Genomic DNA, 54,023 nt, shown 5'->3' with positions numbered 1-54,023 from the left:
CCGCCTTCCCTCCACCCAGGGCGAACTTATTCCTGGTCAGCCGCCCTTTGGCGTACATGTCCTGCACGTCTTGCGCCATTCGAACCTCGACAACTCCCCATACACCACGCGGCGTTGTAATGGATAGCAACGCGCCGAGTGTAGACGGTCCGAAGTTCGTAACAGCTTTAGTTAGTACTTTCGCGCAGTCAGAGATTGCCGCGCCTGGCCTGTTCCCGCTCGATCGCCTCGAAAAGTGCCTTGAAGTTGCCCTTCCCGAAGCCCATCGAGCCGTGCCGCTCGATCAGTTCGAAGAAGACGGTCGGCCGGTCCTGCACCGGCTTGGTGAAGATCTGGAGCAGGTAGCCGTCCTCGTCGCGGTCGGCGAGGATCTTCAGCTCGCGCAGCGTCTCCAGGGGCACCCGGGTCTCGCCGACCCACTCGCCGAGTGTGTCGTAGTACGAGTCGGGGGTGTCCAGGAACCGGACACCGGCCGCGCGCATGGCGCGTACGGTCGCCACGATGTCGTTGGTGGCGAGCGCGATGTGCTGCACACCGGGGCCGCCGTAGAACTCCAGATACTCGTCGATCTGGGACTTCTTCTTGCCGGCGGCCGGCTCGTTGAGCGGGAACTTCACCTTGCGGGTGCCGTCCGCGACGACCTTCGACATCAGCGCGGAGTACTCGGTGGCGATGTCGTCGCCCACGAACTCCTTCATGTTGGTGAAGCCCATGACGCCGTTGTAGAAGGCCACCCACTCGTCCATCCGGCCCAGCTCGACATTGCCGACGCAGTGGTCGATGGCCTGGAAGTTACGGTGACGGGGCGGCTCGACCAGCGGGTCGGCGGGGGCGAAGCCGGGGAGGTAGGGGCCGGTGTAGCCGGAGCGTTCGACGAGGGTGTGGCGGGTGTCGCCGTAGGTGGCGATGGAGGCGAGCACCACGGTGCCGTACTCGTCCTCGACCTCGTGCGGCTCCTCGATGCCGGTGGCGCCGTGGGCGGTGGCGTAGGCGTACGCGGCGCGCGCGTCCGGCACCTCGATGGCCAGGTCGACCACGCCGTCCCCGTGGGCCGCGACATGCTCGGCGAGGAAGGTGCCCCAGGCGGTGGCGGGCTTGATGACGGAGGTGAACACGAAGCGGGCGCCGCCGGAGACCAGGACATAGCTCGCGCTCTCCCGGCTGCCGTTCTCGGGCCCCGCGTAGGCGACGAGCTTCATGCCGAACGCGGTGGAGTAGTAGTGCGCGGCCTGCTTGGCATTGCCGACGGCGAAGACGACCGCGTCCATCCCCTTCACCGGGAAGGGGTCCGCCCGACGCGCGCCTTCTCCCGTGGCGGCCAGGGTGTGATCCAGCGTCTCAGTCATGTGTTCACCGTGACTCCATGACTCAGGGTGCGCAACAGTTTGCTGATCTACTGGACAATCCGTGTAACGGATTCCGCGATTGGCCGGGCATTCTGTACACAGTGACCATCCTCACACTCCCGACAGGCCAGGAGGACCATCTTGGGAATCGACCGGCTCGACGCCCGGCTGATCGCGCTGCTCGCCGAGGAGCCCCGGATCGGGGTGCTGGAGGCGTCCCGCCGGCTCGGCGTCGCGCGCGGCACGGCCCAGGCACGGCTCGACCGGCTGCTGGCCCAGGGCGTGATCCGGGGCTTCGGGCCGGAGGTGGACCCGGCGGCGATCGGCTATCCGGTCACCGCCTTCGCGACGCTGGAGATCAAGCAGGGCCAGGGCCCGGACGTACGCAGCCATCTGGCGACCGTCCCCGAGGTGCTCGAACTGCACACCACCACCGGCCATGGCGACATGCTCTGCCGCCTGGTCGCCCGCTCCAACGCCGATCTCCAGCGGGTGATCGACCGGGTGGTGGGATTCGAGGGCATCGTGCGGGCCTCGACGACGATCGTGATGGAGAACCCGGTGCCGCTGCGGATCATCCCTCTGGTCCGGCAGGCAGCGGAGGACTGACCGGCTCTTCCGGCCGGCCCTCCAAAGATTCCGTTGCAAATAAATCCTTGCAACGGAATCTTTGCATGCTTACGCTGCCACCATGGCCGAGAACGAGAAGCCGGTGCCCGACGACGTACGGGTGCTCGACGCCCGCTCCCTGCGCGGACTCGCACATCCCCTGCGGATGCGCCTGCTCGACGCGCTGCGCGAGTACGGACCGGCCACCGCCTCCCAACTCGCCAACCGGCTCGACGAGTCCAGCGGCGCCACCAGCTACCACCTGCGGCAGCTGGCCACCTACGGCTTCGTCGTGGAAGACCCGGAGCGCGGCAAGGGGCGCGAGCGGTGGTGGAAGAGCGCACAGCGCGGCATCCGCATGGGTACCGACGAGCTGCTGCGCGACGCCGACCCGTCCCTGCGCGGCGCGATGAGCACCATGCTGTACGAGCTCGCCACCACCCACGGCCAAGAGCTGTCCACCTGGCTCGGCACCTGGCGCGACTGGCCCGAGGAATGGCGCCGCGCCTGGGACATCAGTGACTTCACCATCCGGCTCACCCCTGAGCTCGCCGCCGAGATGCGCGACAAGGTGCACGAGGTGATCGAGAGCTATCGCGAGAAGGAAGTGGGCCGGGACACCGAGGACTCGGCCCGCGTCCGCGTCCATCTGCACGCCTTCCCGCGCGACGAGGACTGACCGACCCCTGGGGGGAACAACCATGTACGGCGACGACATCCATCTGCGGCTGCACCGCATCCGGGCCGAGCGGCTGCGCCGCGAGGCCCTGCGCGCCCGCTCATCGCACCGGCCGCGCCCGCTCCACCGCCCCCGTCGGCTGCGGAGCCGTCTCGGCTGGACGCTGGTCGAGGTGGGCCTGCGCCTCGCGACGCCCCGCCCCTGGCCGGTCAGGTACCCGTCCCCGGCCCCACCTTCCTGAGCCGCGACAGGATCTTGTGCCGGGTGCGGATCCCCGAGGCCGCCGCCTGAACGAACCCGACGATTCCGCGGAGCAGCAGCGGGTGGCCCACCTCCGGCAGCAGCGACTGGACGGCGGTGGTCAGGGCCGCCTGCGAGGTGGCCGCGGCCGCGAGCAGCCGGCGCGCCGTGTCCTCGGAGATCTCCCTCAGGGCCCGTGACCCGCGGGGTCCCACGCCCCACGGGCCCTTCGAGCCGGGCGGCAGATCGATCACCCGTCGACGCCGTCAGCGCCGTCGATGCGCTGGTAGCGGAACCGCCCGGTGCTACGGTCCCGGGAGACCCGCAGGCCCACATGCGTGCCGTCGGTGCCCAGGGGTGACGTGGTGACGCGCGTCCGGCAGCAGAGCGGGGGCGGCACGGTCACCGGCCCCACGGGAGGAGCGTGCGGGGAGCCGTCCTTGTCCGTCAGGCGCGTACGCCCCTCCTCGCTCACCTCCGTCAACACGCCGGCCCGCCCGTCCACGATCACCACCAGATGCCGCAGGCAGGACCGCCAGCCCGGGTCCGGCCACACACGGGCCAAGAGGGCGGCGGGTATCGGCACGCCGACCAGCAGCCATGACTCCACAGCAGCCGCTCAGCAGCTCAGCGCCTCAGCACCTCGGCACCCTGTGGCCCGACTGAAGCGCCACCAGCGAGTTCACCGCGCCCTTGAGCGTGGTGACGGGGATCAGCCGCAGCCCCTGGGGGAGCTCGGCCTTGGCGTCCGCGCACTCCGCCCTCGGGACCAGGAAGACCGTCGCCCCGTCCCGCTTGGCCGCCTGGGTCTTGAGCGCGACCCCGCCCACCGCGCCGACCTTGCCGTCCGCCGTGATCGTGCCGGTGCCCGCGATCGTACGGCCGCCGGTCAGGTCGCCGCCGCGGCCGTCGCCGTCGAGCTTGTCGACGATGCCGAGGGAGAAGAGCAGCCCGGCGCTCGGGCCGCCCACGTCCGCGAGGCGCAGCCGCACCTTGACGTCCTTGGAGGAGAGATGGAGATAGCCGAGGGCCGCGCTGGTGGCCGTGTCCTGGGACTTCTCCATCTCCGCGGCGTTGTGCGCCTCGATCTCCTTGGTCGTCTTGCCGACGGGGTAGACGGAGTCGCGCGGCATCACGGCACGGTCGGTCTCGAACCAGCCGCTGATGACGTCCTTGAGCCGGACCGTGGCGTCCGGCCCGGTCGCCGCGATCGTCGTCATCCTCAGCTGGCCGGTGGTCTTGCGGGGCATCGCCTTGGAGATCTTGATGACCGGCCCGCCGTGGTCGGAGCCGAGGACGTTCACGGTCGTGCCGGGCTCCGCCACCGAGAAGGGCAGCGGCGCGAAGGCGGCGACCGCGAGAAGGGCGAGGACGGGCGCGGAGCAGATCGCGAGGATCCGGGCGCGCGGGGAGACGGCAGGCATGGGTGTGAATCTAGTTGACCGGCGGGGTGCGGGGCGCGCCACCCCGGCTCAGCGCAGGGCGCCGCCCGGTGTCGGGACAGGCCGCCGCCCGGTCTCAGGACAGGGCGCCGCCCGGTGTCAGCGCAGGGCGTCCGCGACCTCGCGCGCCGCGTCCACCACCCGCGGCCCCACCCGCTCCGGCACCGCGTCGCAGAGCATCACCACCCCGACGCTGCCCTCGATCCCGGTCACCCCGACCAACGGAGCGGCCGCGCCGCTCGCGCCCGCCTCCAGCTCGCCGTGGGTGAGCACATAGCCGGGGTCGCCGTCACGGCCCGAGCGGGCGGCCAGGATCGCCCGCCCCGCGGCGCCGCGGTCCAGGGGGTGCCGGAAGCCGGCCCGGTAGGCGACGTGGTAGTCGGTCCAGGTCGGCTCGACGACCGCGACGGCCAGCGCCTCCGTGCTGTCGACCAGGGTGAGGTGCGCGGTGGCGCCGATGTCGTCGGCGAGGGCGCGCAGCGCGGGCAGCGCCGCCTCCCGCAGCAGCGGATGGACCTGGCGGCCGAGCTGGAGCACGCCGAGCCCGACCCGCGCGCGGCCGCCGATGTCGCGGCGTACGAGGGAGTGCTGCTCGAGCGTGGCCAGCAGGCGGTACACCACGGTGCGGTTGACGCCGAGCTTGTTGGACAGCTCGGTCACGGTCAGCCCGTGGTCGGTGTCGGCGAGCAGTTTGAGGACGCGTAGTCCCCGGTCGAGCGTCTGTGAGGTCTCCGCGGTCACGACGCCCCCTCCTCCGTATGAGTGGCGGCTCTTCGCGGTGGGGCGCCGCCGGTCCCGACGACGGCGCGCCAGAGGCCGCCGGTCGTGGTCGCACACCGGCTGCGCTCCGCGGCGGCACTGCCACGGGGCGTGTGCGTTGGCCGGAACGGTAGCGAGCCGGTCCGCTGAGCGGAAGAGTTTGTCCAGAATCCGAGCGAGGCTGCCGGGCGGAGCGCCTCGCATACGCCGGGACGGTGGGCGTTTGCCCTGGTTTGACGGGCGGAAAAAGGCCAGGCCCGACGCGGCCCACGGCAAGGCGGAAGGGCTTACGGAGAAACCCTTCCGCCCTGCCGCAGGCATACGCCGTCACCTCATCCGCGTGGCCCACTCCCGGACCTTCTTGATCCGCTCCCGGAGCTGCCCGGCCGTCGCCTCCGCGCTCGGCGGCCCGCCGCACACCCGGCGCAGCTCGGTGTGGATCACCCCGTGCGGCTTGCCGCTCTGGTGGACGTACGCCCCGACCAAGGAGTTGAGCTCCTTGCGCAGTTCGAGCAGCTCCTTGTGCGTGACCACCGGCCGCCGCTCCGCCGGGAGTTCGAGCAGATCAGCCTCGGCGTCCGGCTTCTTGCGGCTGTGCGCGATCTGCCGCGCCTGCCGCCGCTGGAGCAGCAGCTGCACCTGGTCGGGCTCCAGGAGCCCGGGGATGCCCAGGTAGTCCTGCTCCTCCGCGCTCCCCGGGTGCGCCTGCATGCCGAACTCGGCGCCGTCGTAGAGCACCCGGTCGAAGACCGCGTCCGACTCCAGCGCCTCGAAGGGCAGCATGTCCTGCTCGCCCGTGTCCTCGTCCTGCTGCTTCTCGGCCTCCTGAAGGAGCTTCTCCTCCTCGGCGTACGGGTCCTCCTCCTCGCCCTCCTTCTTGGGCTTGTCGAGGACGTGGTCGCGCTCGACCTCCATCTCGTTCGCGAAGCCGAGCAGCATGGGGATGGTGGGCAGGAAGACGGAGGCGGTCTCGCCGCGCCGCCGGGACCGCACGAAGCGGCCGACGGCCTGCGCGAAGAACAGCGGGGTGGAGATGGTGGTGGCGTAGACGCCGACGGCCAGGCGCGGCACGTCCACGCCCTCCGACACCATGCGGACCGCGACCATCCAGCGGTCTTCCGAGTGGCTGAAGTCCTCGATGCGCTGTGAGGCGCCCGAGTCGTCGGACAGCACGATCGTGGCCTTGGTGCCCGTGATCTCGCGGATCAGCTTGGCGTAGGCGCGCGCCGAGTCCTGGTCGGTCGCGATGACGAGCGCGCCCGCGTCCGGGATGGACTTGCGGACCTCGGTGAGCCGCTGGTCGGCGGCGCGCAGCACGTTCGGCATCCAGTCGCCGCGCGGGTCGAGCGCGGTGCGCCAGGCCTGCGAGACGGCGTCCTTGGTCATCGGCTCGCCCAGCCGGGCCTCGAGTTCGTCGCCCGCCTTGGTCCGCCAGCGCATGTTGCCGCTGTAGGAGAGGAAGATGACCGGCCGGACGACGCCGTCGTTCAGGGCGCCGCCGTATCCGTACGTGTAGTCGGCGGCCGACCGCCGGATGCCGTCGTTCCCCTCCTCGTAGGCGACGAAGGGGATGGGGTTGGTGTCGGACCGGAAGGGGGTGCCGGTCAGCGCGAGCCGGCGGGTCGCCGGCTCGAACGCCTCCAGGCACGCCTCGCCCCAGGACTTGGAGTCGCCCGCGTGGTGGATCTCATCGAGGATGACCAGCGTCTTGCGCTGCTCGCAGCGGTTGCGGTGCAGCATCGGCCGCACGCCGACACCCGCGTAGGTGACGGCGACGCCGTGGTACTCCCGCCCGAGGGGCCCGGCGCTGTACTCCGGGTCCAGCTTGATCCCTATCCGGGCCGCGGCCTCCGCCCACTGCTTCTTCAGATGCTCGGTGGGCGCGACGACGGTCAGCTGCTGCACGACGTGGTGGTGCAGCAGCCAGGAGGCGAGCGTCAGCGCGAAGGTGGTCTTGCCGGCGCCGGGCGTGGCGACCGCGAGGAAGTCGCGGGGCTGCTCCTGTACGTACTTCTCCATCGCGCCCTGCTGCCAGGCGCGCAGCTTGCTCGCGGTGCCCCAGGGGGCGCGGCCGGGGAAGGCGGGCGAGAGGTGATGGCTGGTGGTGGAGGAGGCGGTAGTAGTCACGGTCTCCGTCGGGCTGATCGGCGAGGGGTTCGAGGACCGCGTCAGCCTACCGGTGCCGTCCTTCACACTTGGGGGCTACGCCCCGGGTCCACCCGGAGGTGGGATTCAGCTCACATCGCCGCGTGCAGCGCGCGCAGTCCGGCCGCGATGTCGTCGACGTCCTCGATCGCACCCGAGGCCACGCCGACGACAAGCTTGTACGCCTCGTCCTGGTCGACGTCGAGCATCTCCGTGCCGTTGATGTCAAGGAAGACGACCGTGGACATCCACGCCATCCGCTTGTTGCCGTCCACCAACGGGTGGTTGACAGCGAGCGACTGAAGCAGCGCGGCCGCCTTCTCGAACAGGTCGGTGTACGCCTCTATGCCGAACATCTGCGACTGCGGGCGGTGCACCGCCGAGCTCAGCAACCCCAGGTCACGCACGGCGACCTGCTGCCCCCCACAGGCGATTTCCGCCAGGTCCAGCACTTCCTGGACCGTCAGGTACTTCACTTACTCCCCCAGCCTCCGCAGCAGGTCCGCATGGCGTGCCGCGTACTTCGCCCCCAGGCGCCGGACGGATTCCCGGTCAGCCTCTTGCTCCAGATACCGGTCAATCGCCTGAAGCACTATGGCGTGCATGCTGCGGCCCTCCTCTTCGGCCCGCTGCTTGAGCGCCTCTTGCTGGTCGTCGCGCAGACGGAGATTCATTGCCATACCAGAACGGTACCACTTCTGGGGCCAAAGTGGTACCAGGCTATTGCGCGGCGGGCCGCAGCCGCGTCGTCACCACCGCTCCCAGCAGGGCCACCGCCGCCATTGCGACGAACACCGCCGCGAACGCCCCCGCGTGCCCCGTCCCCGTCGTGGCGGACGCGGCGGCCGTGTGGTCCGCGGCGGCCACCGAGCCGCCGCCGAAACCCACGAACAGGACCCCGCTCAGCCCCACCAGCGTGATGTTGCCGAGCGCGTCGGAGACCTGGAGGGAGGCGGAGTTGCTGCCCGCCTCCTTGGGGCCGGAGAGCTTGAGGAGCAGCACGCTGCCGCTGGAGATGACCAGCCCCATCCCGTAGCCGCCGAGCACCCACGCCACCGCGACCAGCCACGCCGGGACGGAGTCGGCGAGCACCAGCGGGACCAGGGCGATGGATGTGGCGATCAGCACCATGCCACCCGCCATCAGCCGCTCGCGGTAGGGCTCCAGGCGCGGGCGGCTCTGGGTGTACGAGCCGAGGGCCCAGGTCAGGCCGCCGCCGGTGAGCGAGAGTCCGGCCGCGGTGGCGGACAGGCCGCGCTCGGTGACCAGCATCAGCGGAATGAAGCTCTCCGCACCGAGGAAGGCGCCCGCCGCGATGCCGCGCAGCAGCACCACGGACGGCAGCCCGCGGGCGGCCCGGAAGGTGCCCCGGGGCAGCAGCCGCAGGATGCACGGGACGAGCAGCGCCAGGCCCGCCGCGGCGGGGATCAGGGAGACCCAGGCCAGGTCCTGGCCCGCGTACTGGAGCAGCCCCGCGCCGGACGCGACCGCGAGGGCGAGGAGGATGCGGCGGCGGTTCATGGCCGGGGAGCGGTCGCCCCGCTCCACCTTGCGCAGGGCGGGGAGCATCACGGCGAGCGGCAGCAGTATCAGCACCGGGATGGACAGGAAGACCCAGCGCCACCCGACCCGCTCGGTGACCGTCCCGGCGATCAGCGGGCCGATGATCACCGGCAGCACCCAGGCGGCGGAGAAGGACGCCAGCACGGCGGGCTGGAGCCGCTGTGGATAGGCTCGGCCGACCAGGACGTACAGCGAGACGATCACCAGTCCGCCGCCGATCCCCTGCACCCCGCGCCCGCCCACGAACATCCACATCTCGCTCGCCGACCCGGACACCACAAGACCGGCCCCGAAGGCCGCGATCCCGGCGAACAGCGGGACGAGCGGCCCCCGGCGGTCGCACCACTCCCCCGACAGCGCCATCGCGAACAGGCTCGCGGTGAAGTACGCGGAGAAGGCGTACGCGTACAGCTCGACCCCGTCGAGGGCGCGGGCCGCGACCGGCATCGCCGTGTTGACCGCGCTCGCCTCGAAGGCGATCAGGGAGACGACGGACACAATGCCGAGGGTGAGGGCGCGGTAGCGCTTGCCGAGCACGGAGCCCCCGCCGTCGGCTTCGGCTTGGGCTTGGGCACTGGTTCCGGCTGGTACGGAGGGGCTGTCCGCGACGTCGGTGTCGCGGTCGCACGGGTCGATAGCGGTCATTACGCCAGCGTAAGAGGCGTTTCCAAGGGACACACCTGGCGCGGGACGGAGATGCGGTCGGCCCTCGGTCCTAGGCTCGGCAACCCGCCGCGATCATCGTCACAGATTGGAAACCGGACACCCAGGATTCGGTAAGCCCCATCGGCCCGCCATGCCCACGCTCATAGACTTTCGGCCAGATCGTCACACCGCCTTTTTCGCGACGCCCGACCTCAGCCTCACTCCATGCCTGGTCGCGGACGTCCAGGCCCGCACCACGGGGGAATTGTGTCTTCTATCCGCCCAGTTTTCGCCACTGCCATGCTTGTCGCCGCGGCACTCACCCTCACCGCCTGCAACGGCGGCAGCAGCGGCAGCTCGCACTCCTCGAGGAGCCACTCCGCGAAGAAATCCGGCAAGACGAAGAACGGGAAGCACATCAAGAGGATCAAGAAGAGCGGCAAGACGAGCAACAGCGGCTGCTCGACGAGCACCAACGGCCGCAAGGTGATCTGGGTCAACAACGTCGAAGGCGCGATGAACAACATCATCGCCAAGAACGCCAAGCGGCGCTGCAACACGACGTCGCAGCGGGGCGCGTACCAGGCGGTCGGGGCGCTGCACACCTACTCCGTCGCCTCGGGCGGCTCCAAGGTGACGATCATCAGCAGGAAGGACTCCGCGCAGAAGGCCCTCACCGCCCAGAACGGCGGCATCGCGCACATCAAGACCTGTGCGGACCCGAAGGGCAGGCAGTACGACGGCGGGCAGGCGAAGGCGGACGCCGGCGACTGCTGGGGCCTGAACTTCTACGAGGTCAAGGTCGACTCCAACGGCAAGATCACGGAGATGACCGAGATCTACGCGTCGTGAGGCGGCCCGGGGGTTCAATGCCCCGCCCCCGCGGCCTTCTCGTGAAGCGCTACGTCGTCAGCAATACGCCGCCGTAGCCGACCCCCGCGACCACCACCCACGCGCACAGCCCGAGCGCCGCCACGCGCCCGCCCGTACGGGCCAGCGAGGGCAGGTGCACCGCGCTGCCGAGGCCGAAGAGGGCGGCGGCGAGCAGCAGTTCCTGGGTGGTCGCGGCGGTGTCGAGCGCGGCGGACGGCAGCCGATCCGTACTGCGCAGGGCGACCATGGCCAGGAAGCCGAGGACGAACAGCGGCACCAGGGGTGGCCGCCGCGCGCGGCCGGTGCCTTGTCCGACGTCCTCACCCTGCTCCTGGGCCGCCTGGGCCCGCCGGGCCCGTACCGAGACGGCCACCGCCGCGACGAGCGGCGCGAGCAGCGCCACCCGCATCAGCTTCACCAGCACCGCCTCGCCGAGCGCGGACGGCCCGGCCGTCTGCGCGGCGGCCACGACCTGCCCCACGTCGTGCACGCTCGCCCCGACCCACCGGCCGAACTGCGCGTCGCCCAGCCCCAGCGGGTGCTGGAGCAGCGGCAGTACGGCGATGGCCAGCGTGCCGCACAGCGTCACCAGCGCCACGGACGTCGCGACGTCGCGCTCGTCACTGTCCGACACCTCGCTGACAGCGCCGATCGCGGACGCGCCGCAGATGGAATAGCCGGTGGCGATCAGCAGCGGCTGATCGCCCCGCAGGCCGATCCGGCGGCCGAGCCACCACGTGCCGAAGAAGGTGGCCGCGACCACCGCGCACACCATCGCCACGCTCGCCCAGCCGAGGCCCAGCACGTCGTCCAGGCTGAGCTTGAGCCCGAGCAGCACCACGCCGAGGCGCATCAGCCGCTTCCCGGCGAACGACAGCCCGGCCCGCCCGGCGCCCCGTACGAGCCCGCGCGCGCCCGGCAGATGCGCGGCGAGGATGCCCAGCACGACGGCGAAGGTCAGCATCGGCACCCCTGGCAGCGCCAGATGCGCCGCCCAAGCAGCCCCCACCCCGAGCCCGCCGAGCCCGAACCCGGGCAAGAGGGCACGAATCCGCCCCGCGCGGCGGGGCGCCGAGGGCGCGGCTGCCACGACCGGGGCCGGGGCGCCCAGGTCGGGGGCGCCCGGCGAACCGCCCGGCGAACCGCCCCGCGAACCGCCGCGCGCGTCCGTCAGCGCCATGGCCCGGCCCACCCGCGTCGGCCGCGCGGCCTCACAGCGCCTCGCCCTTCGGGGGCGCGTACACGCGCCGGACGCTGCTGCCCAGCCGCCCGACATCCGCGCCGTACACGTGGAGGGAGATCGCCGCGCCCGCGCCCGCGTTCCACACCCTGTGGATATCTCCCGGCGGCGCGAACCCGGCCACCGAGCCCTGCGGGTTGGTCACCTCCGCCACCGCGACCAGGCGGGAGCCGGCGCCGTCGGGGACGAGGTGGTAGCGGCGCTCGCGCTCCTGGCCCTCGTGGACACCGGCCACACACCACGAGACGTGGTCGTGGATGGCGGTGTGCTGGCCGGGCAGCCAGACGAGGGCGACGACGGAGAAGCTGCCGTCGGGCTCGGCGTGCAGCAGGTGCTGGCGGTAGCTCGCGGGGTCGCCCCGCCGCTGCTCCGCGGTGAGCAGGTCGGGCGCGCCGAGGTGGGGCGCGAGGCGCTCGGCCACCAGATGTGCCGTCAGCTCCGGCGCCAGGCCGCGCCCGACGGCCTCGCGCACCTCGTCGACGAACGCGCCGGCGCGCGGGGTGCGGCGGATGGCGGGCGGCGCGGGGGCGGTCGGAGTGGTCATGGGCGCAGCGTCCTGCCGCCCGATCCATCACGTCCAACGACGGTTTCTTCGCAAACCTCAACCTCTGCTTATATCAGCAGCCGACCCGGTTCGCCGCCACCGCCTTCAGCTCCTCCAGCACCACCTCCGTGGCCGGCACCCGCAGGTGCTCCCGCAGCACGTACGCCGAGACATGGCGGCGCGAGGCGGGCTCCAGGGCGCGGCCGGTGACCTTCTGGTGGCAGAGGAAGGAGAGGACGAGGCCGGGCATCATCGCGACGCCGAGCCCGGCCGCGACCATGCTCTGGATGACCAGGTTGTCGTCCGTCGTGAAGGCGATGTCGGGGGCGAACCCCTGCTCCGCGCACTCGTGCAGAAAGTTGGCGCGGCAGCGCAGACAGCCCGCGATCCACCGCTCCCCGCTCAGGTCGGCGAGTTTGACGGCCCGCCGCCGGGCCAGCGGGTGGCCGGTGGGCAGCAGCACCGTCAGCTGGTCCTCGAGCAGCGGGATCTCGACCAGTTCGGGAGGGACCTCCTCGCGCAGGCCGGGGTAGGTGAACGCGAGCGTGATGTCGCACTCGCCGCGCGCCACCCGCCCCAGCGACTCCGGCGGCTCGCCTTCGAGCAGTTCCACGCGCACCCCGGGGTGCGCGGCGGCGAGCCGGGCCATCGCCTCGGGTATGAGCGTGGCGTTGGCGCTGGGGAAGGCGCAGACGCGCACCCGGCCGGTGCGCAGCCGGGTGATGGCGTTCAGCTGCTGCCGGGCGGCGGAGATGGAGTCGAGGATGACGTCGGCGTGGCGGGACAGGGTCTCCCCGGCCTCGGTGAGCCGCATACCGCGCCCGACGCGGACGAAGAGCGGGCTGCCGACGTCCCGCTCGAGCGCCTTCATCTGCTGGGTGATCGCCGGTTGCGTATAGCCGAGGGCGCGGGCGGCCGCGGAGTACGAGCCGGCGCGGATCACCTCGCGGAAGGTCCTGATGTGCCGGGAATCGAACACGCTCGAATCATAAGCGGAATTTGGGTCCCGCGGACATCTCCGCTCCCCTGCTTTTGGATCTTCCATCAACGCAAGCGCGCCTTGACAACCTCGAATTGTCAATGGCCTGGCCGACGACCTGGTCGAGGACTATGTCGAGCACTGCCGGATGCACGGCCGCTCTGCACCGGACCGTCGGGGACCGGCTGAGCACGGGGGCGTCGCAGGCGGCCGAGCGGATCGCCTGGACCCCGTACTCCCGCAAGGCCATCGCCCTCGCGGAGGAGCAGGCCGAGGAGGCGGGCTCGGCGCACATCGACTGCGACCATCTGCTCCTCGGCCTGGCCCGGATCGGCCGCGGAGTGGCCGCGGCGGTGCTCGACGAGGCGGGCCTGGACGCGGACACCCTCAGGGAAGCGGCGGCTGCCCCGCCGGCCGGGCGCGCAGTCCGTCGAGGATGATCGCCAAGTAGCGCCGCCACAGCGCGGAAGACCCTGACTCCGGAAGGGCCATCACAGCGTCGATCATCGCCGTGATCGGCGCGATATCGGCCGCGGTGACACCCTCGCGCAGCGCGCCCTGCGCGCGGGCCCGGTCGATCAGGCTCTCGCAGTGCCCGGCGATCTCCTGCCGGGCGCGCGCGAACCCCTCGCCCCCGAACTCCCCGCGGCGCATCAGCTCGCGCAGCCCGCGGTTGTGCGCGGCCCGCCCCAGCGCCCCCTCCAGAAATCCGGCCAGGGCGGCGAAGGCGTCGTCCCGAGCCAGGGCCGCGCGCGCCATCTCCGCGATCTCGTCGAGTTCGCCGGTGAAGACGGCCACCGCGAGCGTCTCCTTGTCGGGGAACTTGCGGTAGACGGTGCCGACGCCGAGCCCGGCGTGGTGAGCCACGTCATTGAGGGTGGCCTGGAGCCCCCGGGCGGCGAAGACCTCCCGCGCGGCCTGCATGATGCGCCGCCGGTTGAGCTCGGCGTCCCGCCGCGGCCGGCGCGCTCCCGCCCCGACAGGGGCCTCGCCCCTCGTTTCCTTCTCCATAGCGGATACAGCATATCCGCTTCGTGATACGGTCCCGTCACGCGAGTAAGCGGATACGCCATATCCGGATAGCTGAGCCGGTGCGCCTACGAAGGGAAGCTGGGCATGCGAACGGTCGTCATCACCGGGGGGACGGACGGGCTCGGCAAGGGGCTCGCCCTGCACTATCTGCGCGAAGGCGCGCGGGTCATCGCGGTCGGCAGCACCCCGGCCAAGGGCGAAGCGTTCCTCTCGGAGGCAGCGGACAGCAACCGCGCCACCTTCCTGCGCGCCGACCTGACCTCCGTACGGGCGGCCATGGACCTCATCGCCACGCTCGAGGACATCTGTCCCACCGTGGACAAGCTGATCCTGTGCGCCCAGCGCTACCGCCTCTTCGGCCCCCGCACCACCACCCACGAGGGGTTCGAGCACAGCTTCGCGCTCGCGTACCTCAGCCGCCACGTCCTCAGCCACGGCCTGCGCAAGCTCCTGGAGCCCGCGCCATGGCCGGTCGTCATGAACGTCGGCACCCCCGGCGTCCCCCTGGGCCGGATCCACTGGGACGACCCGCAACTGGCCCGCCGCTACAGCGGAACCAAGGCCACCCTCCAGTCCTTCCGCGCCAACGACCTGCTCGGTGTGGCCTTCGCCGCGCTGTACCCCGACACCCCGATCCGCTACATCGGCTACAACCCGGGCGTCGTGTCGACCGGAATGCCGGCCCACCTCCCCCGGCCGATCCGCCCTGTGGCGAAGGCGTCCTTCGCCGTCTTCGCCACCTCCGTCACCAAAGCCGTCGTCCCGATGACCGACCTCCTGGACGACCCACCCGGCGATCCCTTCACCGCCTACCGCGCCAAGCGCCGACTGGCTCTGTCCGGCCCCGCGTTCGACCGGGACGCGGCGCTGCGACTGCACCACATGACGCGGGATCTGCTCGACGCGGCGGCGCCCGGGCCGTCGTGACCCGGGAATCGGGCAAGCTGGATCAATGCCCCACTACACCTCGTACGACGACGCCGAACTCGCCTACCGCGTCCTTGAGGCCCGTACCGGCGACGGAGCCGCCCGGCCGCCGCTGATCTGCCTGGCCGGCGGGCCGGGGCGGGACGCCGCGTATCTGGGCGACCTCGGCGGGCTGGACAGCCACCGCGCCCTGATCATCCCCGACAGCCGGGGCACCGGCGGCTCCCCGCCCGCCGCCGAGCCGAGCGGCTACTCCTTCCCCGGCCTGGCGGAGGACCTCGAAGCGCTCCGCGCCCACCTGGGGCTCGAACGGTTCGCGCTCCTCGCCCACGACGCGGCCGCCGCGACGGCCCAGGCCTACGCCGCGGCCCACCCCGAGCGGCTGACGCACCTGGTCCTGGCCTGCCCCGGCGCGCGGATGCAGGGCGAACTCCCCCAGGACGCCCGCGAGATCTTCGAGGCGCGCGCCACCGAGCCGTGGTGGCCCGACGCCTATGTCGCGGTCCAACTGCTGCCCGACACCACCGACATGGACGAGGTGCGTCAGCTGCTGCTCCAGGCCGCCCCCATGGCGTACGGCCGCTGGGACGAGCCCCAGCGCGCACACGCCGCGAGCGAGGGCGAGCAGTTGGGGCCGGTGCCGCGCGCGGGCTTCTGGCAGGGCGTGGACGAGGCGGCGCGGCGGGCGGTGCTGGTGCGGCTGCGGGAGGTGCCGTGCCCGGTGCTGGTGGTGACCGGGGACCGGGACGCGGTGACCGGCATGCGCGCCGGTGAGCTGGTCGCGGAGTCCTTCCCGCACGGGCGGGTGCGGCCGCTGCACGGGGTCGGGCACTACCCGTGGGTCGACGAGCCGGAGCTGTTCCGCCCGGTGGTCGAGGAGTTCCTCGATGCTCCTTGAGGGCCGCGCGGGCCGTTCATGAACGCCGTATGTCAGTCGCGTGGCAGCGCCCGCCACGCCGTTGTGGGGCCCCGGGCCCGCCCCTATCGTCGAGGACACGAGCACGACATTGGCCGTGTGCCCGAGTGGTTTAGGGGCTCGCCTGCAAAGCGAGTTACGTGGGTTCGATTCCCGCCACGGCCTCCATGGATCTGAACCTGAATCTGAACCTGCACATGATCACGAACATGGTGGAGATCCCCGCCGGGGAGATCGTCCTGCGGGACGAGGGAACCAGGACGGACTGGACCGCCGAGGTCCCCGCCTTCCGGCTGGCGCCGCATCCCGTGACCCGCGAGCTGTACCGCGCCGTACGGGGCGAGGCGCCCGCGAGTGCGGCGGGGCCGCGGACGCCGGTGACCGAGGTCTCCTGGACGGACGCGATCCGGTTCTGCAACCTCCTCTCGGAGGTGAGCGGGCTCACCCCCTGCTACTCGCTGGGCGACGAGAGGGACCCCGACGCCCAGGACGTGCGCTGCGACTGGGCGGCCGACGGCTACCGCCTCCCGTCCGAGGCGGAGTGGGAGTACGCCTGCCGGGCCGGGGACCCCGGCGTGCGCTACGGCGAGCTGGACGAGATCGCCTGGTATCGCGGGAACTCCGGCGACCGGGTGCGCGATGTGGCGACCAGGGCGCCCAACGCGTGGGGCCTCCACGACACGATCGGCAATGTGTGGGAGTGGTGCTGGGACCTGTACGACCCCGGCGTCTACGGCCCGTACCGGGTCTTCCGTGGCGGAGGGGCGTACGACCCGCCCCGCGGGTGCCGGGCGTCGTGCCGCCGCAAGAGCCATCCGACGCTGCGCATCGACGACCTCGGATTCCGGCTCGCCCGATCGCTGTGATGTCGCGGAGGTCGCTGCCTGATCGCTTTTTGGTCACGGCGCGAACCTTTGCGCTGGTGGCAACGTCTACACCGTGTGTATAGACGTAAAAACATATCAACGGACCGGAAGCGCATAGCCAAGCCGATAGCCGGGCTCCTGGCGGCCGCCTCCCTCACGCTCGCCCTCGGCGGCTGCGGTGCCTCGTACGACAGCACCGCGCCGAGCAGCGTCCGCGAGCGTGCCTCGGTCGACGGGAAAGAGGTCAAGGCCGGGGCCGTCGACTGCTCCAAGGCCAAGTGCGTCGCGCTCACCTTCGACGCCGGGCCCAGCGAGAACACCCCCCGCCTGCTGGACATCCTGAAGAAGGAGAACGCCCACGCGACCTTCTTCATGCTCGGCAAGAAGCATGTCGTCAAGTACCCCGACCTGGTGCGCCGCATCGCGGCGGAGGGCCATGAACTGGCCAACCACACCTGGACGCACAAGATCCTGACCAAGGCGGACGACGACGAGGTGCGTGACGAGATCACCCGCACCCAGGACGCCATCTCCAAGATCACCGGCTCCAAGGAGCCCCTGCTGATGCGCCCGCCACAGGGCCGCACCGACGAGCGCGTCACCAAGATCTGCCGCGAACTCGGCATCGCCCAGGTGCTGTGGAGCGTCACCGCGAAGGACTACCAGACGACCGACTCCGCGCTCATCACCAAGCGGGTGCTCGACCAGGTGGACCGCGACGGCATCATCCTGCTGCACGACATCTACAAGGGCACCGTGCCCGCCGTCCCGGGAATCCTCGACGGGCTCAAGAAGCGCGGCTACACGGTCGTCACCGTCTCCGAGCTGATGGCCCCGGCCAAGCCCGAGGCGGGCAAGATCTACAAGCCCTGAGCCCCGGCCGGAAGGGTGGCGGCTCGCCCCCGGCTATGGCCGCCTCCCCTTCCCCCCTCGGTCTCAGTCTCAGACTCAGTCGCAGTCGCGGCAGATCGGCGCGCCGTTCCGCTCGCCGGCCAGCCGGGTGCGGTGGTGCACCAGGAAGCAGCTCATGCAGGTGAACTCGTCCTGCTGCTTCGGCAGCACCCGGACGGCCAGCTCCTCGCCCGAGAGGTCGGCGCCCGGCAGCACCAGGCCCTCGGCGGCATCGAACTCGTCGACGTCGACCGCCGAGGCCGACGAGTCGTTCCGCCGGGCCTTGAGCTCCTCGATACTGTCGGCCTCGGCCTCTTCGGTCTTGCGTGGGTTGTCGTAATCGGTTGCCATTTCGCTCTCTTCTATGGGTAGTGCTTTGTGGTTCACACGGGCCGGATGGCGATCGTGCAAAGCCGCTTGGTGGCCCGGGTGAGGGCCACGTACAGGTCCCGCTCTCCCCCGGGGCGGGCCGCGGTGATCTCCTCCGGCCCCACGACGACGACCGCGTCGAACTCCAGGCCGCGCGCCTCCGACGCCGGAACGAGGCGCGCCCCCGTCTCGGTTCCCACGGCCGTCAGCTCGTCCAGCCTGGTGTCCGCGCAGATCAGCCCGAGCAGTTCGTCCGGGTGCGCCGCGGCCTGGGCCCGGAGCTCCTCGGCGACGGTGGCGGCGAGCGCGGGCGGTGGCGCGGTGCGGGTACGGGGTGCCTCGCCACGGCGGATCGACCGGCTCGGCGTCTGGCCGGGGGCGATCCGCGCCAGCAGGTGCCGGGTGGTGGCCAGGATCTCCTCCGTGGTGCGGTAGCTGACGGTCAGGGTATGCAGGGTGAACCGCGCGCCGACATGCGGGGTCAGCGCCTGCTCCCAGTCGCGCGCCGTCGACACCGGGCCCGCCTGGGCAAAGTCTCCCACCAGTGTCATCGATCTGGCCGGACACCTGCGTACGACCATCCTCCACTGCATGGCGGTCAGCTCCTGCGCCTCATCGACGACGACATGCCCGTACGTCCGCTCCGGCGGTCCTTCGAGCAGGCTCGCCGCCTCGTCCAGCAGCGGCACGTCGGCGTCGGTCCACGGCTGGCCGTCGGCGTTTGAAGTGTGCAGCAGCCGGGACCGCTCGTCGTCGGCGCACTCGCCGAGCACCTGCCGCAGGAGGGCCCGTACGAGCTGGCCGGGCGCGAGCCGCGGCCACAGCGACTCCACGGCGCGGTCGAAGTGGGCATCGTCCAGGAGGTTCGCCCGGACGGCGGCCGCGTCGAACTCGCCGGCCGGCTCCCCGGCCGGTGCGTCGTCCAGGCCGAGCCGGCGCAGGTCGGCCGCGGCGGCCTTGTCGAGGTCGAGGCCGGTGAGCTGCGCCACCTCGGCATCGATGCGCTCCATGGTCTCGGCCGCGCTGCGCTCCAGCTCGTCCGTGACGGCGTCGGCCAACAGCTCCTTGAACACCTGGCGCCCGGGGTTGTGCCCCAGTCCGGCCGCCACGGCCGCGTCGCGCGCCCTCGCGACGTCCGCGTCCGCCAGGCGGACCCACTCCTGCCCCACGCGCACGGTGAAGTCACCGCCCGGAGCCTGCCGGGCGCGCACGAGGGCCGCCAGCCCGTCGGCCATCGCGGAACCGCCCTTGAGGCGGGCCGTGTCGAGCGGCTCCACGGCGCTGGGCACGACGTCGGCTCCGGCCAGCTCCTGGGATGTGGCGAGGACGACATCGTTCTCGCCGAGTGAGGGCAGGACCTGGGAGATGTAGTCCAGGAACCGCGCGTTCGGCCCGAGCACCAGGACGCCGCGCTCAGCGGCGCGCGGAAACGCGTACAGCACATACGCCGCCCGGTGCAGCGCCACCACCGTCTTGCCGGTGCCGGGGCCGCCCTGCACCACCGTCACCCCCCGGTGCGGGGACCGGACGATGTCGTCCTGCTCCGCCTGGAGCGTCGCGACCGCCGTCCGCATCCTGCCGGTACGCCGCGCCCGCAGCGCCTCCGTCAGCGGGCCGTCGCCCACGACGTCGTCGGCGGTGGGCTCGGAGCCGTCCAGCAGCTCGTCGCTCACCGCGGCCACCGCGCGGCCCTCCAGGCGCAGATGACGGCGGCGCCGCAGGCCCATCGGGTGGATCGGCGTCGCCTCGTAGAAGGCCCGAGCCGCGTGTGCGCGCCAGTCCACGAGCAGCGGCAGGTCGTCCTCGCCGGTGTCCGTGCCCGCGTCCGTGTCCGGGTGCAGGCCGAGGCGGCCGATGCGCAGCGCGGTGCCGTCCGCCCCGTCGATCCGGCCGAAGACCAGCCCCTCATCGGCCCCCTCCAGCCGCCTCACCTCCCGCGCCAGCCGCGCGGCGGCGACCTCGCGCTCGTACACCTCGCCCGCACTGTCGGCCGGTGCCTTCAGCACCTCCGCCAGCTGCGCCTGCGCCTCGGCGATCCGCTTGTCGATCAGTTCGTACAGGGCGGACACATGGGTTTGCTCGGACTCGACCTGGCGCCGCACGGCGGTGTCGATGGCCTGCGACAACACAGGGCTCCTCTCGGGGATTCAGCCGCACCACTATGCGGTTGAATCCCCGAGATAGTAAGTCTTGACTTACTTGGGCCGATCAGCCCCCGGGCACCCCCTACGGCGCCGTGCGGGTGAAGTGGAACGGGCAGTGGGAGCCGCCCAGGCCGATCGTGGTGTCGCGCTCGAAGCGGAACCCATGCCGATCCGGGTCGATCGCCTCGATCCAGTTCCCGTCGAACGCGCACATGACGGGTGTCAGCTCCGAAGCGGAATTCGCCTTGAGCACGTCGTGATAGAAGCACCGGTGAACGTCCAGCAGATATCGCCGGTCGTCATCGGCAGTGCGCCGGAACGTGAAGGTCTTCCCGAAGGCGTACTTCTCACGGGCCCTCGACACGTCCACCATCGCCCGGAACGGATCCGGCGCGACGTCCAGCATGGCCCGGGTGCTCGCGTGAACCGCGTCGCCGAGCGGCTCGACCAGCGCGTCCCGCACCGCGCGGACGGCGGCATCGCTGCCCAGGTGCGGGAGCAGTTCCTCGTACGCCGCGATCACCGCCACGGTGATGCGGAGGTTGTACAGCGAGGGCTCGTCGACGACCATGTGCGCGTTCTCCGCCTCCAGCTCCGCGTGCTGCTCGCGCATCGCGGAGATGAGGCTCTCGGGAAGCTCCTGCTGCCGCAGCCTCGCCGAGATGTGGTCGAAGAATCCGGCGATGAGCATCGCCGTATCGCGCTCGGGATCGGGAACGTAGTCGCCGTCGGTCATTTCGAAGTGGTCGGTGGTCACGAATGGTCCTTTTCGGGACGGGCTCGGTCCCGAGTACGACCTGACAAACGCACAGGGCGGAGCCGGGCCGTGCTCGCGACGAGCGAGCACGCCGACGCGCTCCACCGACCAACCTGGCGTCGACGAACCTCATGGATTCTGTCGCCGCGATCGTCGCACAGGCGCGGCCGACGTGTCGAACGTTCAGGCAGTCGCCCGGTGTTGCCCGGCGATGACCGTGACCACGACCTTGCGGACGGCGTCGGCCTCGGGCGGGGTGCCCTTCCGGTCGGCGAACAGCAGATGCGCGGCCCCGATCAGCGTGGGGGCGAGCGTGTCGACGTCCGCGTCCGCCGCCACACGGCCCAGGTCGCGCTCGGCGGCGAGGTAGCCGGCGACCATGGCGGCGGCCTCGGTCAGCAACGGGATCCCGGTCGGCCTGGCCTCGCGCAGCCGGGCACGCAGGTCGTCGCGGGAGATGACGAGGCCGACGACGGCCACCGCGACCGACCCGAACAGCTCCATCAGCGCGCGGGTGAGGTTGTCGACGACGGTGCCGGTCCCGGCGGACTCGCGCAGGGCCGCGGCCTGGTGATCGAGCCGGGCGATGCGGTCGAGCACGAGTTCGGCGAGGAAGGCGTCGAAGTCGGCGAAGTGCCGGTGCAGGACCCCCTTGGCACAGCCCGCCTCCGTGGTGACCGCCCGGCTGGTCAGCGCGCTGGGCCCGTCCCGGAGCAGGACGCGCTCGGCGGCGCCGAACAGCTGCTCGCGCGCATCGCGCAGAGCGACTCCCGTCGGCATCCTCCGCACCTCCTCCTCGCCTCGGTGGGACTGTACCCGGTTGACGAGTGGGCGACCGCCCACTCATAGTGGGCACATGCCCACTCATGATTCACCACGCGAGCCCCATCACGCCCGCGAGATGGCGGAGTCATTCGGCTCGGACGCCGAACGCTACGACCGGGCCCGGCCCCGCTACCCCGACGCCATGGTGGAAGCGATCACCGCCGCAAGCCCCGGACCCGACGTCCTCGACGTCGGCGTCGGAACCGGCATCGCGGCCCGCCAGTTCCAGGCGGCCGGCTGCACGGTGCTGGGCGTCGACGTGGACGCCCGCATGGCGGAGTTCGCCCGCCGCGACGGCGAGCTCGATGTCGAGGTGGCGGCCTTCGAGGCCTGGGACCCGGCCGGCCGGACCTTCGACGCGGTCATCGCCGCCCAGACCTGGCACTGGATCGACCCGGTCGCCGGAGCGGCCAAGGCGGCCGAGGTGCTGCGGCCCGGCGGCCAACTGGCCGTGTTCTGGAACGTATTCCAGCCCTCGCCCGACATCGCGGAAGCCTTCGCCGAGGTCTACCGCCGGGTCCTGCCCGAATCACCCCGCAACCCCTGGGCGAAGCCCGCGCTCGACCCCTACTCGACGCTGTTCACCAGGGCGGTCGACGGGATACGGCAGACGGGCGCGTTCGGCGAGCCGGAGCAGCGGCGGTTCGACTGGGAGCGCGCCTACACCCGGGAGGAGTGGCTGGATCAGCTCCGTACCGGCGGCGACGCGGGCCAGATGCCACCGGGCAGGCTGGAGGAACTGCTGACCGGCACCGCGGCCGCGATCGACGCGATGGGCGGCGGCTTCACGATGCGGTACGCAGCGGTGGTGGTCACCGCGGCGCGAACCGGCGCCGCCTGACCCGGCTTACGGCCCGGCGCCGGTCCCTCGCGTGCCCCTACTCGTCGCCTGAGTTCTCGCTCTGGCTCCGGCTCCGGTCTTTACGCCCCGCCTTGCGCACCAACTCGCCCGCCGCCAGAGTCGTGGCTGCCGCCGCGCGCACCCAGCGCGGGCCGCCCCGCGCCGCCCACACGACGCAGACACACCCTCCGACGGCGAGTACGACGATGCCGGACAAAACGAGCACGGTCATGCCCATGCCCCCTCCCTCTCCTGTGGTCCGCGAATCCTCCCAGTCCGCGATGGGGACCCGCCACGGTCTGGGGGTCTGTTCGCTCACCACCGTTGCCAGTGCAGGACCTGCTCCCGTGGAATGCGGGGCGCGGGCTTGAAGTCCGTGCCGATGGTGAAGGCCAGCGGGATGAACGCCGCCAGCATGACCTGCTCGTACGGCACTCCGAGCACCTGAGCCAGCTCGCGTTCGAGCGGCCCCTGCGCCGTGGTCCACACCGTGCCCAGGCCACGCGCCCGGGCGGCCAGCATGAAGCTCCACACCGCGGGCAGGATCGACCCCCACGCCCCCGCCTGCACGGCCACCGGGGCGCGGTCGGTCCGTCCCTCCACACCAGGGATGACGAACGCGGGCACCCGGTGGATGTTGTCGGCCAGGTGACGCAGACCGTCGAAGACCCGCTCGGTGGAGCGCGCGTGATAGTTCATCCGCCACATGTCGCGCTCGGTCAGCGGCTGCCCGGTGGTCAGAGGCAGGGCACGCAGGAAGATGTCGGCCACCGCCCGCCGCTGCTCCGGCTCGGTGACGACGAGGAAGTGCCAGCGCTGCCGATTGCGCCCGGTGGGCGCCTGCACGGCCAGGTCCACGCACTCCTCGATCAGGGCCCGGGGCACCGGGCGGGTGAGGTCCAGGCGCTTGCGTACCGCGCGGGTCGTGCTCAGCAGCTCATCAGGGGTGAGATCCAGCGTCATGACGCGCCTCCATCTGGATGCAAACAATTGACGGGCAGACGATCTGGACCGTATGACCGCCAATCATCTGCTGTCAAACAATCTTCGGGGAGATTAAGCTGCTGTAGCCTGAGGGATCACCGGAAGAGGAGAGCGATGGCGACCACGAACAGAGCGGCCGACCCCGCCCGGCCCGTGTACTTCGCGCAACTCGCCGCCGAGCGGCTGGACATCGCGCTGTGCCGGGCCTCGGCCGCCGTGGCCCGCGCCGCCGACGCGCACGCCGCCGGGGAGGGGCTCGGAGTCGGGCAACACCTCGTGCTCCAGATGCTCGACGCCGTCGGCCCGTGCTCCCAGCAGGCACTCAGCGAGGAACTGCGGATCGACCGCAGCGTCATGGTCAGCATCTGCGACGACCTGGAGCAGTCGGGCCACATCCGCAGGGAGCGCAACCCCCGCGACCGGCGCTCCTACGCCGTCACCATCACCGACTCGGGCCGCCGACGGCTCGCCGAGGCCCAGGCCTCGATCCCCGCATTCCTGGAGGACACCTTCCGCGCCCTCACCCCCGACGAGCGCGGCCAGCTGAGCGCGATCCTCGGCAAACTCCTCCGTGCAGCTTCATGACGGATGACGAGGAGGCGACGAGCACGCTGCTGATCAAGGCCAGTTCGCTGCTCCGCGACAGCAACGAGCGGCTGATGGACGACGCGGAGACGGACGCTGTCCCGCGCCTGCTTCAGGAGGCGTCCCACTGCTACGACACGGTCGCGCGGAAGCTGAGCGCCGACGACGCGGAGACCGCCGCCACCGTCGCGGTCGGACGCTCGGCCGTGGCGGCGCTGGCCCTACAGCAGTGCGCCCTCGACGAACTGAACTGCGACTGGTCATGGGAGGACGAGAGCGACGGTCCGTACCTGGGCCATATGCAGGAGTTCGACGACGACGGCATCAGCGAGCCACTCGTCGCGGGGGCAATCGAGGCGGCGCGCGCGGCCCTGGACGCCGATCCCGGCGACCCGCTGGTGCCCCTCCACCTGGGCCACGCCCTGTGCTGGTCCGGCGACCGGGACGGCGCGGTCGCCGCGTACGCAGAGGCGCTGCGGCGCGACCCGGAAGACCACGTCGCGCGCGACAGGCTCACCGAGCTGGGCGAAGAGGTGCCCGAGGAAGATGATTTCGACGGCACCGGGTCCCCGGACCGCTACGCCTTCGCCTTGGTCCGTGCAGAGGCCAGGAACGCGAGCTGGGGATGGTCTTCCATCGCGCTCGCTTCCAGCGCGGCCGTCGCCGCGCGTCGCGACGCCGACGGGGTCCTCAGCAGCCTTGCCGACGCGGATCTCACCCGAGAAGAGCTTGCCGAGATGCTGAGGCTGACCCTCGAAATCCACCGCCCGGGCCAGCCCGTCACCCGCTTCGACCTCATTGACCACGTCCCGGACGAGCCCCGTAGCGGCTCATTCCTCATCGACTGGCCGGCCATCCCGGAGGGCGAGCCCTTGGACCCGCCCCTTCCGCCGGGTCGGCCCGTCCGGATCGACGGCCAGACCTGCTTCTACGGCGTCAGCGACGGCCCGCGTAGGTGAGGAAGGCGGTCCAGGCGGCGGGGGTGACAGCGAGTTGGGGGCCGTGGGGGTGCTTGGAGTCGCGGACGCGGATGGTGTCGGGGGTGCGGGCGACCTCGACGCACTCGGGGCCGTCGTTGCTGCTGTAGCTACTCTTGGTCCACTCGGAGGGCTTGAGGGTCATTTCGTCTCTCCCCGCAGTTTCTCGATGAAGGCCAGAGACTCACGTGGCGTGAGCGCCTGAGCCCGGATGATCCCATACCGCATCTCAAGGATCTGGACCTCCTTAGGATTGGAGATCAGGCGGTTGGACAACTGGGCTTCCCAGTGGCCCACCGTCGTACCGTCCCTGAGCTTCAGCAGTTGGAGCTGTCCGCCCATCCCGGCATGGTCCTCGCGATCCGTTGGCATCACCTGGATCTGCACGTGCCTCAACTGGCCAAGTTCCAATAGGTGTTCGAGCTGGCGTCGCAGCACCATTCTGCCCCCGAGCGGGCGCCGTAGCGTCACCTCTTCTTGCACGAATGTCAGCATGGGCGCGGGGCGTTGCTCGAAAATCTCTTGCCGGGCGAGACGAGCCGCCACGTGGCGCTCGATCTCGTCCTCTGAGTACGTCGGCCGCCGCATGTCAAACAGTGCGCGCGTGTACTCCTCCGTCTGCAACAGCCCATGCATGTTGTGGTTGCCGTAAGCGCCCAGCTCTCCGGCCTCAACTTCCAGCTTCGCCAGATCCCGAACCTTCTTCGGATACCGCGCCTCCGCGACGTCCTTCTTCATCGCCGCGATCTTGCCGCCCGCCCCCACCACTTCATCCGTCTTGTCCAGGAACTCCGGCCGGGGAATCCGCCGCGCCCGCTCGACGGCCGAAACCAACTCCTCCCCGTAACCGATCGCCGCCCCCAACTCCACCTGCTTCATCCCCGCCGCCTCACGCCACAGCTTGATCTGGCGGCCGACGGCCCTCAGCACCGCACCGCTGTCGTCCTCTTCGAATCCCTGGACCTCGCTCATGATCTGCCACCTCCGACGTGTCCGTGCCCAACGTCGCCCGACCAGCGCCCGTCACGGCGTACGGGCCGGACAAGCGCCGGACCGCAGCCGGAGCACCACCGGACGGTCACCGCCCGTATTGGCGTCGCTACTTTTCAGCCTAGACGCACACGACCACGCTGAGTGACATGAGTCGACATTTCACTCGAACAGACACTTCCGTTTCCGTGCAGCCGCCCACCGCCCGCCACTTCACCGTCCTGCTCTCCGCCACCCGCAAGGGCGCCCGCCTGGCCCGCCTCCTCGCCACGGAACGACTCCGCTCGTGGGGGCTGCCGCACGAAACAGCGGCACTCGTCATCGCCGAACTGGCCGCGAACGCCGCGCTGCACGGCCGCGTGCCGGGCCGGAACTTCCGCCTCACGCTGTCCGTCGCGGCCAACGGCCCGACGGCGACGCTGCGTATCGAGGTACGGGACCCGCGCACGGAACAGCTACCGACCGTCCGCCGACGCGGGGAGACCGGCGGTGAGTCGGGGCATGGGCTGCTGCTCGTGGAGGAGTTGGCGGACCGCTGGGGTGCGGTGCCCGAGCTGATCTGCACGACGGTCTGGGCCGAGCTCACTCTCCCCCTCTGAGCCCCGCCTCACCGGAGGCCGGAAACGCCGACTCCGGTGCTGCGGGCGCTGGTGAGGCGGGCGATCAAAGACAAAGAACCTTAAGAAAGAACCCACCCAACCCAACCAAACCCCGCACCCGTCACCCAGATAGGTGAATCCGCCCAACTCGACTGGCGTATCAGCCGATTGGCGAGGCAGGCTCGGTCTTGACAACCCCAGACATGCGACGGCCCCCGGCCGGGAGTGGCTTCCCGATCGAGGGCCTGACCACCGAGGAAGAAGAGGCTTCCTGATGGCTGAACAGCAGCTTAGCGCGCCTCCGCGTGCCCGTTTCCTGGTTCGTCGATCCGCCAGCGGAGTTACCTCAGTGAGTGAATACCAGCCTGCCCAATACACGATCATCGGCCACCATCTCTCCCAGCACCACGACCTCTCCCTGACCGCGATCGGCCTCGGCACGCACATCTTGTCGCTGCCCGATGGCTCGCCGGTGGACATCCTGACGCTCGCCGAGAAGTTCCCGGAGGGCCGGGCTAAGATCGCCGCCGCGCTGCGGGAGTTGGAGGCGCACGGGTACATCGAGCGCGTCCGTGAGCGCACGCCCCAAGGGCAGTTCATCACCCGGACGTTCTCGTACAACTTCCCCGAGGCCACCCGCGCCCGCCGCGAACGCGAGGCACAGGCCGCGCGTCTCGCTCCCCTACGGGCCGTACCGTCGCTGCAGAAGTCACCGAAGCCGAAGACCAGCGACTCCCCGTCCGGCACCAGCAGCCGCACCGACGCCAGCACCGGCGCCGCTCCCGACGCCGACCCTGACCCGGCCCCCGTCCCGGCCTCTGACGCCAACACGGCCGTAGACGTAGATCCCACGCCGCAGCCTCACCCCGACCGCGTACCACCGCCGCCCCTCCCCCAGCCCGCCGCGCCCGCGCCCGAGCGCACCCGCACCGCAGCCGCCCTGCTCGCCACGCTGCGCCGCGACGACGACCGGTTACTGCTCTCCGAGCGCGACGTACACCGCCTCGCCCCGGCCGTGGCCGCCTGGTTGGAGCGCGGCGCCACCCCCGACGCCGTACGCCGCACCCTGGCCACCGGCCTCCCGCCGGACCTGCGCCACCCCGCCGCCCTGCTCGCCCACCGCCTCACCGCGCTGCTCCCGCCACCTCTCCCAGCGGACCAGCCGGCCGAGCCCGCACAGCGCCCGCCAGTCGTCCCCCTCCAGAACTGCGACGGCTGCGACCGCGCCTTCCGCGCCCCCAGCCCCGGCTGCTGCCGCGACTGCCGAGAGGCGAACGAGGCCCCGGCCGTCGCCGCGTAGACGCCCCTCCTCAGGAGATCCCATTGCCAGCCGCCCAGACCGGTACCGACAACGAAGCTCTCGCTGAACCTGCACGGCATTCCCAGGGACCTCGCCGCTTGCCCGAGTACGCAATACTTGTCCGCATGTCCGCGATGTCTGCCACCGAACCGCCACTGCCTGCCGCAGAGGTGCTGCGGCAGCGCTATGCGGGAAGGCTTCCCGGCTCACTCAGCGAGCTGGCTGGACCAGCGCATGGTGCCGTTCAGCTGCCGTTGCACGTGGCCTGGTCCGGGCTGACGCGGTTCGATCTTGACAGGCCGCGGTCGCGGATGAGCATGTACCGCACGGTGCTGGCCGAAGGGCAGCACCACGACCTCATCGCCCTGCTGAACCGGGACCTCCTGATCGGTCAATGGCCCGTCCTTCGCATGCTGATCAGCCGCACGATCCGTGATGTGTGGGAGGCCGCCTTCTCCGAGCTGGCCGCTGCTCGCCCGGCAGCCGCGGCGTGAACCTCAGCGACTTACACCGGCGCCTGTTGTCCGACGTCCTGGCCATCGGCGCCGTCTACCCACTGGTCATCACCGGCGGGTACGCCGTGCAGGCGCACGGGCTGGTCGACCGGCTCAGCCAGGATCTCGACGTCGCGACGGAGAACCCTGCCCCCATGGAGGAAATCACCCGCACCGTCACTGCCGGGCTGACCGCGCGCGGCTGGGAGGTGAGGGAGATCGGCACGGATCCGCTGTCCGGTCGCCTCGTTGTCACGGACCCTGCCAGCGGTGAGCAGTGCGAGGTCGACATCCTCAAGGAGGCCTTCTGGCGCTCGCCCACGGCATCCGAGTACGGGCCCGTCCTCGCCTTCGACGACGTCATCGGAACGAAGGTGCGAGCCCTCGCGGACCGCGGAGCCGTCCGCGACTTGATTGACGTCCACGCCGCTTCCCGTCACTACACCACCGCTGACCTGGAGACACTCGGCCGCCGTCACGCACGGGACGAGTTCTGTCTCAAGGATCTTCAGACCCGTCTGGCCGGTGCGGAGTGATACGAGGACGAGGAATTCACCGCCTACGGCCTCCCCGAGGCTGATACGGCCGCCTTGCGCACCTGGGCCCAGGGCTGGTGCGATGACCTCTCTGAACGCCTGCACGAGCACATCGCCGACGACTGACGATGCCGTACACCCGCTGCTTCACGACCACCTCCTGCTGTGCTGCCGGGCTGCGGGCGCCCGAGGGTGTTCCGCCTGGGGCTGACCGCCCAGCGGGCGCCCGCCGCAACGCGACACGCTTAGCTGTTCGGGCAGGTATCAGCCCAGGGCGGGGTAGTCGGTGTAGCCGCGGTGGTCGCCGCCGAAGGAGGTGGCGCGGTCGGGGGTGTTGAACGGGCCGCCGGCGGCGAGGCGGGCCGGGAGGTCGGGGTTGGCCAGGTAGAGCGCGCCGTAGGCGATCAGGTCCGCGATGCCGTCCTCCACAAGACCCAGCTCGTCCGGGCCGGTCGGGTCGGTGCCGGTGAACGGGTTGAGGATGAAGGTGCCGGGCCACTCCTTGCGCAGGCGGAGGGTCAGGTCACGGACGCCCGGGGCCTCCATCTGGTGCAGATAGGCGAGGCCCAGCGGGGCCAGCCGTGCCACCAGGGCGCCGTAGGTCTCCTGGATGCCGTCCTCGGCGATGTCGTTGTAGGGGTTGCCGGGCGAGATACGGAAGCCCACCTTCTCGCCGCCGATGGCCTGGGCCACCGCGGTCGCCACCTCGACGGCGAAGCGGATACGGCCGTCGACCGAGCCGCCCCAGGCGTCGGTGCGCCGGTTGGCGTTGGGGGCGAGGAACTGGTGGACCAGGTAGCCGTTGGCGCCGTGGATCTCCACGCCGTCGAACCCGGCGGCGACCGCGTTGCGCGCCGCGACGGCGAATTCGTCGATGGTCCGGGTGATCTCGGCCTCGGTCAGCTCCTTGGGGGTGACGAAGTCCTTGGGGCCCTCGTGGGTGAACACCTGCCCCTGCGGCGCCACCGCGGAGGGGCCGACCGGCAGCTGGCCGTCCGGCAGCAGGCTGGGGTGGCCGATACGGCCGGTGTGCATCAGCTGCGCGAAGATCACCCCGCCTTCGTCGTGCACGGCGTCGGTCACCTTGCGCCAGGCCTCGACCTGCTCGGTGGAGTGCAGGCCCGGGGTGTCGGGGTAGCCCTGGCCGACCACCGACGGCTGGGTGCCCTCGGTGACGATCAGCCCGGCGCCGGCCCGCTGCGCGTAGTAGGTCGCCATCAGGTCCGTCGGAGTCCCCCCGGGGCCGTATGCGCGGCTGCGGGTCATCGGGGCCATCACGATGCGGTTGGCCAGGGGCTTGCCGCCCAGGTCGTACGGGTCGAATGCCGTCGCCATGATCACATTCCTTGTTCACGGAGGGGCGCCACGGGGCGTGACGCCATTAGCTGTCCGAACAAGTAAATCTCAGCAGGGCATTCCCGCAAAGTTGTGACCTGCGTCACCACACACCCCGCTTTACCGCGATCTCCAGCACATATGGGCTCACCGTCGTATCGGCAGCGCGCGCGATAGGCTCGTACCTGCTCGAGCAGCTACACATCGCAGCGAGGGACGTATGAGTCAGCCGAAGGACACGTCCGGCAGCCAGTCCGGCAGCCAGTCGGCCGCCGCCGAAACCGCGGCAACGGCCGAGATGACGATGCCGCCCTCCGTCCAGGCCGGTGCCATGACCCACGCGATCTTCCGCGTCGCCCGGCTGCACCGCATGCTCGCCGCGCAGCTGCTGCGCCGCGTCGGCCTCCACCCCGGCCAGGAACTGGTCATGATGCAGCTGTGGGACCTCGGCCCCCAGCGCCAGACCGACCTGGTGCGCCTGCTCGGCTCCGACGCGGCCACCATGACCCGCACGATCCGGCGCCTCGAACACGCCGGCTTCGTCCGCCGCTCCCCCTCCACCACGGACAAACGCGTCACCATCGTCGAACCCACCACCGCCAGCCTCGCCCTGCGCCGCCAGGTCGAGGAGGTCTGGGCCGAGCTCGAGAGCTCCGTCGCCGACAGCCTGACCCCGGACCAGCAGACCGAGGCCATCGACGTCCTGAGCCGGATCGAGCACAGCCTCGTCCACGCCACCACCACCGGATCGCCGTAGCGTGCTCCTTCAGACCCTCCTTCAGACGGCCGATCCCGCCCGGGCCCGCTCCCGCACGACGCGGCGACGCCGGGTCGGCATCCCAAGCATCGGGTTGGCGACACCCCAGGCCGCGCCTTTGCAGACCAGCTCCTTGTAGACGGCGGCGAACCGTCCGGTCAGGGCCGACCGGACGGCGCGGTCGTCGGCGGTGACGTACTGGATCAGGCCTTCCTTGCGGCCCAGCGAGATGCACTGGTTGAAGTAGCGGAGCGGCGCGTTCGGGAGCTTCCCGCCGGTCAGGCGTGCCGCGATGGCGTCCGCGGCCTGCCAGGCGGTGGGGGTGCCCGAGGCGCACGACATCCGCAGCGGCTTGTCGCCGGGGCCCATCGCCATGGCCGCGTCACCGATGGCGTACACGTCCGGGTGCGAGACCGAGCGCATGGTCCCGTCGACCACGATCTGGCCGGTGCCGGTGGTCTCCAGGGTGGTGGCCTGCGCGATCGGGTGGACCGCGAAGCCGGTGGTCCACACGGTGAGCGCGGCCGGGATGGCCTTGCCGTCGGCGGTGGCGACGCGGTCGGCCTCGACGCCGGTGACGGCGGTGTGCTCGTGCACGGTGATGCCGAGCTTGTCGAAGACCTTCCGGACGTGCCGGCGGCCCTTGGGCGAGAGCCAGTCGCCGAGGCCGCCGCGGGCGGCGAGGACGACGGCGAGGTCCCGGCGGGCCTCGGCGATCTCGGTCGCGGCCTCCAGGCCGGTGAGGCCACCGCCGACGACGACTACGGGCTGTCCGGCGCCCAGGCGCGCCAGGCGCTCGCGCAGTTGGAGCGCTCCGGGGCGGCCGGCGATCTCGTGGGCGTGCTCGGCGGCGCCGGGGACGCCCTGGTCGTTCCAGCCGCTGCCGAGGGCGTAGACGAGGGTGTCGTACTCCAGTTCCTCGACGCCGTTCGCGTCGAGGACGTCACGGACGGCGACAGTCTTGCGGTCGACGTCGACACCGGTGACCTTCGCGAGTTTCAGTTCGACGCCCGTGCCCGCGAACATCTCGTCGAAGGGCCGGAGCCTGAGGTCCTGGCCGACCGCCAGTTGGTGCATCCGGACACGCTCGACGAAGTCGGGCTCGGCGTTGACGAGGGTGATGGCGACGTCCTCGCGGTGCAGCCGCTTGGCGAGGCGTCCGGCGGCGATGGCTCCGGTGTAGCCGGCTCCGAGGACGATGATGCGGTGCTGCATGTCCGTGCTCCTGTCTGTTCCTGTCGTTCTTCAGCGAGTCGCCCCTTGAACCGGGCGGCCCGCCGTTTCCTGACAGGAACGCGATGTGAAGCACCTCACACCGGGTCAGAAGGCGTGGAACAGGGGTTCCCCGTGGTCGACGGCCGCCCACTGCTCGGTCGCGCGCTCGAGCTTGTCGGGGTTGACCTGGTTGCGGAACGCGGCAATGCCCTCGGCGGTGACCTCCAGGCACGCGACGCCGACGACCCGGCCGTCGACGACCGCCACAATGGCGGGGTCGCCGTTGGCGGTCGTGGCGTAGATCTCGGCTGAGCCGCCGGCGAAGTCGCGCTTGGCCTTGCTGGGTTTGAACAGGCCCCACATGAACTTCGCGACCGCGAGGGCGCCCTCGAACGCCTTGGCGCGGGCCGGGACCTTCCCGCCGCCGTCGCCGACCGCGATGGCGTCCTGGGTGAGCAGCCGCACGAGGGGCTCGGGCCGGCCGCTGGTGGCGGCCGCGAGGAACTCCTCGACGATCCGCCGGGCGGCGGCCTCGTCGACCTCGGTACGGGCCTGGCCGGCCGCGACGTGCTTCTTGGCGCGGTGGAAGATCTGCTGGCTGGATGCCTCGGTGATGTCGAGGATCGCGGCGATCTCCCGGTGCGGGTAGTCGAAGGCCTCCCGCAGCACGTACACCGCCCGCTCGTTGGGAGACAGGCGCTCCATGAGGGTGAGGACCGCGTACGAGACCGATTCGCGCTGCTCGGCGGTGTCGGCGGGGCCGAGCATCGCGTCCCCGCCGAGCAGCGGCTCGGGGAGCCATCGGCCCACGTAGGTCTCGCGCCGCGCGCGGGCCGAGGTGAGCTGGTTGAGGCACAGGTTGGTGAGGACCTTCGTCAGCCAGGCCTCGGGGACCTCCACGCGGTCGACGTCGGCGGCCTGCCAGCGCAGGAACGTGTCCTGCACGGCGTCCTCGGCCTCGCTCGCGGAGCCGAGGAGGCGGTAGGCGATGGCTTCCAGACGGGGCCTCGCGGCCTCGAACCGATCCACGTCGCTCATGCTCAGGGGCATGGCCCTGATCCTACTTGGGCCCTGTCCGGCGGATCTTGACGCCTGTGGTCTGGGGCGGGAGCCCCCCTCGACGGTCAGCGTCGGTCCTCGACCGTCCAACCGTCGCCCAACTCACGGCGCAGGGCGCCCAATGCCGCGTCCGACTGCCGCCTGAACAGCTCCCGTTCCTCTGCGGGCCACGGAGACGGATCCGGCGGGTAATCCCAGTCGATGGACGACTGGTACCACTCGCACAGCCTCTCCAATTCGGCTCGCGTGGCCGGGCTGATCGGCAGTCGTTCCAGCTCGCAGGGGTAGCCGTACGGGCTGTCGAGGTCGTACGGCCACAGCGGGGTGTCCGAGACGCCGGGTTCGAAGAAGAAGCGCAGGTGGTAGGGCGGCATGGGGCACTTTCTCACGGGCGGCGCGTCCGCCCGTGGGTCACGCCGCGCCGACGTGGGCGAGCACCGGGGCCGTGCACCGGCAGGTCGCCGGTCTTCCGCTGACCGCGCCCTGAGTCCCGGGCACGGTCAGCGGTCGGGGGTCAGGCGATGTGGTCCACAGGGGTGTTGGCCAGGTAGGTGTAGCGGGCCTGGAGGGCGCCGGTCCTGGGGGCCGTCTCCGTCTCCTCCAGGAGGTCTCCCGTCTTGGGGTTGATGATCAGGCGGACGGTGGTGGAGGCGGTGTTCCACTCCAGGGCCGTGCCCCTGCGGCCGGTGGTGTCCTTGGCGGGGCCGACGACCTCGACGCCGGGGAGACCGGCCAGGACTCGGTAGAGCCCGGCGCGCAGGTCGGGGCCGGCCGGGGACTCGCCGAGGAGGGCGGTGGCATTGTCGAAGGTGCTCTTGGCCTTGCCGCCAGCGGAGTTGGCGGAGGGCAGCAGCGAGGCGAGAGCCTTGGGGTCGGTGGGGAGCTTGTCGAGCTGGTTCCAGTCGAGGCTCCGGTCGCCGACGGTGTACGCGCGGGCCGTGAAGGCGACCTTGGAGGATCCGTCCGGGTTCACCTCGGTGGTCTTCCCCTTCCGGTCCAGATACCTGGTGTGGGTGCTCTCCTTCTCGCCGTCCGCCGGGACGGTGAGGTTGAGGGTGGTCTTCCAGTACGGGGCCTTGGTGGCGGGGGCGGAGGCCGCGACCTGTGCCATGTCGTTGAGGAACGCCTTGGCCGAGGCGGCCTGCGGGGGCTGCGCCGGTGCGCTGTCGGACTCCGTGAGGGCCGGGTACACGACGACGCCGGCGGCGACGGCCGCGGCCAGCGCCGTGACCACGACGCGGGGGCGGAAGAACAGCCTGGCGAGGCCCGCACGGCGGCGAGGGCGCGCGGCCGACGGGGTGACGGCGGCGGCCTCGGTGTCCCGCTCGATCGCCGCGCGGAGGGCGGCCTGCGCCGCCGCCACCGTTTCGGCTTTCGGCGGCGCCACCCGGCCGGCGGCCATCAGGGTCTCCGCTCCGGGGAAGTCGAGGTGGTCGCTGCTGAAGGTGTCGGTGCGGGTCATGCGGACTCTCCTGTCTTGGACATCCGGGTGGCGGAGACGAGGGCGCCGAGCCGCTCGCGCAGCCGGGTACGGGCGCGGTGCAGCCGGGAGCGGGCGGTGCCCGGGGGGACGCCGACGACCGAGGCGGCCTCGGTGGGGGTGAGCTGCTCCCATGCGATGAGCAGCACCAACTCCCGTTCGACGGCGGGCAGCTTGGTCAGCGCGTGGCGCAGCACCGGCGCGACCGCCGCGGCGTCCAGCCGCTGGTCGACGGCCTGCCACGGGTCGCTGGCGATGCCCTCCGCGAACTGCGCCGAGCCCGGCGGCGCCTCCGTCTCCAGCCGTCGCCAGTGCGCCGCCAGGACGTGTCGGGCCACCCCGAACAGCCAGGCTCTGGCCGTCCCGCGCGCCGCGTCGAACCCGTGCCGGCCCGCGTACGCGCGCAGCCACAGCTCCGAGAGCAGGTCGTCCGCCGCGCCCGGGGCGCGCCGTACGAGATAGCCGTGCAGCGCCGCCGAGTGGCGGGTCACCAGCGGCTCGAACGCCGTCGGGTCCCGCTGCGAGCGCAGCAGCAGCTCGTCGTCCGCGTCGGTATGTACTTCCCTGATCACAGGGCCTCCGTCTCCGACCGCCGAAGTGGACGGTCTCACCCCCTACTTGTCGGGCGGAGCGATAAGCGTTCGCGCCGCCGGGACGCCAGCCTGTCGGAGTCGGGTGTTTGACTGCGGCCATGGATCCCGAGAGCACACTCTCCGCCCTGCGCGACTTCAGCGCCGACCGCCTCGGCCCGGAGCTCGCCGCCCGCTTCGTCGAACTCGCCCGGCCCGGCTTCGCGCTCACCGAGGCCGAGAGTCCCGGGGAGGTCGCCGGACACAGCCGGTTCGGGGGCCGCGCGATGCTCGAACCGGGCACGCCGTGGCCGACCTGTGACGGCTTTCCGCTGAGCCTGATCGCCGTCCTCGACACCGACGCCCTGGCCCCCTGGCTCGGCGATGTCCTCCCCGCCGGGACGGGACTGCTCAACTTCTTCTTCCTCGACGCCGAATCCGAGCAGTGCGACCCCGCTTCCTACGATCTGATGTCCAAATACGGCCACTACGAGGTGGAGGTGAGCAGCGTGATCGCGGCCCGCTCCGCGCACGCCGCCGAGACGGCCCCGCCCGCCCGGTCCAGCGTCTTCGAGCCGATTCCGTGGGCGGCGACGCCAGGGTTCGCCTTCCCCGACACCTGGGACCCGGCCTGGAACGGCTTCGATGTGGGGCCCGACGCCGACGACATGGCCAGGGCCATGCCCGGCGACTATGTGGAGAATCGGCTCACCGAGTGGTCGCGGCGGCCGGGCGCGCTCGATTCCGAGGACATCGCCTTCGGCTGGCCCCGGTTCCCCACCGGCAGCTCGCCGATGGTGCCGTTCGGCAAGGACCCGACCCGCTACCACCATCTGCTTCAGCTGTCCTCGCACGACGAGTGGGCCATCGGCGGCGACGGCGGCTGGATGCACTGGGCGATCCCCACCGACGCGCTGCGGACGGGCGACTTCGGCCAGGCGGTCCCGACCCCGGACATCTGGTGACCACGCTCCGGGATCGGTTCTTGATGGCTTCTTCATAGGTTCTTCATAGGGCCCCTCATACGTTCGAGCCCGCCCTGCCGCACCGGCGGCCGGGCGGTCACGAGCGATTGAGGGATCTGTGTCCATGAAGGCATGTGCGCGTCGGCGGTTCGCGGCCCGGGCGTGGCCCGCCGTGGTGGTGTCGGTGGTGGCACTGGGGCTGGCCGGGTGCGGTGGGGGCGGCGGGGACGGGGACGAGGTGGCCTCGGCCCGGAGCGGCAAGCGCTCGTCCGGCGGGTCCAAGGCGGGTGACGGCGAGGTCGCGCGGTACGTCGAGGGGCAGCGCAAGTACGCCGAGTGCCTGCGGGGCAAGGGGCTCGACGTCCCCGACCCCGATGCGAAGGGGCGCATCGAGTACGGCGATGTCCGGGAGTTGAAGGCGGACCCGAAGTTCCGCGCGGCACAGGAGAAGTGCTCGGAGTATTCGCTCCCGGTGCCCGAGGAGCTGGAGAAGGAGACGCGCCCGGAGCTGTCCGCCAAGGAGATCGCGACCAAGAAGCGCTACTCGGCCTGCATGCAGGAGAACGGGGCCCCGGACTTCCCGGACACCGGCGACGAGGGCTACTTCGACGAGAAGATGTGGGACCAGACCTCGGCGGGCGCCAAGCGGGCCATCCGCACCTGTGCGCCGATCATCGGGGCCCCGGCCGACCCCGGCAAGGGCAAGGGCTGATGGGCGTCGGGCGCAGGTCCGTACTCGTGGGAGCCGGGGCCATGGTGGTCACCGCCGTGGCGGTGGTCGGCGCGCTGGGGCTCGGCGGCGGGGAGGACGGTCCGGGGTCCGGCGGGCCGGACTCCGGGCGCGAGGGCGGGACGGTGCGGGTCACGCGGGGCACGCTCGTCGACGAGACGGAGGTCGACGGGACGCTGGACCACGGGGCCGAGGTGCCCTTCCAGGTGCGGGCGGAGGGGACCATCACCTGGCTGCCGAAGCCGGAGAAGACCGTGGCGCGCGGCGGGACGCTGCTGCGGGTGGACGAGCGGCCCGTCGTACTGCTCTACGGGGATCTGCCGATGTACCGGGAGCTGGCGGTCGGCGAGGACGAGGACCGGCCCCTCCGGGGGCTGGACGTCCGGCAGTTCGAGTCCAACCTGGCCGCGCTCGGCTACTCCGGCTTCACCGTGGACGACACGTACTCGGAGCTGACCGCCGACGCGGTCAAGCGCTGGCAGAAGGACCTGGGCAGGCCCAGGACCGGCAAGGTGGGCATCGGGGACGTGGCGTACGTACCCGGCCCGATCCGGGTCGCGCGCACGAGCGGGCGGGTGGGGGGCCAGGCCACGGGGGACGTGCTGAGCTACACCAGCACCTCCCGGGTGGTGACCGTCGAGGCGTCGGCCGGGGACACCGGCTGGGCGGAGCGGGGCCGTCAGGTGACCGTCGAGCTGCCGGGCGGGCGTGCGGTCAAGGGGCGCGTGGCCGAGGTCGGCCAGGACGCCTCCCCGGCGTCGCAGGGCGCGGGGAGCGGCGCGGGGGCCGAGGGCGGCGACGGAGGCGGGGCCGGGAGCGGCAGCGGGGGCGGGGCGAAGAGCGCCACCGTTCCCGTGCTCATCCGCATCGGCGACCAGAAGGCGCTGGGGCGGCTGGACAGTTCGCCGGTGACCGTCCGCTATGTCGGCCGCAAGCGCGAGAACGTCCTGACCGTGCCGGTGGCCGCGCTGGTGGCGCTCGCCGAGGGCGGCCACGGGCTCGAACTCGCCGACGGCGACGGCAGCGGCGGCAAGAAGGGCGGGCGCTTCGTCGCCGTCGAGACCGGTCTGTTCGCGAACGGCAAGGTCGAGGTCAGCGGGTCCGCCGTGCGCGAGGGCATGAAGGTGAGGATCCCCGGATGAGGCCCGTCGTCGTCTTCGAGGGGGTGACCAGAACCTACCCTGGCGGGGTCACGGCGGTCCGTGACGCGGATCTGCTGATCCACTCCGGGGAACTGGTCGCCGTCGTCGGCCCGTCCGGCTCCGGGAAGTCGAGCCTGCTGCACCTCATGGGCACGCTCGACCGGCCGACCGCCGGGCGGGTCACGATCGACGGCCACGACGTGGCCCGGCTGTCCGACCGGGAGCTCTCCGCGCTGCGGGCGCAGCGGATCGGCTTTGTGTTCCAGCAGTTCCACCTGGCGGTCGGGGTGCCGGTCCTGGACACGGTGGCCGACGGGCTGCTCTACGCAGGCGTGTCCTTGCGGGAGCGCCGCCGCAGGGCCGCGGAGGCGCTGGCCCGGGTGGGCCTTGGCCACCGCTCCGGCCATCTGCCCCACCAGTTGTCGGGCGGAGAACGCCAACGGGCCGCCGTGGCCCGGGCGGTGGTCGGGGAACCCGCGCTGCTGCTGGCCGACGAGCCGACCGGCAATCTCGACTCGGCCTCGGGCGCGGCGGTGCTGGAGCTGCTGCGGGAACTGCACGCGGTCGGTACGACGGTGGTGGTGATCACCCACGACCGGGAGCTGGCCGCGGCGCTGGACCGGCGGGTTGAGGTCCGCGACGGGCGCATCGTCGCCGACAGCGGGACGGTTGCGGCACGCGGGGCGGGTGTGGCACGCGGGACGGTTGCGGCAGGCGCGGCGAGCCCGGCGGGCACTGCCCGCGCCGCGCGCGCGGCACCCCTGGCGGGTGCGGCCGGTGCGGCCGGTGCGGCCGGTGCGGCGGGTGCTGTGGGTGCTGTGGGCGCGGCGAGCCCGGCGGGTGCTGTGGGCGCGGCAGGCCCGGCAGGCGCGGCCCACCCGGTGGGCGCTGTGGCGGGCGATGCGAGTCCGGCGGGCACTGCCCGCGCGGCGCGCGCGGCACCCCCGGCAACGCCGTCAGCCGCTGCGGACGCAGGCGACGCGGCTTCCTCCGGGAGGCGGCCGTGAGCCGGCGGCGGGCGGCCTCGCCCCGACCGCTACGGCCGGCCCGGCTGCGGCCCGCGGACTTCGTCCGCCTGGGCGGCACCGGGCTGCGTACCCGGCCGCTGCGCGTGCTCCTGTCCGCGCTCGGCATCGCGATCGGCGTGGCCGCGATGCTCGCGGTCGTCGGGATCTCCATGTCCGGGCGCGCCGAGGTGGACCGCAGGATCGACCGGCTGGGCACCAACCTCCTGCGCGTCGTGCCCGGTCAGGGCGGCCAGGGCGGCCAGGGCGCGCAGGGCGGGAGCGCCCGGCTGCCCGAGGAGGCCACGACGATGATCAGGCGCATCGGACCGGTGCGACAGGTCGCGGCGACGGGCGCCGTCGAGGACGCCAAGGTCTACCGGAACGAGTACATCCCCAGCGGGCGCACCGCCAGCATCGAGGTGCTCGCGGCCGAGCCGCGGCTGCTGGGGGCGGTGGGCGGGAAGGTCCGTACGGGCAGGTGGCTGGACTCGGCCACCGCCGAGTACCCCGGGGTGGTGCTCGGTTGGAAGGCGGCCCGGCGGCTGGATGTGGCGGCCCCGGGCACCCGGGTGTGGCTGGGCGGCACCTGGTTCTCGGTGGTGGGCGTGGTGGACCGGGTGCCGCTGGCGCCCGAGATCGACCAGGCGGCGCTGGTCGGCTGGCCCGCTGCCCAGCGGTATCTGGGGTTCGACGGCCACCCGTCGACCGTGTACGTCCGCACCGAGGACAGCCGGGTGACGGCCGTACGCGACGTGCTCGCGGCGACCGCGAACCCCGAGCACCCGGACCAGGTGGTGGTCTCGCGGCCCTCCGACGCGCTGGCCGCGCGCGAGGCGGCCGAGTCGGCGCTGACCGGGCTGCTCCTGGGGCTCGGCGGGGTCGCGCTGCTCGTGGGGGGCGTGGGGGTGGGCAACACCATGGTCATCTCCGTGCTGGAGCGCCGCCCGGAGATCGGGCTGCGCAGGGCGCTGGGCGCCACCAGCGGGCAGATCCGGGGGCAGTTCGTCACCGAGTCGCTGCTGCTGTGCGCGCTGGGCGGGGCGGCCGGGGCCGTGCTGGGCACGGGCATCACGGCCGTGTACGCGGGGGTGCGGGGCTGGCCGACCGAGGTGCCGCTGTGGGCCACCGCGGCCGGGGTCGGGGTGACGCTGGCCATCGGGGCGCTGGCCGGGCTGTATCCGGCGATACGGGCCGGGCGGCTGGCCCCGACCCAGGCGCTCGCCGGGTCCTGAGTGGAGCGCCCGAAGCCTGGGTTGCGGTGAGTACGGGACAGCGACACGCCGACGCTACGGCGTGTCACTGTCCCATACTCACCGCAAACTCACCGCAAACTAGTGGGCGGCGGCCGTGGGGAGCTCGATGGTGAACGTCGTGCCGGCGCCGACCTCGCTCTCCACACCGACCGTCCCCTGATGGTCCTGCACGATCTGGCGGACGATGGACAGCCCGAGCCCGCTGCCGCCGGTGGCCCTCCCCCGCGCGGCGTCGGCCCGCCAGAAGCGGTCGAAGACGTGCGGCAGCTGCTCGGCGGGGATGCCGTGCCCGGTGTCGCCCACCCGCACCACGGCCCGCGCGTCACCGCGCGCCAGGGACAGCCGGACGGTGCCGCCGGGCGCGGTGGCCCGTACGGCGTTGCTCACCAGGTTGCCGACGGCCTGCCGCAGCCGGTCCGCGTCGGCGTGCGCGTACACCGGGTCGCCGGGCGGCGTCTCGACGGTGAGGGCGACCCCGGCGCGCTCGGCCCGGGCCCGGTGGGCGGTGCGGCAGGTGTCCAGCAGTTCGCTCAAGGAGATGTACTCGCGGTGGTACGTGAGGGCTCCGGCCTCGGCGAGCGCCAGATCCTGGAGGTCGTCGACGATCCGCTGCTGGAGCAGGACCTCCTCGTGGAGCGAGTCCAGCAGCTCGGGTTCCGGGTCGACGACGCCGTCGCGCAGCGCCTCCAGATAGCCGCGCAGATTGGCCAGCGGGGTGCGCAGTTCGTGCGCGACGTCGCCGACGAGCCTGCGCTGGCGCTCCTCGCTGACCTGAAGTGACTCGGCCATGCGGTTGAAGGACCGGCCGAGTTCGGCGATCTCGTCCCGGCCGGTCACGGGCACCCGCCGGGCCAGGTCGCCCTCGCCGAGGCCGCGGGAGGCCGCGGTCAGGGCGCTGACGGGGCGGAGCACCGTCCGGCTGAGCAGCAACGCGCCGAGGATGGCCGCCACGGCGACGGCCACGGCCGCCGTGACCGCGGGCGCGGCGGCGAGGGCGGACGGCGGCTCGTCGAGGGCGCCGAGGCGGACTTGGAGCGGCGGCGGGGCGGCGTCGCTGATCTGCTCGGCGAAGACCCGCTGGAGGCACGGGGTGATGCCCTCGCCCGTGGCGGACAGGCAGGGCCGCGCGGCCGTGTCGTACCGGGCGTACTGGGCCGCTGACGGCTTGGGCCGCGGGCAGGACCCGCGCGACGCCGGTGTGCCGCCGCCTCCCGTCTTCCGGCCGGCCGAGTACGTGGGCACGCCGTAATCGTCCCGCCCGACCGTCACCTCGAAGCCGTCGCGGGTCAGACATGCCGCGTACGCCGTCCCGGAGCGGTAGTTGGCGATCGCGGTCACGGTGAGCTTGGCCGCCGCCAGCGGGACCAGCCCGTCGGGCAGCCGCAGTTCGGGGCGCGGGTCCACCAGGAGCGGGGCACCCGGGCCGGTCTTGCGGGGCTCATGGCCCGTCAGGAAGTCCGAGTCGGCCAGCGGGGCACCGGAGCCGGTCGTGCCGGTGACCCGGATGCGCTGCCCGGTGTCGGTGGCCAGCTCGCGCACGGCGGATGCGACGCCGTCCCAGGTGCCGTGCCGCAGTCCGTACTGGCGCAGTTCGCCGGTGACCCGGTTGATGTCGGCCCGGTCCGCGGCGGCCGTCTCGTTCGCCTGCCGGGTGGCCTGGCGCAGCGTCAGCCAGGCGGTGGCCGCGGTGGCTGCGATCACGAGCAGCATGACGAGGGCGAGCGCCCGCAGCCGGAAGCTCACCGCACGGGGCCCGGGTCCGGCTCAGGGACCGGGCCCTGGTCCGCCAGCCGGTATCCGCGCCCGTAGACGGTCTCCACCATGCGGGGCGCTCCGGGCCCGCGCTCCAGCTTGCGGCGCAGGTTCATCACATGCGCGTCCACGGTGCGCTCCAGTACGTTCTGCTCGAAGCCGAAGACCCGGTCGACGATCTGCGCCCGGGTGAAGGCGCGCCCCGGCTCGCCCGCCAGCAGGGCGAGGATGGCGAACTCCTTACCGGTCAGCGCGATCACCTCGCCCGCCAGCCGCACCTCGTAGCGCGCGGTGTCGATCTCCAGCGCGCCGGTCCGGATGACCGCCGGCTCCCCCGTGGCGGCCCTGGACCGCCGCAGCAGGGCCCGGACGCGGGCGGTCAGCTCCCGGGGGCTGTAGGGCTTGGTCATGTAGTCGTCGGCGCCGAGGTCGAGCCCGAGGAGCATGTCCTCCTCCGTGGCGCGCGCGGTCAGCAGCAGGATCGGCACCTGGGACTCGGTGCGCAGGATGCGGCACACGTCCAGGCCGTCGACCTGCGGCATCATCACATCGAGCACGATGAGGTCGGGGCGGGTGGTCCTGGCGCGGTCGATCGCCGAGCGGCCGTCGTGGACCGTCTGAACGGCGTTCCCCTCCCGCTCCAGATAGATCCGGATCAGCCGCGCCTGTTTCTCGTCGTCCTCGGCGACCAGGATGCGCGCGCTCAACAGCCCACCCCCCTGGTGATCAGGTCGTGTTGACGACCGCCGCCTGGGGCCGGATCGGCAGCCTGTTGACCGGGCGGGCGGTCGCCGAGCGGACGGCCGAGGCCACCGCCGCCGGGGTGGTGACGACGGGCACCGCGCTGGCGGCCTTGGCGCCGAAGGGGGCGACCACGTCCCGCTCCTCGACGAGTTTGACGATGTGGATGTCGGGGACGTCCACGGCGGTCGGCAGGGTGTAGCCGGTGAGGTCGGGGTGGCGGATCACGCCGCGGGAGGTGCGGAGGTTCTCGGTGAGGGCCGCGCCGATGCCCTGGGCGACGCCCGCCTCGATCCGGGCCGCCAGCTGGCGGGGGTTGAGCACCCGGCCCACGTCCTGGGCGACCGTCATGTCCACCACGCGCACCGCGCCGATCTCGATGTCGACGTCGACCACGGCGCGGATCGCGCAGAAGGCGAGGCCGACGAAGGCGTCGCCCTGGCCGGTCTCGTCCAGCGGCTCGGTGGGGTGCGGGCGGCACTGGGCGGTGGCCCAGAGCTCCTTGCCCTCCAGGGCCTCGTCGACGGTGGTGCTGAGCACCCCGTCGTACGAGGTGATCTTGCCGTCGGCGATGGTCAGCAGCTCCGTCGACATGCCGAACTTGTGCGCGAGCGGCTGGAGCAGCTGGGTGCGGACCATCTTCGCGGCCCGCTCGACCGCGCCGCCCGACACCCAGGTGTGGCGGCCGCGCGCCGCGGGCCCGGCCGGGGGCTGGTCGGTGTCGACCGGGGCGACGTGCACCTCCTCGATGCCGAGGACCTCCTGGACGATCTGTCGGGCCAGGGTGGTGAAGCCCTGGCCGGTCTCGACGGCCGCGCAGATGACGGTGGCCACCGAGCCGGTGACCTTGACCGTGGCGGTGGAGACCTCGTCGGCGCCCTCGGCGCCGAGCATGTGCACCATGCCCAGGGCGTAGCCGACGCCGCGCCGCACCGCGCCCGGCTCGCCCGCGCCCTCGGGGCCGCCGGGCAGCAGCCACTCCTCCTCGGGGTCGTCCTTGGGGAGCGGGGGCAGCGGGGTGTCCCGTACGGCGCGCAGCAGTTCGGCGACCGGGGCCGGGCAGGTGACGGTCTGGCCGGTGGGCAGCAGATCGCCGGTGGCCATGGCGTTGCGCAGCCGGATCTCGGCCGGGTCGAGGCCCAGCTTCGCCGCCAGCTTGTCCATCTGGCCCTCGTACGCGGCGCACACCTGCATGGCGCCCTCGCCGCGCACATGGCCGGACGGCGGGTTGTTGGTGCGCACCGCCCAGCCCTCGATGAACGCGTGCGGCACGACGTACGGGCCGCAGGCGAAGGAGACCGCGGCGGCCAGCGCGTCCCCGGAGGAGTCCGCGTACGCGCCCGCGTCCAGCAGGATCTGCGCCTCGACCTTCACCAACTTGCCCTCGGCGTCGGCGTGGTGACGGTAGCGCAGCAGGGTGGGGTGGCGGTGGGCGTGGCCGAGGAAGGACTCCTCGCGGGTCGCGGCGAGCTTGACCGGGTGGCCGGTGCGCAGCGCGAGCAGGCCGAGCGGCAGCTGCATGCCGGGGTCCTCGCGCTCGCCCATGGCGCCCGGCACGCCGGTGACCACGACCTTGACCCGCTCCGGCTCCAGGCCGAAACAGGCGGCGGCCAGGTCGCGGTCGGCGTGCGGGTCGGTGGAGGCGGTGTAGATCTCCACGCCGCCGTCGGGGCGCGGCACGGCCAGGCCCGCCTCGGCGCCGATGGGCGCCGGGTCCTGACGGCCGATCCGGTACAGGCCCTCGGCGATGACCTCGCCGACGACGTCGGGGTCGCCGAAGCGCAGCGGGATGTGGCGGACCAGATTGCCGTCGGGGTGCAGCGGCTCGGCGGCGAACGCCTGCTCGGGGTCGGTGACCGGCTCCAGCACCTCGTACTCGACGGCGATGGCGGCGGCGGCCAGCCGGGCGGTGTCGGGGTGGTCGGCGGCGACCGCGGCGATCGGCTCGCCGTGGTGGCGGACCAGGTCCTTGGCGAAGACGGGGCGGTCGGCGACGCGGCGGCCGTGCGCGGCGTCGCCCGGCACGTCGGCGTGGGTCACCACGGCCCGGACGCCCGGCATCTGGGCGGCGGGCGCGGTGTCGATGGAGACGATGCGGGCGTGCGGATGCGGGGAGCGCAGCACGGCGGCCCACAGCAGCCCCTCGGCCCACAGGTCGGCGGCGTACGGGAAGGTGCCGGAGGTCTTGGCCGCCGCGTCGACGGGCTCCAGCGACACCCCGAGGCCGATGACCGGCGGCTCCTTGGGCGTGAGGGGGACTCCGGCGGCGGGGGTTGCGGTGGCGGCGCCGGTGCCGTCCGCGATTCCAGTCATGCCGTAGCCCTCCCACTGCCCGTGCCGCTGCCGCTGCCGTCGAAGCCGCCGTCGCCGGTGCCGTTCATCCCCGGCGGGCCCGCCTGGTGCGGGATGCGGGCGGCGGCTTCCTGCCCGCCGTCCGCCGCCTCGTCCTCCTCCGCGGCGGCCGCGGCCGCCGCCTCCCGGGCCTCGACGACCTCGCGGACCGCGTCGACCACCCCGCGGTAGCCGGAGCAGCGGCACAGGTTGCCGCTGATCGCCTGCCGGGTCTGGAGGTCGGTCGGGGAGTGGTTGCCCTCCAGCAGGTCGTGCACGGTCATGGCCATCCCGGGTACGCAGAACCCGCACTGCACCGCCCCGCAGGCGGCCAGCGCGCGCTGCACGTCCGAGGGCTGCCCGTCCACGGCCAGGCCCTCGACCGTACGGACCTCACAGCCCGCGGCGGTCGCGGCGGGCACCAGGCACGAGGCCACCAGCCGACCGTCGACCTGGACGGAGCAGGCGCCGCACTCGCCCTGCGAGCAGCCGTCCTTGGCCCCGGCCAGGCCCAGGCGCTCGCGCAGCACGTAGAGCAGGGACTCCCCGATCCAGGCGTCGGTGACGGGGCGGTCGGCGCCGTTGACGTGCAGGACGTAGGAGGCGCTGGGGTGCTCGCTGTCGGTCTGGAGGGTCTCGGCGGCGTCGGCGGCCTCGGGTGCGGCCTGGTTCGGTGCCTCCAGAGCTTCCGGTGCGTCCAGGGTGTCCGCCGTGGCCTGCGCTTCCGGTGTGTCCGGCTCGGCGACCTCTGGGGCCGTCTCCTCGGCCAGGGGCGCGCCGTGGCCGTCCGGCGCCAACTCGGCCGATTCGGCGTCCTGTCCGGGGTCGGGCTCCGCCGGGGCATGGGGGGCCTCGTCCGCCACGGGGGCCTGGGGGGCCTCGGGGGCGGCGGCCGCTACGCCGTGCGGCGGGGTCGCCCGGCCCGCGTGGTCCTCGGCGTCGTAACCGTCGTAAGCCTCGTAAGCGTCGTCTGCGAATCCGCCACGGCCGCCCACGGGCGCCACGCCGTGCGGCGGGGTCCCCGGGCCGGTGTGGTCGTCGACGCCGACCGCGCCACCGCCCACCGGGCCGTCCTGGGCGCCGTAACCGTCGTAGCCGTCGTAAGCGTCGTCTGCGAATCCGCCGCGGCCGCCGACGGGCGCCACGCCGTGCGGCGGGGTCGCCTGGGCCGTGTGTCCGGCCGCGGAGGCGGCGCTCTGGGCGCCGTGCGTCAACTCCTCGGGCCAGTCGTCCACCTCGGGCACCTCGGAGCCCCCCGCCGGGGTGGGTGCGCCAGGGTGTCCGACGGGCACATCGGCGCCGCCGGGCAGCCTCAGCCGCCGCCGGGCGGGGCCGCGGCTCGCCGGCGGGGCCGCGGGCGCGGGGCCGCTGCGGACGGCGTGGTCGCCGAGCGCGTACTCGCCCGAATCGTCGGCGCCCCCGGCTCCGTTGTCACCGGCCGCCGGAACCGGCCACTGACCGGTCCGGCCCGGCTGCTGCGGGTGCTGCCCGGGCGCGCCGTCCGCGAAGGGCGTCGTCCACTGCGCGGTGTCCTGCGCGGTGTCCGGCCCGCCGTACGGGCGCGTCGCCGGGCCGGGGTGCTCGTCGACCCGGTATTCGCCGGTCTCGTCGACGCCGTCGTCGGCCGCGGCCGGGATCGTCCACTGGCCGTTGGCCGCGGCCTCGGGCACGGGCCACTGGGCCGCGGCCGCCTGGTCGTTCACCGGGTACACGCCGGTCTCGTCGACGCCGTCGTCGGCGGCGAACGGGATCGTCCACTGGCCGGTCCGGCCCGGCTGCTGCGGCTGCCACTGATCGTGCGGGGAGTGCTGGGCGTGCGGGTTCTGGTGTTCCCCGTAGGCGTACTCGCCCGAGTCGCCGTTCCCGCCCGCGCCGGGCTGCGCCCACTGTCCTGAGGCATCGGCGCCGGCATCCACCGGCATGGTCCAGTGCCCGGTCCCCGACTGGTCGGCGGGCGCTCCGGGCGCGTGGGCCGTCGGCTGCCACTGGCCGCCCTGCGAGGGCGCGCCGGGCGCGCCCGTCATGGGCGGCGGGGTGTAGCCGGTGCCGGGGGCCGCGAGCGGGTCCCACCCGCCGCCCGCGAGGGCGGCCGGGTCGTGGTGCGAGTGGTCGGGTGGCAGCTGCACGAACGCGGTGGCCTCCGCGTCGTACTCGGGGCCGTGCGGCATCGGCTGCCACCCGCTCCCCGGTTCCGGCCGGTGCGGCTGCTGTTCGTCACTCACGCGAGTGCCCTCCCCAATGCTCGGCGGGCCAGAGCTGCCACCGTACGCCTCAGATGGATGGCGGCGGGCGGCAGGGGCACCGGCTCGGAGCCGTCCGCCGTTGGAGCCGGGTCGGGAATGCAGGCGGCGGCGACGTACTCCCCGAAAGCCGCGCTCACCTGCGGGTCGAGACGCCCCCGGTCGCCGTCCCAGTCGATCAGCGAGGCCACCCAGCGCTCGGCCTCCAGCGGCCGCAGCGGCATGGGCGCGACCGCGCCGACCGCGCAGCGCACCCCCCGCCGCGCCGGGTCCAGCACAACGGCGCACGAGGCCGTGGCCCGGCCCGGGCCGGTGCGCCCGGTGGCCTTGAGGAACGCCTGGGGGGCGTGCAGGATCGGCACCCGCACGAACCCGACGAGTTCGCCCGGCCGCAGCATCTCGACCCCGGCCAGCAGATGGCTGACCGGGATCTCGCGGCGCGCCCCCTCGGGCCCGGCGATGATGACCGTGGCCTCCAGCGCGGCGAGCACCGGCAGCGCGTCGCCCGTGGGGGCGGCGGTGACGATGTTGCCGCCGAGGGTGCCGGCGTTGCGGATCTGCGGCGGCCCGGCGGCGCGCGCCGCGGCGGCCAGCGCCGGGATGAGCGCGGCGAAGTCGGGGCGGCCCATGCGCGCGTGGGACAGTCCGGCGCCCAGCAGGGCGTGCCCGTCCAGGTAGCGCCAGCCGCGGATCTCGCTGATCCGGCCGAGGCCGACGAGCGCGGCGGGCCGCAGCAGCCCGGAGTTGACGGCGGCCATCAGATCGGTTCCGCCCGCGACGGGCACGGCGGCGGGCATGGCGGCCAGCGCCGCCACGGCCTCGTCGAGCGTGCTCGGCAACGTCACCGTGTGCGCCGCCTGCGGTGCGTGCGTGGTCAACCCAGCTGCCCCTTCCCCGGTGTCCCGGCTGTTGCGCCGTACGGTACGTGCTGACAGCCCGGACGTGGCAACTCTGGCACATCTTCCGAGTCCGCCGTCGCGAGGGTCCGTGAAGCATGGATCCGTCCCCGACCAGGGGGATGGTACGGGTTTCGGGCGACGTCTCCGCCAGGTGTGGATTGCCACGTTTCAGGGACCCTTGTGCGACTTGGGGTTGCGCCGGGGGACCACGGTCCCAGGGGCGCGCCGCCGGGGGGCGTACCTTCCGGCGCGCCTCACACGATCGGGGGCGACCCGTCGATCGGACGTCCGGATACACCGGGGCGCCGCTGCCAGGGGAGCGGGCCGCCGGGGGGCCGGTAGTCCACGCCGAGCGCGTCCAGGCGCGCGTAGTGGGCCGTCATGCGCGCCTGGAAGCCCGCGAAGTCCCGTTCGAGCGGGGGCGGGAGAGGCGACCACACGGCTTCGGCGAAGGCGGCGAGGCGGGGGAATGTCTGATAGTCGACGCGCCGCCGGTCCTCCAGCACCTCCGTCCAGACGTTCGCCTGGGCGCCGAGCACGCGCTCCGCCTCCGCGCCGGTGAGCTCGGGGGGAACCGGCTCGAAGCGGTAGACATCCTCCAGGGTGCGCACGTAGCCGATGGGGACCGGCTCGTCGTCGCCGGGCGCCTGGCGGTAGTCGAAGTAGACCTGCTGCTTGGGACACATGACGACGTCGTGGCCGGCGCGGGCGGCCGCGATGCCGCCCGCGTAGCCGCGCCAGGAGGACACGACGGCACCCTCTGCCAGGCCGGTCGCGCCGACGGCCTCCTTTGTCGCGGCCGTGACGCCTTCCGGCGGGTCGGCCTCCAGGGCGGTCCCCTCCAGGATCTCGTCCCAGCCGATCAGGCGGCGGCCGCGCTCGGCGAGCCAGTGGCCGAAGTGGCCCACGAACCAGCTCTGGAGCTCGTCCTCGTCGGCCAGGCCCAGCTCCCGGATCCGGGCCTGGGCGGCCGGGGAGGCTCGCCACTGCTCCTCGGGGCACTCGTCGCCGCCGATGTGGACGAAGGGGCCCGGGAAGAGCTCCAGGACCTCCTCGAGGACGTTCTCGTAGAAGCGCAGCGTGGTGTCGGCGGGTGAGAGTACGTTCGGATTGACGCCCCAGGTCGTCCAGACGCCGAGGGAGGCGGTGTCGACGGCGTCGGCGTTGCCCAGCTCCGGGTACGCGGCGATGGCGGCCTGCGAGTGCCCGGGGATGTCGATCTCCGGGACGACGGTGATGTGCCGCTCGGCGGCGTACGCGACGATCTCGCGGATGTCGTCCTGGGTGTAGTGGCCGCCGTGCGGGCGCTCGTCCCACAGCGGTGAGTCGCGGTGTCCGAATTTGGTGCGCTCGCGCCAGGAGCCGACCTCGGTGAGCCTGGGGTAGCGGCGGATCTCCAGGCGCCAGCCCTGGTCGTCGGTCAGGTGCAGATGCAGCACATTGAGCTTGTGCGCGGCCATGAGGTCGAGGTACGCGAGGAGATCGCCCTTGGGCATGAAGTGCCGCGCCACGTCCAGCATCAGGCCGCGCCAGCCGAAGCGCGGGGCGTCCTCGATCACCCCGCAGGGCACCGTCCACTCCGCCCGGGCCGCGATCGGTGCCCGCCGGAAGGCGTCGGGGCCGAGCAGTTGGCGGAGGGTCTGCGCGGCCCAGAAGACGCCGGCCGGGCCGCCGCCGTCGACCCTGATCGCATGGCCGTCGACGGCGATGCGATAGCCCTCGGGGCCGAGCCGGTGCCCGATCCCGGGGTCGATGCGCAGCACGACGCGGTTGTCGTCGGCCTCCCCGGGCGCGAGCGGCAGTCCGGTCGCGGCGCCGACGGTGGCCCTCAGCCAGCGCGCGGCGCCCTCGGTGCCGGGGCCGGCGTCCAGCAGGGTCCGGTGGTCCAGGGGGTATCGGGCGTCGGACAGCGGCTCGTACGCGCTGTGGGGCGCCGGGATCAGGTCCGTCGAGTTCATGGGCGAGACGCGTCCTTTCGCGGATGTTCGCGACCTTTTACGCCTTTTGTAACGTTCCGCTGCCCGCACGACCCCGTGCTCAGCCGCCCGGCAACTGCCCGCCCGGGCCATCCGGTTCGGGATCCGGCACGGCCTCCACCCGGGCTCCCGCCGCCGCCAGTCGGACCACCACCTGCCCCCAGTCCGGCCAGCAGCTCCGTATCCGCTCCAGCACCCCGCGCCCGGCGACCAGCACGATCTCACAGCCCGGCTCGTCCGCCCACTCCAGCAGCCTGGGCAGGGTGGGCTGCGCGGCCGAGACGACACAGCTGCCCGCCGGCCGGTAGCCGCGCTCGGCGGCCAGCCGCGCGCACCGGTCAAGCTGGGCGTCCCAGTCCTTCTCGAACTGGCGGTACCCGCCCGCCGCTTCCGTCTCGGGCTCGCCTGGTTCGTCGATCTCTCGTGCGCCGAAGACCAGGTAGGCCGCCCGCTCGGCACCGCTCTCCCCGCGCCCGCTCATGGGGCGACCCTAGCGGCGCGGTCCGCGCCGCCGAGGCGGTACTCCGCGAGGTGCGCGGCATATGCCAAATATGACCGCGCTCCATGCGGACACAGAAAACATATGGACCCACACGGCACGGCACGCCCGGCCCGCGGCCCCCGGATGAGGGGGCGCGGGCCGGGCGTGTCGCGCGCGGGGGGCTCCGGCGGGTGGCGCCGGGGCGCAGGGCCGGTGGGCTACTTCTTGTCGCCGTCCTTGCCCTTGTCGCCACCGGCGCCCATGCCGTCGAAGATCTCCTTGCACATGGGACAGACCGGGTACTTCTTCGGGTCGCGGCCCGGGACCCAGACCTTGCCGCAGAGTGCCACCACCGGAGATCCGGAGAGCGCGCTCTCCATGATCTTGTCCTTCTGTACGTAATGGGCGTAGCGCTCGTGGTCGCCGTCACCGTGCGACACCTGAGGTGTCGGCTCTACGAGGGTCCCCGTGCCTGCCCCGCGCTCGGGCTCAAGAGTGCTCATACAGCCCTAGGGTACTCACGCGCGGAGCGAACGACGGATCAGCGCCTCCCGCGGCATCGACCGGTGTCGCCGCCACCCGGCACGCACCGCGCCTAGTTGAGCGAGGGGTCGTCGGGATAGGTGGCGACCATCGCCAGTTCGCTGCGCTGGCGGCGCAGCACCGCCCGCCACAGCCGCTCCGGGGCGGGCGAGGAGACATCGCCCGGCTCGGACTCCACGACGTACCACGCGCCGTCGGACAGCTCGTCCTCCAGCTGCCCGGGCCCCCACCCGGCGTAGCCCGCGAAGATCCGCAGCGAGCCGACGGCGGCGGCCAGCAGCTCGGGCGGCGCCTCCAGGTCGACGAGCCCGATCGCGCCGTGCACCCGGCGCCAGCCGAGCGGCCCGTCCTCGGTCACCGAGGAGGCGGCTCTCCCGGCCTCGCCGGGGACCACGGCGACCCCCAGCGCGGAGTCCAGCGACACCGGGCCGCCCTGGAACACCACCCCCGGCTCCCCGGCCAGCGCGGCCCAGGACTCCAGGATGTCGCCGACCCCCACCGGGGTCGGGCGGTTGAGCACAACGCCCAGCGACCCCTCCTCGTCGTGGTCGAGGAGGAGCACCACCGCGCGGTCGAAGTTCGGGTCCGCCAGCGCCGGTGTCGCGACTAGCAGCCGTCCTGTGAGCGAGGACACCTCGGTCATGGACACATGATCCCGCATGTTTGCCCCGGAGGGGGAGTGGAAGACGAGTCCCGAGTGAGTGCAGGTCGGGGCGTACGACAGCAAGAACGGCGCACGTAACCGTCCGTTTTCTGATCTGAACCGAACGTGTTGTGACACATTCATGTCGGTTCCGTGGGCGCCTCGGGCATGCGGAGGCGCTCTCCTCGGCTATTACTCTTGCCTTTTGGCCCTGACCGTCCCAGGAACGCGAGACCAGATGACCCGCTCGAACGATGTCCTGCTCGTCCACGGCGGCACCCCGCTCGAAGGCGAGATCCGTGTCCGCGGCGCGAAGAACCTCGTGCCCAAGGCCATGGTCGCCGCGCTGCTCGGCAGTGGGCCGAGCCGGCTGCGCAACGTCCCCGACATCCGCGACGTGCGGGTGGTGCGCGGGCTGCTCCAGCTGCACGGCGTCACGGTACGCCCGGGTGACGAGGCCGGCGAGCTGGTGCTGGACCCCACCCACGTGGAGAGCGCGAACGTCGCCGACATCGACGCGCACGCGGGCTCCTCGCGCATCCCCATCCTCTTCTGCGGCCCGCTGCTGCACCGCCTCGGCCACGCCTTCATCCCGGGCCTGGGCGGCTGTGACATCGGCGGCCGGCCGATCGACTTCCACTTCGACGTGCTGCGCCAGTTCGGCGCCACGATCGAGAAGCGGGCGGACGGCCAGTACCTGGAGGCCCCGCAGCGGCTGCGCGGCGCCAAGATCCGCCTGCCGTACCCGTCGGTCGGCTCCACCGAGCAGGTGCTGCTGACGGCGGTGCTCGCCGAAGGGGTGACGGAGCTCTCCAACGCGGCCGTCGAGCCGGAGATCGAAGACCTGATCTGCGTCCTTCAGAAAATGGGCGCGATCATCTCCATGGACACCGACCGCACGATCCGGATCACCGGCGTCGACAAGCTCGGCGGCTACAACCACCGCGCCCTGCCGGACCGCCTGGAGGCCGCCTCCTGGGCGAGCGCGGCGCTCGCGACCGAGGGCAGCATCTATGTGCGCGGCGCCAGCCAGCGCGAGATGATGACCTTCCTGAACACGTATCGCAAGGTCGGCGGCGCGTTCGACATCGACGACGAGGGCATACGGTTCTGGCACCCGGGCGGCAAGCTCAACGCCATCGCCCTGGAGACGGACGTCCACCCCGGCTTCCAGACCGACTGGCAGCAGCCCCTGGTCGTGGCCCTGACCCAGGCCTCCGGGCTGTCCATCGTCCACGAGACGGTGTACGAGTCGCGCCTGGGCTTCACCTCCGCGCTCAACCAGATGGGCGCGCACATCCAGCTCTACCGCGAGTGCCTGGGCGGCTCCGCCTGCCGCTTCGGTCAGCGGAACTTCCTGCACTCGGCGGTCGTGTCGGGCCCGACCCGGCTCCAGGGCGCCGACCTGGTCATCCCCGACCTGCGCGGCGGCTTCTCGTACCTCATCGCGGCCCTGGCCGCCCAGGGCACGTCCCGGGTCCACGGCATCGACCTGATCAACCGCGGCTACGAGAATTTCATGAGCAAGTTGGTCGAGCTGGGTGCCAAGGTGGAGCTCCCGGGCGCGGAAGAGACCGCCTGAGCCCCGCCGCGGGCCCCGGCTGGGGGTCCGGGGGTTATCCCCCGGGTAGACGCAGCATGAGCAAGCTCGTCGAGCTGGGCGCCAAGGTCGAGCTCCCGGGCGCGGAAGAGACCGCCTGAGCCCCGCCCCGGGCCCCGGCTGGGGGTCCGGGGGTTATCCCCCGGGTAGACGCAGCATGAGCAAGCTCGTCGAGCTGGGCGCCAAGGTCGAGCTCCCGGGCGCGGAA

The 54,023-nt window shown here is 72.4% G+C and carries 58 protein-coding genes, 1 tRNA gene and 2 pseudogenes (1 of these 61 running past the window's edge); 24 read left to right on the top strand and 37 right to left on the bottom strand.

Annotated elements, in window-relative coordinates; translation table 11 throughout:
- Both ACH4S9_RS00640 and hppD read right to left on the bottom strand, forming a co-directional pair.
- Positions 1 to 79 carry the 5' end (the start) of a hypothetical protein gene (locus tag ACH4S9_RS00640; RefSeq protein WP_398368938.1) on the bottom strand. 131 nt of this gene lie to the left of the window's left edge, so the window shows 79 of its 210 coding nt (coding positions 1–79); the start codon lies at positions 77 to 79; its stop codon lies beyond the left edge, outside the window.
- Positions 80 to 188: 109 nt separating this feature from the next.
- Entirely contained in the window at positions 189 to 1,346 is a 1,158-nt protein-coding gene (hppD, locus tag ACH4S9_RS00635; RefSeq protein ID WP_385340319.1) for a 4-hydroxyphenylpyruvate dioxygenase, read from the bottom strand.
- Between the two features lie 141 nt (positions 1,347 to 1,487).
- On the opposite strand from hppD, the gene ACH4S9_RS00630 reads away from it, so the two are divergent.
- From ACH4S9_RS00630 to ACH4S9_RS00620, 3 genes are all read left to right on the top strand, one after another.
- Positions 1,488 to 1,955 carry an Lrp/AsnC family transcriptional regulator gene (locus ACH4S9_RS00630; RefSeq protein ID WP_311727337.1) on the top strand — a complete coding sequence of 156 codons (468 nt, stop codon included), beginning with the start codon at positions 1,488 to 1,490 and terminating at the stop codon, positions 1,953 to 1,955.
- 82 nt (positions 1,956 to 2,037) lie between these two features.
- Positions 2,038 to 2,634 (top strand): helix-turn-helix domain-containing protein, encoded by a 597-nt coding sequence (locus ACH4S9_RS00625; RefSeq protein ID WP_398368935.1) that lies wholly within the window; start codon positions 2,038 to 2,040, stop codon positions 2,632 to 2,634.
- A gap of 22 nt (positions 2,635 to 2,656) precedes the next feature.
- Positions 2,657 to 2,875 (top strand): hypothetical protein, encoded by a 219-nt coding sequence (locus ACH4S9_RS00620; protein WP_385340315.1) that lies wholly within the window; start codon positions 2,657 to 2,659, stop codon positions 2,873 to 2,875.
- Here ACH4S9_RS00620 and ACH4S9_RS00615 read toward each other — a convergent pair.
- The 8 genes from ACH4S9_RS00615 to ACH4S9_RS00580 all read right to left on the bottom strand — a co-directional run bounded on the left by ACH4S9_RS00615 (position 2,844) and on the right by ACH4S9_RS00580 (position 9,428).
- Entirely contained in the window at positions 2,844 to 3,089 is a 246-nt protein-coding gene (locus ACH4S9_RS00615; RefSeq protein WP_398368933.1) for a hypothetical protein, read from the bottom strand. The two genes, ACH4S9_RS00620 and ACH4S9_RS00615, sit on opposite strands and share 32 nt — an antisense overlap.
- Positions 3,090 to 3,124: 35 nt before the next feature.
- Positions 3,125 to 3,484 (bottom strand): hypothetical protein, encoded by a 360-nt coding sequence (locus tag ACH4S9_RS00610; RefSeq protein WP_398368931.1) that lies wholly within the window; start codon positions 3,482 to 3,484, stop codon positions 3,125 to 3,127.
- 25 nt (positions 3,485 to 3,509) lie between these two features.
- Positions 3,510 to 4,298, bottom strand: a complete 789-nt coding sequence (locus tag ACH4S9_RS00605; RefSeq protein WP_311727341.1) for a S16 family serine protease — start codon at positions 4,296 to 4,298, stop codon at positions 3,510 to 3,512.
- A gap of 117 nt (positions 4,299 to 4,415) precedes the next feature.
- Complete coding sequence (locus ACH4S9_RS00600) at positions 4,416 to 5,057, bottom strand: helix-turn-helix domain-containing protein (protein ID WP_311727342.1); 642 nt, start codon at positions 5,055 to 5,057, stop codon at positions 4,416 to 4,418.
- Between the two features lie 345 nt (positions 5,058 to 5,402).
- Positions 5,403 to 7,202 (bottom strand): DEAD/DEAH box helicase, encoded by a 1,800-nt coding sequence (locus tag ACH4S9_RS00595; RefSeq protein WP_311727343.1) that lies wholly within the window; start codon positions 7,200 to 7,202, stop codon positions 5,403 to 5,405.
- Positions 7,203 to 7,312: 110 nt separating this feature from the next.
- Entirely contained in the window at positions 7,313 to 7,696 is a 384-nt protein-coding gene (locus tag ACH4S9_RS00590; protein WP_311727344.1) for a type II toxin-antitoxin system death-on-curing family toxin, read from the bottom strand.
- Positions 7,697 to 7,894 carry an Arc family DNA-binding protein gene (locus ACH4S9_RS00585; RefSeq protein WP_311039883.1) on the bottom strand — a complete coding sequence of 66 codons (198 nt, stop codon included), beginning with the start codon at positions 7,892 to 7,894 and terminating at the stop codon, positions 7,697 to 7,699.
- A 46-nt stretch (positions 7,895 to 7,940) separates the two neighbouring features.
- Positions 7,941 to 9,428, bottom strand: coding sequence for an MFS transporter (locus ACH4S9_RS00580; RefSeq protein ID WP_398368927.1), 1,488 nt, complete (start codon positions 9,426 to 9,428; stop codon positions 7,941 to 7,943).
- A gap of 300 nt (positions 9,429 to 9,728) precedes the next feature.
- On the opposite strand from ACH4S9_RS00580, the gene ACH4S9_RS00575 reads away from it, so the two are divergent.
- Positions 9,729 to 10,280, top strand: coding sequence for a hypothetical protein (locus tag ACH4S9_RS00575; RefSeq protein ID WP_398368925.1), 552 nt, complete (start codon positions 9,729 to 9,731; stop codon positions 10,278 to 10,280).
- 49 nt (positions 10,281 to 10,329) lie between these two features.
- On the opposite strand, the gene ACH4S9_RS00570 is transcribed toward ACH4S9_RS00575, so the two are convergent.
- The 3 genes from ACH4S9_RS00570 to ACH4S9_RS00560 form a co-directional block, all read right to left on the bottom strand.
- Complete coding sequence (locus ACH4S9_RS00570) at positions 10,330 to 11,481, bottom strand: YeiH family protein (protein WP_385340306.1); 1,152 nt, start codon at positions 11,479 to 11,481, stop codon at positions 10,330 to 10,332.
- Positions 11,482 to 11,512: 31 nt separating this feature from the next.
- A complete protein-coding gene (locus tag ACH4S9_RS00565) occupies positions 11,513 to 12,085 on the bottom strand; it encodes a cysteine dioxygenase family protein (protein WP_311727348.1) in 573 nt (190 codons plus the stop codon).
- Between the two features lie 73 nt (positions 12,086 to 12,158).
- Complete coding sequence (locus ACH4S9_RS00560) at positions 12,159 to 13,064, bottom strand: LysR family transcriptional regulator (RefSeq protein WP_311727349.1); 906 nt, start codon at positions 13,062 to 13,064, stop codon at positions 12,159 to 12,161.
- 131 nt (positions 13,065 to 13,195) lie between these two features.
- Here ACH4S9_RS00560 and ACH4S9_RS00555 point away from each other — a divergent pair, with 131 nt between their 5' ends.
- On the top strand, positions 13,196 to 13,504 hold the full coding sequence (locus ACH4S9_RS00555; protein ID WP_385340303.1) for a Clp protease N-terminal domain-containing protein: 309 nt from the start codon (positions 13,196 to 13,198) through the stop codon (positions 13,502 to 13,504).
- On the opposite strand, the gene ACH4S9_RS00550 is transcribed toward ACH4S9_RS00555, so the two are convergent.
- A complete protein-coding gene (locus ACH4S9_RS00550; protein ID WP_398368922.1) occupies positions 13,452 to 14,075 on the bottom strand; it encodes a TetR/AcrR family transcriptional regulator in 624 nt (207 codons plus the stop codon). The two genes, ACH4S9_RS00555 and ACH4S9_RS00550, sit on opposite strands and share 53 nt — an antisense overlap.
- 105 nt (positions 14,076 to 14,180) lie before the next feature.
- Between ACH4S9_RS00550 and ACH4S9_RS00545 the strand changes: the two genes are divergently transcribed.
- From ACH4S9_RS00545 to ACH4S9_RS00525, 5 genes are all read left to right on the top strand, one after another.
- Positions 14,181 to 15,023 (top strand): SDR family NAD(P)-dependent oxidoreductase, encoded by an 843-nt coding sequence (locus ACH4S9_RS00545; protein WP_398368920.1) that lies wholly within the window; start codon positions 14,181 to 14,183, stop codon positions 15,021 to 15,023.
- 25 nt (positions 15,024 to 15,048) lie between these two features.
- Entirely contained in the window at positions 15,049 to 15,921 is an 873-nt protein-coding gene (locus tag ACH4S9_RS00540) for an alpha/beta fold hydrolase (RefSeq protein ID WP_398368918.1), read from the top strand.
- 111 nt (positions 15,922 to 16,032) lie between these two features.
- A tRNA-Cys gene (locus tag ACH4S9_RS00535) sits at positions 16,033 to 16,107 on the top strand.
- A complete protein-coding gene (locus tag ACH4S9_RS00530) occupies positions 16,107 to 16,805 on the top strand; it encodes an SUMF1/EgtB/PvdO family nonheme iron enzyme (RefSeq protein WP_358844563.1) in 699 nt (232 codons plus the stop codon). The genes ACH4S9_RS00535 and ACH4S9_RS00530 overlap by 1 nt, the downstream gene beginning before the upstream one ends.
- 75 nt (positions 16,806 to 16,880) lie before the next feature.
- Positions 16,881 to 17,678 (top strand): polysaccharide deacetylase family protein, encoded by a 798-nt coding sequence (locus ACH4S9_RS00525; RefSeq protein WP_311727354.1) that lies wholly within the window; start codon positions 16,881 to 16,883, stop codon positions 17,676 to 17,678.
- A gap of 75 nt (positions 17,679 to 17,753) precedes the next feature.
- Here the strand turns inward: ACH4S9_RS00525 and ACH4S9_RS00520 are convergent, their stop codons facing one another.
- From ACH4S9_RS00520 to ACH4S9_RS00505, 4 genes are all read right to left on the bottom strand, one after another.
- Positions 17,754 to 18,047, bottom strand: coding sequence for a DUF4193 domain-containing protein (locus tag ACH4S9_RS00520; protein WP_311727355.1), 294 nt, complete (start codon positions 18,045 to 18,047; stop codon positions 17,754 to 17,756).
- A 32-nt stretch (positions 18,048 to 18,079) separates the two neighbouring features.
- The gene (locus ACH4S9_RS00515) at positions 18,080 to 20,191 is read right to left on the bottom strand and encodes a HelD family protein (RefSeq protein ID WP_398368915.1); all 2,112 of its coding nucleotides are present in this window, start codon (positions 20,189 to 20,191) and stop codon (positions 18,080 to 18,082) included.
- Between the two features lie 100 nt (positions 20,192 to 20,291).
- Positions 20,292 to 20,966 carry an L-2-amino-thiazoline-4-carboxylic acid hydrolase gene (locus ACH4S9_RS00510; protein ID WP_398368913.1) on the bottom strand — a complete coding sequence of 225 codons (675 nt, stop codon included), beginning with the start codon at positions 20,964 to 20,966 and terminating at the stop codon, positions 20,292 to 20,294.
- Positions 20,967 to 21,149: 183 nt separating this feature from the next.
- A complete protein-coding gene (locus tag ACH4S9_RS00505; protein WP_311727358.1) occupies positions 21,150 to 21,746 on the bottom strand; it encodes a TetR family transcriptional regulator in 597 nt (198 codons plus the stop codon).
- Positions 21,747 to 21,822: 76 nt separating this feature from the next.
- Between ACH4S9_RS00505 and ACH4S9_RS00500 the strand changes: the two genes are divergently transcribed.
- On the top strand, positions 21,823 to 22,632 hold the full coding sequence (locus ACH4S9_RS00500; protein WP_311727359.1) for a class I SAM-dependent methyltransferase: 810 nt from the start codon (positions 21,823 to 21,825) through the stop codon (positions 22,630 to 22,632).
- A gap of 37 nt (positions 22,633 to 22,669) precedes the next feature.
- Here the strand turns inward: ACH4S9_RS00500 and ACH4S9_RS00495 are convergent, their stop codons facing one another.
- Together ACH4S9_RS00495 and ACH4S9_RS00490 are read right to left on the bottom strand one after the other, a co-directional pair.
- Positions 22,670 to 22,864, bottom strand: a complete 195-nt coding sequence (locus tag ACH4S9_RS00495; RefSeq protein ID WP_311727360.1) for a hypothetical protein — start codon at positions 22,862 to 22,864, stop codon at positions 22,670 to 22,672.
- A gap of 83 nt (positions 22,865 to 22,947) precedes the next feature.
- Complete coding sequence (locus ACH4S9_RS00490) at positions 22,948 to 23,595, bottom strand: nitroreductase family protein (protein WP_311727361.1); 648 nt, start codon at positions 23,593 to 23,595, stop codon at positions 22,948 to 22,950.
- A 135-nt stretch (positions 23,596 to 23,730) separates the two neighbouring features.
- Here ACH4S9_RS00490 and ACH4S9_RS00485 point away from each other — a divergent pair, with 135 nt between their 5' ends.
- Together ACH4S9_RS00485 and ACH4S9_RS00480 are read left to right on the top strand one after the other, a co-directional pair.
- Entirely contained in the window at positions 23,731 to 24,201 is a 471-nt protein-coding gene (locus ACH4S9_RS00485) for a MarR family winged helix-turn-helix transcriptional regulator (RefSeq protein WP_311727362.1), read from the top strand.
- Positions 24,198 to 25,160, top strand: coding sequence for a tetratricopeptide repeat protein (locus tag ACH4S9_RS00480; RefSeq protein WP_385340289.1), 963 nt, complete (start codon positions 24,198 to 24,200; stop codon positions 25,158 to 25,160). Before ACH4S9_RS00485 ends, ACH4S9_RS00480 begins: the two co-directional genes overlap by 4 nt.
- On the opposite strand, the gene ACH4S9_RS00475 is transcribed toward ACH4S9_RS00480, so the two are convergent.
- On the bottom strand, positions 25,138 to 25,323 hold the full coding sequence (locus ACH4S9_RS00475) for a DUF397 domain-containing protein (RefSeq protein WP_311727364.1): 186 nt from the start codon (positions 25,321 to 25,323) through the stop codon (positions 25,138 to 25,140). The genes ACH4S9_RS00480 and ACH4S9_RS00475 overlap by 23 nt on opposite strands.
- Positions 25,320 to 26,150, bottom strand: a complete 831-nt coding sequence (locus ACH4S9_RS00470; protein ID WP_311727365.1) for a helix-turn-helix transcriptional regulator — start codon at positions 26,148 to 26,150, stop codon at positions 25,320 to 25,322. Before ACH4S9_RS00470 ends, ACH4S9_RS00475 begins: the two co-directional genes overlap by 4 nt.
- A 167-nt stretch (positions 26,151 to 26,317) precedes the next feature.
- Here ACH4S9_RS00470 and ACH4S9_RS00465 point away from each other — a divergent pair, with 167 nt between their 5' ends.
- The 4 genes and pseudogenes from ACH4S9_RS00465 (at position 26,318) to ACH4S9_RS00450 (ending at position 29,223) form a co-directional block, all read left to right on the top strand.
- A complete protein-coding gene (locus ACH4S9_RS00465) occupies positions 26,318 to 26,767 on the top strand; it encodes an ATP-binding protein (RefSeq protein ID WP_398368909.1) in 450 nt (149 codons plus the stop codon).
- 349 nt (positions 26,768 to 27,116) lie between these two features.
- Complete coding sequence (locus ACH4S9_RS00460) at positions 27,117 to 28,067, top strand: helix-turn-helix domain-containing protein (protein ID WP_385340283.1); 951 nt, start codon at positions 27,117 to 27,119, stop codon at positions 28,065 to 28,067.
- 134 nt (positions 28,068 to 28,201) lie between these two features.
- A complete protein-coding gene (locus ACH4S9_RS00455) occupies positions 28,202 to 28,561 on the top strand; it encodes a hypothetical protein (RefSeq protein WP_358844551.1) in 360 nt (119 codons plus the stop codon).
- A pseudogene (locus ACH4S9_RS00450) lies at positions 28,558 to 29,223 on the top strand (nucleotidyl transferase AbiEii/AbiGii toxin family protein). The gene ACH4S9_RS00455 and the pseudogene ACH4S9_RS00450 overlap by 4 nt, the downstream one beginning before the upstream one ends.
- A 138-nt stretch (positions 29,224 to 29,361) precedes the next feature.
- On the opposite strand, the gene ACH4S9_RS00445 reads toward ACH4S9_RS00450, so the two are convergent.
- Positions 29,362 to 30,432, bottom strand: coding sequence for an alkene reductase (locus tag ACH4S9_RS00445; protein WP_398368907.1), 1,071 nt, complete (start codon positions 30,430 to 30,432; stop codon positions 29,362 to 29,364).
- A gap of 304 nt (positions 30,433 to 30,736) precedes the next feature.
- Here ACH4S9_RS00445 and ACH4S9_RS00440 point away from each other — a divergent pair, with 304 nt between their 5' ends.
- Positions 30,737 to 31,189: a MarR family winged helix-turn-helix transcriptional regulator gene (locus ACH4S9_RS00440; RefSeq protein ID WP_398370469.1), complete on the top strand. Its 453-nt coding sequence runs from the start codon at positions 30,737 to 30,739 to the stop codon at positions 31,187 to 31,189.
- A gap of 21 nt (positions 31,190 to 31,210) precedes the next feature.
- Here ACH4S9_RS00440 and ACH4S9_RS00435 read toward each other — a convergent pair whose 3' ends face one another.
- From ACH4S9_RS00435 to ACH4S9_RS00415, 5 genes are all read right to left on the bottom strand, one after another.
- Positions 31,211 to 32,404 (bottom strand): NAD(P)/FAD-dependent oxidoreductase, encoded by a 1,194-nt coding sequence (locus ACH4S9_RS00435; protein WP_398368905.1) that lies wholly within the window; start codon positions 32,402 to 32,404, stop codon positions 31,211 to 31,213.
- A 105-nt stretch (positions 32,405 to 32,509) separates the two neighbouring features.
- Positions 32,510 to 33,454, bottom strand: coding sequence for an RNA polymerase sigma factor SigJ (sigJ, locus tag ACH4S9_RS00430; protein ID WP_398368903.1), 945 nt, complete (start codon positions 33,452 to 33,454; stop codon positions 32,510 to 32,512).
- Positions 33,455 to 33,528: 74 nt separating this feature from the next.
- Positions 33,529 to 33,837, bottom strand: coding sequence for a hypothetical protein (locus ACH4S9_RS00425; protein ID WP_398368901.1), 309 nt, complete (start codon positions 33,835 to 33,837; stop codon positions 33,529 to 33,531).
- A gap of 140 nt (positions 33,838 to 33,977) precedes the next feature.
- Complete coding sequence (locus ACH4S9_RS00420; protein ID WP_398368899.1) at positions 33,978 to 34,925, bottom strand: CU044_5270 family protein; 948 nt, start codon at positions 34,923 to 34,925, stop codon at positions 33,978 to 33,980.
- Positions 34,922 to 35,515, bottom strand: a complete 594-nt coding sequence (locus ACH4S9_RS00415; protein WP_311727375.1) for an RNA polymerase sigma factor — start codon at positions 35,513 to 35,515, stop codon at positions 34,922 to 34,924. Before ACH4S9_RS00415 ends, ACH4S9_RS00420 begins: the two co-directional genes overlap by 4 nt.
- A 119-nt stretch (positions 35,516 to 35,634) precedes the next feature.
- Between ACH4S9_RS00415 and ACH4S9_RS00410 the strand changes: the two genes are divergently transcribed.
- The 5 genes and pseudogenes from ACH4S9_RS00410 (at position 35,635) to ACH4S9_RS00390 (ending at position 40,588) form a co-directional block, all read left to right on the top strand.
- Positions 35,635 to 36,477: a DUF1963 domain-containing protein gene (locus ACH4S9_RS00410; protein WP_398368896.1), complete on the top strand. Its 843-nt coding sequence runs from the start codon at positions 35,635 to 35,637 to the stop codon at positions 36,475 to 36,477.
- A 124-nt stretch (positions 36,478 to 36,601) separates the two neighbouring features.
- Positions 36,602 to 37,189, top strand: coding sequence for a hypothetical protein (locus tag ACH4S9_RS00405; protein ID WP_311727377.1), 588 nt, complete (start codon positions 36,602 to 36,604; stop codon positions 37,187 to 37,189).
- Between the two features lie 41 nt (positions 37,190 to 37,230).
- Entirely contained in the window at positions 37,231 to 38,349 is a 1,119-nt protein-coding gene (locus ACH4S9_RS00400; RefSeq protein ID WP_398368894.1) for a peptidoglycan-binding domain-containing protein, read from the top strand.
- Positions 38,346 to 39,041 (top strand): annotated as a pseudogene (locus tag ACH4S9_RS00395) (ABC transporter ATP-binding protein); the annotation flags it as partial. The gene ACH4S9_RS00400 and the pseudogene ACH4S9_RS00395, both read left to right, overlap by 4 nt.
- A gap of 311 nt (positions 39,042 to 39,352) precedes the next feature.
- Entirely contained in the window at positions 39,353 to 40,588 is a 1,236-nt protein-coding gene (locus ACH4S9_RS00390; protein ID WP_398368892.1) for an ABC transporter permease, read from the top strand.
- Between the two features lie 99 nt (positions 40,589 to 40,687).
- Here ACH4S9_RS00390 and ACH4S9_RS00385 read toward each other — a convergent pair whose 3' ends face one another.
- From ACH4S9_RS00385 to ACH4S9_RS00345, 9 genes are all read right to left on the bottom strand, one after another.
- Entirely contained in the window at positions 40,688 to 42,352 is a 1,665-nt protein-coding gene (locus tag ACH4S9_RS00385) for a sensor histidine kinase (protein WP_398368890.1), read from the bottom strand.
- Positions 42,349 to 43,068 carry a response regulator transcription factor gene (locus ACH4S9_RS00380; protein ID WP_398368888.1) on the bottom strand — a complete coding sequence of 240 codons (720 nt, stop codon included), beginning with the start codon at positions 43,066 to 43,068 and terminating at the stop codon, positions 42,349 to 42,351. Before ACH4S9_RS00380 ends, ACH4S9_RS00385 begins: the two co-directional genes overlap by 4 nt.
- Positions 43,069 to 43,087: 19 nt before the next feature.
- Positions 43,088 to 45,415: a molybdopterin cofactor-binding domain-containing protein gene (locus ACH4S9_RS00375; RefSeq protein ID WP_311727383.1), complete on the bottom strand. Its 2,328-nt coding sequence runs from the start codon at positions 45,413 to 45,415 to the stop codon at positions 43,088 to 43,090.
- On the bottom strand, positions 45,412 to 47,655 hold the full coding sequence (locus tag ACH4S9_RS00370; protein WP_398368885.1) for a 2Fe-2S iron-sulfur cluster-binding protein: 2,244 nt from the start codon (positions 47,653 to 47,655) through the stop codon (positions 45,412 to 45,414). The genes ACH4S9_RS00375 and ACH4S9_RS00370 overlap by 4 nt, the downstream gene beginning before the upstream one ends.
- Positions 47,652 to 48,551: an FAD binding domain-containing protein gene (locus ACH4S9_RS00365; RefSeq protein ID WP_311727386.1), complete on the bottom strand. Its 900-nt coding sequence runs from the start codon at positions 48,549 to 48,551 to the stop codon at positions 47,652 to 47,654. The genes ACH4S9_RS00370 and ACH4S9_RS00365 overlap by 4 nt, the downstream gene beginning before the upstream one ends.
- Positions 48,552 to 48,826: 275 nt before the next feature.
- A complete protein-coding gene (locus ACH4S9_RS00360; protein WP_398368883.1) occupies positions 48,827 to 50,530 on the bottom strand; it encodes a beta-N-acetylhexosaminidase in 1,704 nt (567 codons plus the stop codon).
- Between the two features lie 79 nt (positions 50,531 to 50,609).
- Positions 50,610 to 51,029: a hypothetical protein gene (locus ACH4S9_RS00355; protein ID WP_358848384.1), complete on the bottom strand. Its 420-nt coding sequence runs from the start codon at positions 51,027 to 51,029 to the stop codon at positions 50,610 to 50,612.
- Positions 51,030 to 51,247: 218 nt separating this feature from the next.
- Positions 51,248 to 51,532: a DUF3039 domain-containing protein gene (locus ACH4S9_RS00350; protein WP_311727389.1), complete on the bottom strand. Its 285-nt coding sequence runs from the start codon at positions 51,530 to 51,532 to the stop codon at positions 51,248 to 51,250.
- Positions 51,533 to 51,624: 92 nt separating this feature from the next.
- Entirely contained in the window at positions 51,625 to 52,215 is a 591-nt protein-coding gene (locus ACH4S9_RS00345; protein ID WP_311727390.1) for a YqgE/AlgH family protein, read from the bottom strand.
- A gap of 238 nt (positions 52,216 to 52,453) precedes the next feature.
- Between ACH4S9_RS00345 and murA the strand changes: the two genes are divergently transcribed.
- Positions 52,454 to 53,797, top strand: coding sequence for a UDP-N-acetylglucosamine 1-carboxyvinyltransferase (gene murA / locus ACH4S9_RS00340; protein WP_358848383.1), 1,344 nt, complete (start codon positions 52,454 to 52,456; stop codon positions 53,795 to 53,797).
- The last annotated feature ends 226 nt before the right edge of the window (positions 53,798 to 54,023 follow it).

The sequence above is a fragment of the Streptomyces sp. NPDC021225 genome (assembly GCF_044332865.1).
Classification (GTDB): domain Bacteria; phylum Actinomycetota; class Actinomycetes; order Streptomycetales; family Streptomycetaceae; genus Streptomyces.
Note: the sequence above shows the minus strand (reverse complement) of the source record. Positions and strands in the feature narration are given on the sequence as shown.

Excerpts from the sequence above, each read along its gene's own strand:
- hppD (WP_385340319.1), bottom strand. The coding sequence starts at position 1,346 with ATGACTGAGACGCTGGATCACACCCTGGCCGCCACGGGAGAAGGCGCG.
- ACH4S9_RS00625 (WP_398368935.1), top strand. The coding sequence starts at position 2,038 with ATGGCCGAGAACGAGAAGCCGGTGCCCGACGACGTACGGGTGCTCGAC.
- ACH4S9_RS00620 (WP_385340315.1), top strand. The coding sequence starts at position 2,657 with ATGTACGGCGACGACATCCATCTGCGGCTGCACCGCATCCGGGCCGAG.
- ACH4S9_RS00605 (WP_311727341.1), bottom strand. The coding sequence starts at position 4,298 with ATGCCTGCCGTCTCCCCGCGCGCCCGGATCCTCGCGATCTGCTCCGCG.
- ACH4S9_RS00585 (WP_311039883.1), bottom strand. The coding sequence starts at position 7,894 with ATGAATCTCCGTCTGCGCGACGACCAGCAAGAGGCGCTCAAGCAGCGG.
- ACH4S9_RS00580 (WP_398368927.1), bottom strand. The coding sequence starts at position 9,428 with ATGACCGCTATCGACCCGTGCGACCGCGACACCGACGTCGCGGACAGC.
- ACH4S9_RS00575 (WP_398368925.1), top strand. The coding sequence starts at position 9,729 with ATGCTTGTCGCCGCGGCACTCACCCTCACCGCCTGCAACGGCGGCAGC.
- ACH4S9_RS00570 (WP_385340306.1), bottom strand. The coding sequence starts at position 11,481 with ATGGCGCTGACGGACGCGCGCGGCGGTTCGCGGGGCGGTTCGCCGGGC.
- ACH4S9_RS00565 (WP_311727348.1), bottom strand. The coding sequence starts at position 12,085 with ATGACCACTCCGACCGCCCCCGCGCCGCCCGCCATCCGCCGCACCCCG.
- ACH4S9_RS00555 (WP_385340303.1), top strand. The coding sequence starts at position 13,196 with ATGTCGAGCACTGCCGGATGCACGGCCGCTCTGCACCGGACCGTCGGG.
- ACH4S9_RS00550 (WP_398368922.1), bottom strand. The coding sequence starts at position 14,075 with ATGGAGAAGGAAACGAGGGGCGAGGCCCCTGTCGGGGCGGGAGCGCGC.
- ACH4S9_RS00545 (WP_398368920.1), top strand. The coding sequence starts at position 14,181 with ATGCGAACGGTCGTCATCACCGGGGGGACGGACGGGCTCGGCAAGGGG.
- ACH4S9_RS00540 (WP_398368918.1), top strand. The coding sequence starts at position 15,049 with ATGCCCCACTACACCTCGTACGACGACGCCGAACTCGCCTACCGCGTC.
- ACH4S9_RS00530 (WP_358844563.1), top strand. The coding sequence starts at position 16,107 with ATGGATCTGAACCTGAATCTGAACCTGCACATGATCACGAACATGGTG.
- ACH4S9_RS00520 (WP_311727355.1), bottom strand. The coding sequence starts at position 18,047 with ATGGCAACCGATTACGACAACCCACGCAAGACCGAAGAGGCCGAGGCC.
- ACH4S9_RS00505 (WP_311727358.1), bottom strand. The coding sequence starts at position 21,746 with ATGCCGACGGGAGTCGCTCTGCGCGATGCGCGCGAGCAGCTGTTCGGC.
- ACH4S9_RS00500 (WP_311727359.1), top strand. The coding sequence starts at position 21,823 with ATGCCCACTCATGATTCACCACGCGAGCCCCATCACGCCCGCGAGATG.
- ACH4S9_RS00495 (WP_311727360.1), bottom strand. The coding sequence starts at position 22,864 with ATGACCGTGCTCGTTTTGTCCGGCATCGTCGTACTCGCCGTCGGAGGG.
- ACH4S9_RS00490 (WP_311727361.1), bottom strand. The coding sequence starts at position 23,595 with ATGACGCTGGATCTCACCCCTGATGAGCTGCTGAGCACGACCCGCGCG.
- ACH4S9_RS00485 (WP_311727362.1), top strand. The coding sequence starts at position 23,731 with ATGGCGACCACGAACAGAGCGGCCGACCCCGCCCGGCCCGTGTACTTC.
- ACH4S9_RS00480 (WP_385340289.1), top strand. The coding sequence starts at position 24,198 with ATGACGGATGACGAGGAGGCGACGAGCACGCTGCTGATCAAGGCCAGT.
- ACH4S9_RS00475 (WP_311727364.1), bottom strand. The coding sequence starts at position 25,323 with ATGACCCTCAAGCCCTCCGAGTGGACCAAGAGTAGCTACAGCAGCAAC.
- ACH4S9_RS00470 (WP_311727365.1), bottom strand. The coding sequence starts at position 26,150 with ATGAGCGAGGTCCAGGGATTCGAAGAGGACGACAGCGGTGCGGTGCTG.
- ACH4S9_RS00465 (WP_398368909.1), top strand. The coding sequence starts at position 26,318 with ATGAGTCGACATTTCACTCGAACAGACACTTCCGTTTCCGTGCAGCCG.
- ACH4S9_RS00455 (WP_358844551.1), top strand. The coding sequence starts at position 28,202 with ATGTCTGCCACCGAACCGCCACTGCCTGCCGCAGAGGTGCTGCGGCAG.
- ACH4S9_RS00445 (WP_398368907.1), bottom strand. The coding sequence starts at position 30,432 with ATGGCGACGGCATTCGACCCGTACGACCTGGGCGGCAAGCCCCTGGCC.
- ACH4S9_RS00440 (WP_398370469.1), top strand. The coding sequence starts at position 30,737 with ATGCCGCCCTCCGTCCAGGCCGGTGCCATGACCCACGCGATCTTCCGC.
- ACH4S9_RS00435 (WP_398368905.1), bottom strand. The coding sequence starts at position 32,404 with ATGCAGCACCGCATCATCGTCCTCGGAGCCGGCTACACCGGAGCCATC.
- sigJ (WP_398368903.1), bottom strand. The coding sequence starts at position 33,454 with ATGCCCCTGAGCATGAGCGACGTGGATCGGTTCGAGGCCGCGAGGCCC.
- ACH4S9_RS00425 (WP_398368901.1), bottom strand. The coding sequence starts at position 33,837 with ATGCCGCCCTACCACCTGCGCTTCTTCTTCGAACCCGGCGTCTCGGAC.
- ACH4S9_RS00420 (WP_398368899.1), bottom strand. The coding sequence starts at position 34,925 with ATGACCCGCACCGACACCTTCAGCAGCGACCACCTCGACTTCCCCGGA.
- ACH4S9_RS00410 (WP_398368896.1), top strand. The coding sequence starts at position 35,635 with ATGGATCCCGAGAGCACACTCTCCGCCCTGCGCGACTTCAGCGCCGAC.
- ACH4S9_RS00405 (WP_311727377.1), top strand. The coding sequence starts at position 36,602 with ATGAAGGCATGTGCGCGTCGGCGGTTCGCGGCCCGGGCGTGGCCCGCC.
- ACH4S9_RS00400 (WP_398368894.1), top strand. The coding sequence starts at position 37,231 with ATGGTGGTCACCGCCGTGGCGGTGGTCGGCGCGCTGGGGCTCGGCGGC.
- ACH4S9_RS00375 (WP_311727383.1), bottom strand. The coding sequence starts at position 45,415 with ATGACTGGAATCGCGGACGGCACCGGCGCCGCCACCGCAACCCCCGCC.
- ACH4S9_RS00360 (WP_398368883.1), bottom strand. The coding sequence starts at position 50,530 with ATGAACTCGACGGACCTGATCCCGGCGCCCCACAGCGCGTACGAGCCG.
- ACH4S9_RS00355 (WP_358848384.1), bottom strand. The coding sequence starts at position 51,029 with ATGAGCGGGCGCGGGGAGAGCGGTGCCGAGCGGGCGGCCTACCTGGTC.
- ACH4S9_RS00350 (WP_311727389.1), bottom strand. The coding sequence starts at position 51,532 with ATGAGCACTCTTGAGCCCGAGCGCGGGGCAGGCACGGGGACCCTCGTA.
- ACH4S9_RS00345 (WP_311727390.1), bottom strand. The coding sequence starts at position 52,215 with ATGACCGAGGTGTCCTCGCTCACAGGACGGCTGCTAGTCGCGACACCG.
- murA (WP_358848383.1), top strand. The coding sequence starts at position 52,454 with ATGACCCGCTCGAACGATGTCCTGCTCGTCCACGGCGGCACCCCGCTC.